Origin of the sequence: Halocynthiibacter namhaensis, from assembly GCF_000812685.1 — a bacterium.
Taxonomy (GTDB): domain Bacteria; phylum Pseudomonadota; class Alphaproteobacteria; order Rhodobacterales; family Rhodobacteraceae; genus Halocynthiibacter; species Halocynthiibacter namhaensis.
In genome coordinates, this window is sequence record NZ_JWIF01000058.1 from 57,672 (window position 1) to 112,055 (window position 54,384).

Annotated in this window: 53 protein-coding genes, 1 pseudogene and 1 other annotated feature (1 of these 55 cut by a window edge); of the genes and pseudogenes, 24 read left to right on the forward strand and 30 right to left on the reverse strand. The window is 54.4% G+C overall.

The genetic code is table 11. The annotated features are described in order from the left end of the window. Positions 1 to 886, forward strand: partial view of a 30S ribosomal protein S12 methylthiotransferase RimO gene (rimO, locus tag RJ38_RS11535; RefSeq protein ID WP_039019027.1) — the 3' portion only. Its footprint begins 509 nt before the window's first position; 886 of the gene's 1,395 nt are visible here — the last part of the coding sequence; the start codon falls outside the window, past its left edge; it ends in the stop codon at positions 884 to 886. On the opposite strand, the gene RJ38_RS18895 is transcribed toward rimO, so the two are convergent. Both RJ38_RS18895 and RJ38_RS11545 read right to left on the reverse strand, forming a co-directional pair. Continuing rightward, a complete protein-coding gene (locus RJ38_RS18895; protein WP_156121846.1) occupies positions 770 to 1,825 on the reverse strand; it encodes a hypothetical protein in 1,056 nt (351 codons plus the stop codon). The two genes, rimO and RJ38_RS18895, sit on opposite strands and share 117 nt — an antisense overlap. A gap of 129 nt (positions 1,826 to 1,954) precedes the next feature. After that, positions 1,955 to 2,773 carry a sulfotransferase family protein gene (locus RJ38_RS11545; RefSeq protein ID WP_039019029.1) on the reverse strand — a complete coding sequence of 273 codons (819 nt, stop codon included), beginning with the start codon at positions 2,771 to 2,773 and terminating at the stop codon, positions 1,955 to 1,957. Between the two features lie 147 nt (positions 2,774 to 2,920). Between RJ38_RS11545 and RJ38_RS11550 the strand changes: the two genes are divergently transcribed. The 4 genes from RJ38_RS11550 to RJ38_RS11565 all read left to right on the forward strand — a co-directional run bounded on the left by RJ38_RS11550 (position 2,921) and on the right by RJ38_RS11565 (position 5,831). Next, complete coding sequence (locus RJ38_RS11550) at positions 2,921 to 4,498, forward strand: DUF5928 domain-containing protein (protein ID WP_039019030.1); 1,578 nt, start codon at positions 2,921 to 2,923, stop codon at positions 4,496 to 4,498. Positions 4,499 to 4,509: 11 nt separating this feature from the next. Beyond that, positions 4,510 to 4,887, forward strand: a complete 378-nt coding sequence (locus RJ38_RS11555; RefSeq protein WP_039019031.1) for an HIT domain-containing protein — start codon at positions 4,510 to 4,512, stop codon at positions 4,885 to 4,887. A gap of 66 nt (positions 4,888 to 4,953) precedes the next feature. Continuing rightward, positions 4,954 to 5,139 (forward strand): zinc-finger domain-containing protein, encoded by a 186-nt coding sequence (locus RJ38_RS11560; protein ID WP_039019032.1) that lies wholly within the window; start codon positions 4,954 to 4,956, stop codon positions 5,137 to 5,139. 5 nt (positions 5,140 to 5,144) lie between these two features. Beyond that, entirely contained in the window at positions 5,145 to 5,831 is a 687-nt protein-coding gene (locus tag RJ38_RS11565) for a TIGR02117 family protein (RefSeq protein ID WP_052245349.1), read from the forward strand. On the opposite strand, the gene RJ38_RS11570 is transcribed toward RJ38_RS11565, so the two are convergent. Continuing rightward, positions 5,825 to 6,367, reverse strand: a complete 543-nt coding sequence (locus tag RJ38_RS11570) for a winged helix-turn-helix transcriptional regulator (protein ID WP_039019033.1) — start codon at positions 6,365 to 6,367, stop codon at positions 5,825 to 5,827. The two genes, RJ38_RS11565 and RJ38_RS11570, sit on opposite strands and share 7 nt — an antisense overlap. A gap of 52 nt (positions 6,368 to 6,419) precedes the next feature. On the opposite strand from RJ38_RS11570, the gene RJ38_RS11575 reads away from it, so the two are divergent. Both RJ38_RS11575 and polA read left to right on the forward strand, forming a co-directional pair. Then, positions 6,420 to 6,794, forward strand: coding sequence for a VOC family protein (locus tag RJ38_RS11575; protein WP_039019034.1), 375 nt, complete (start codon positions 6,420 to 6,422; stop codon positions 6,792 to 6,794). 102 nt (positions 6,795 to 6,896) lie between these two features. Next, positions 6,897 to 9,683, forward strand: a complete 2,787-nt coding sequence (polA, locus tag RJ38_RS11580) for a DNA polymerase I (protein ID WP_039019035.1) — start codon at positions 6,897 to 6,899, stop codon at positions 9,681 to 9,683. A 15-nt stretch (positions 9,684 to 9,698) separates the two neighbouring features. Here the strand turns inward: polA and RJ38_RS11585 are convergent, their stop codons facing one another. Beyond that, a complete protein-coding gene (locus RJ38_RS11585; RefSeq protein ID WP_337588975.1) occupies positions 9,699 to 10,766 on the reverse strand; it encodes an endonuclease/exonuclease/phosphatase family protein in 1,068 nt (355 codons plus the stop codon). A gap of 113 nt (positions 10,767 to 10,879) precedes the next feature. Here RJ38_RS11585 and RJ38_RS11590 point away from each other — a divergent pair, with 113 nt between their 5' ends. Together RJ38_RS11590 and RJ38_RS11595 are read left to right on the forward strand one after the other, a co-directional pair. Further along, the gene (locus RJ38_RS11590) at positions 10,880 to 11,419 is read left to right on the forward strand and encodes an RNA polymerase sigma factor (RefSeq protein ID WP_039019037.1); all 540 of its coding nucleotides are present in this window, start codon (positions 10,880 to 10,882) and stop codon (positions 11,417 to 11,419) included. After that, positions 11,416 to 13,398: a vWA domain-containing protein gene (locus RJ38_RS11595; protein WP_039019038.1), complete on the forward strand. Its 1,983-nt coding sequence runs from the start codon at positions 11,416 to 11,418 to the stop codon at positions 13,396 to 13,398. Before RJ38_RS11590 ends, RJ38_RS11595 begins: the two co-directional genes overlap by 4 nt. Positions 13,399 to 13,675: 277 nt before the next feature. On the opposite strand, the gene RJ38_RS11600 is transcribed toward RJ38_RS11595, so the two are convergent. From RJ38_RS11600 to RJ38_RS11625, 6 genes are all read right to left on the reverse strand, one after another. Beyond that, entirely contained in the window at positions 13,676 to 14,410 is a 735-nt protein-coding gene (locus RJ38_RS11600) for a glutamine amidotransferase (RefSeq protein WP_039019084.1), read from the reverse strand. A 144-nt stretch (positions 14,411 to 14,554) separates the two neighbouring features. Then, positions 14,555 to 15,007: an Hsp20 family protein gene (locus tag RJ38_RS11605; RefSeq protein WP_039019039.1), complete on the reverse strand. Its 453-nt coding sequence runs from the start codon at positions 15,005 to 15,007 to the stop codon at positions 14,555 to 14,557. A 148-nt stretch (positions 15,008 to 15,155) separates the two neighbouring features. Then, the gene (locus tag RJ38_RS11610; protein WP_039019040.1) at positions 15,156 to 15,989 is read right to left on the reverse strand and encodes a trypsin-like serine peptidase; all 834 of its coding nucleotides are present in this window, start codon (positions 15,987 to 15,989) and stop codon (positions 15,156 to 15,158) included. 13 nt (positions 15,990 to 16,002) lie between these two features. Continuing rightward, positions 16,003 to 17,346: a glycolate oxidase subunit GlcF gene (gene glcF / locus RJ38_RS11615; RefSeq protein WP_039019041.1), complete on the reverse strand. Its 1,344-nt coding sequence runs from the start codon at positions 17,344 to 17,346 to the stop codon at positions 16,003 to 16,005. Between the two features lie 3 nt (positions 17,347 to 17,349). Then, entirely contained in the window at positions 17,350 to 18,426 is a 1,077-nt protein-coding gene (locus RJ38_RS11620; protein ID WP_039019042.1) for an FAD-binding protein, read from the reverse strand. Positions 18,427 to 18,458: 32 nt separating this feature from the next. Beyond that, positions 18,459 to 19,919, reverse strand: a complete 1,461-nt coding sequence (locus tag RJ38_RS11625) for an FAD-linked oxidase C-terminal domain-containing protein (RefSeq protein ID WP_039019043.1) — start codon at positions 19,917 to 19,919, stop codon at positions 18,459 to 18,461. Positions 19,920 to 20,039: 120 nt separating this feature from the next. Here RJ38_RS11625 and RJ38_RS11630 point away from each other — a divergent pair, with 120 nt between their 5' ends. Next, on the forward strand, positions 20,040 to 20,393 hold the full coding sequence (locus RJ38_RS11630; protein ID WP_039019044.1) for a hypothetical protein: 354 nt from the start codon (positions 20,040 to 20,042) through the stop codon (positions 20,391 to 20,393). 204 nt (positions 20,394 to 20,597) lie between these two features. Here RJ38_RS11630 and RJ38_RS11635 read toward each other — a convergent pair whose 3' ends face one another. Genes RJ38_RS11635 through RJ38_RS11650 form a run of 4 tightly spaced genes read right to left on the reverse strand, consistent with a single transcriptional unit; the run spans position 20,598 to position 27,388 of the window. Continuing rightward, complete coding sequence (locus RJ38_RS11635) at positions 20,598 to 22,685, reverse strand: membrane protein (protein ID WP_039019045.1); 2,088 nt, start codon at positions 22,683 to 22,685, stop codon at positions 20,598 to 20,600. Between the two features lie 4 nt (positions 22,686 to 22,689). Further along, entirely contained in the window at positions 22,690 to 25,467 is a 2,778-nt protein-coding gene (locus RJ38_RS11640; RefSeq protein WP_039019046.1) for a DUF4159 domain-containing protein, read from the reverse strand. After that, complete coding sequence (locus tag RJ38_RS11645; RefSeq protein ID WP_238321689.1) at positions 25,464 to 26,372, reverse strand: DUF58 domain-containing protein; 909 nt, start codon at positions 26,370 to 26,372, stop codon at positions 25,464 to 25,466. Before RJ38_RS11645 ends, RJ38_RS11640 begins: the two co-directional genes overlap by 4 nt. Beyond that, positions 26,369 to 27,388: an AAA family ATPase gene (locus RJ38_RS11650; RefSeq protein WP_039019047.1), complete on the reverse strand. Its 1,020-nt coding sequence runs from the start codon at positions 27,386 to 27,388 to the stop codon at positions 26,369 to 26,371. Before RJ38_RS11650 ends, RJ38_RS11645 begins: the two co-directional genes overlap by 4 nt. A gap of 74 nt (positions 27,389 to 27,462) precedes the next feature. Here RJ38_RS11650 and RJ38_RS11655 point away from each other — a divergent pair, with 74 nt between their 5' ends. From RJ38_RS11655 to RJ38_RS11695, 9 genes are all read left to right on the forward strand, one after another. After that, positions 27,463 to 28,065, forward strand: a complete 603-nt coding sequence (locus RJ38_RS11655) for a DUF1285 domain-containing protein (protein WP_039019048.1) — start codon at positions 27,463 to 27,465, stop codon at positions 28,063 to 28,065. Further along, complete coding sequence (locus RJ38_RS11660; RefSeq protein WP_039019049.1) at positions 28,066 to 28,800, forward strand: hydroxypyruvate isomerase family protein; 735 nt, start codon at positions 28,066 to 28,068, stop codon at positions 28,798 to 28,800. A 66-nt stretch (positions 28,801 to 28,866) separates the two neighbouring features. After that, positions 28,867 to 29,253: a VOC family protein gene (locus RJ38_RS11665; RefSeq protein WP_039019050.1), complete on the forward strand. Its 387-nt coding sequence runs from the start codon at positions 28,867 to 28,869 to the stop codon at positions 29,251 to 29,253. 3 nt (positions 29,254 to 29,256) lie between these two features. After that, positions 29,257 to 29,943, forward strand: a complete 687-nt coding sequence (locus RJ38_RS11670) for a helix-turn-helix transcriptional regulator (protein ID WP_039019051.1) — start codon at positions 29,257 to 29,259, stop codon at positions 29,941 to 29,943. Positions 29,944 to 30,051: 108 nt separating this feature from the next. Beyond that, the gene (locus RJ38_RS11675; RefSeq protein WP_039019052.1) at positions 30,052 to 30,645 is read left to right on the forward strand and encodes an NYN domain-containing protein; all 594 of its coding nucleotides are present in this window, start codon (positions 30,052 to 30,054) and stop codon (positions 30,643 to 30,645) included. Positions 30,646 to 30,787: 142 nt separating this feature from the next. Beyond that, a complete protein-coding gene (locus RJ38_RS11680; protein ID WP_039019053.1) occupies positions 30,788 to 31,204 on the forward strand; it encodes a hypothetical protein in 417 nt (138 codons plus the stop codon). 51 nt (positions 31,205 to 31,255) lie between these two features. Continuing rightward, a complete protein-coding gene (gene nth, locus RJ38_RS11685) occupies positions 31,256 to 31,921 on the forward strand; it encodes an endonuclease III (protein WP_039019054.1) in 666 nt (221 codons plus the stop codon). A 21-nt stretch (positions 31,922 to 31,942) separates the two neighbouring features. Continuing rightward, positions 31,943 to 32,935 carry an adenosine kinase gene (locus RJ38_RS11690; protein ID WP_039019055.1) on the forward strand — a complete coding sequence of 331 codons (993 nt, stop codon included), beginning with the start codon at positions 31,943 to 31,945 and terminating at the stop codon, positions 32,933 to 32,935. Between the two features lie 162 nt (positions 32,936 to 33,097). Further along, the gene (locus tag RJ38_RS11695; protein ID WP_039019056.1) at positions 33,098 to 33,484 is read left to right on the forward strand and encodes a hypothetical protein; all 387 of its coding nucleotides are present in this window, start codon (positions 33,098 to 33,100) and stop codon (positions 33,482 to 33,484) included. Here the strand turns inward: RJ38_RS11695 and RJ38_RS11700 are convergent, their stop codons facing one another. The 3 genes from RJ38_RS11700 to clpS are packed head-to-tail and all read right to left on the reverse strand — an operon-like array spanning position 33,485 to position 35,697. Next, positions 33,485 to 34,291, reverse strand: a complete 807-nt coding sequence (locus RJ38_RS11700) for an SDR family NAD(P)-dependent oxidoreductase (RefSeq protein ID WP_039019057.1) — start codon at positions 34,289 to 34,291, stop codon at positions 33,485 to 33,487. Between the two features lie 56 nt (positions 34,292 to 34,347). Continuing rightward, positions 34,348 to 35,355: a class I SAM-dependent methyltransferase gene (locus tag RJ38_RS11705; RefSeq protein WP_039019058.1), complete on the reverse strand. Its 1,008-nt coding sequence runs from the start codon at positions 35,353 to 35,355 to the stop codon at positions 34,348 to 34,350. A 6-nt stretch (positions 35,356 to 35,361) separates the two neighbouring features. Further along, positions 35,362 to 35,697 carry an ATP-dependent Clp protease adapter ClpS gene (clpS, locus tag RJ38_RS11710; protein WP_420319419.1) on the reverse strand — a complete coding sequence of 112 codons (336 nt, stop codon included), beginning with the start codon at positions 35,695 to 35,697 and terminating at the stop codon, positions 35,362 to 35,364. A 492-nt stretch (positions 35,698 to 36,189) separates the two neighbouring features. On the opposite strand from clpS, the gene RJ38_RS11715 reads away from it, so the two are divergent. Both RJ38_RS11715 and RJ38_RS11720 read left to right on the forward strand, forming a co-directional pair. After that, the gene (locus tag RJ38_RS11715) at positions 36,190 to 37,779 is read left to right on the forward strand and encodes a D-alanyl-D-alanine carboxypeptidase family protein (protein WP_202903883.1); all 1,590 of its coding nucleotides are present in this window, start codon (positions 36,190 to 36,192) and stop codon (positions 37,777 to 37,779) included. A 58-nt stretch (positions 37,780 to 37,837) separates the two neighbouring features. After that, entirely contained in the window at positions 37,838 to 38,527 is a 690-nt protein-coding gene (locus RJ38_RS11720; protein ID WP_039019059.1) for a fumarylacetoacetate hydrolase family protein, read from the forward strand. Between the two features lie 19 nt (positions 38,528 to 38,546). Here RJ38_RS11720 and ccoS read toward each other — a convergent pair whose 3' ends face one another. The 8 genes from ccoS to ccoN form a co-directional block, all read right to left on the reverse strand. Beyond that, the gene (gene ccoS / locus RJ38_RS11725; RefSeq protein WP_039019060.1) at positions 38,547 to 38,705 is read right to left on the reverse strand and encodes a cbb3-type cytochrome oxidase assembly protein CcoS; all 159 of its coding nucleotides are present in this window, start codon (positions 38,703 to 38,705) and stop codon (positions 38,547 to 38,549) included. Further along, the gene (locus tag RJ38_RS11730; RefSeq protein ID WP_039019061.1) at positions 38,702 to 40,909 is read right to left on the reverse strand and encodes a heavy metal translocating P-type ATPase; all 2,208 of its coding nucleotides are present in this window, start codon (positions 40,907 to 40,909) and stop codon (positions 38,702 to 38,704) included. Before RJ38_RS11730 ends, ccoS begins: the two co-directional genes overlap by 4 nt. Further along, positions 40,902 to 41,399 (reverse strand): FixH family protein, encoded by a 498-nt coding sequence (locus RJ38_RS11735; protein WP_052245350.1) that lies wholly within the window; start codon positions 41,397 to 41,399, stop codon positions 40,902 to 40,904. Before RJ38_RS11735 ends, RJ38_RS11730 begins: the two co-directional genes overlap by 8 nt. An 18-nt stretch (positions 41,400 to 41,417) precedes the next feature. Then, positions 41,418 to 42,845, reverse strand: coding sequence for a cytochrome c oxidase accessory protein CcoG (ccoG, locus tag RJ38_RS11740; protein WP_039019062.1), 1,428 nt, complete (start codon positions 42,843 to 42,845; stop codon positions 41,418 to 41,420). Between the two features lie 189 nt (positions 42,846 to 43,034). Further along, positions 43,035 to 43,901: a cytochrome-c oxidase, cbb3-type subunit III gene (gene ccoP / locus RJ38_RS11745; RefSeq protein ID WP_039019063.1), complete on the reverse strand. Its 867-nt coding sequence runs from the start codon at positions 43,899 to 43,901 to the stop codon at positions 43,035 to 43,037. Further along, positions 43,901 to 44,092: a CcoQ/FixQ family Cbb3-type cytochrome c oxidase assembly chaperone gene (locus RJ38_RS11750; RefSeq protein ID WP_039019064.1), complete on the reverse strand. Its 192-nt coding sequence runs from the start codon at positions 44,090 to 44,092 to the stop codon at positions 43,901 to 43,903. The genes ccoP and RJ38_RS11750 overlap by 1 nt, the downstream gene beginning before the upstream one ends. 9 nt (positions 44,093 to 44,101) lie before the next feature. Next, complete coding sequence (gene ccoO, locus RJ38_RS11755) at positions 44,102 to 44,827, reverse strand: cytochrome-c oxidase, cbb3-type subunit II (protein WP_039019065.1); 726 nt, start codon at positions 44,825 to 44,827, stop codon at positions 44,102 to 44,104. 12 nt (positions 44,828 to 44,839) lie between these two features. Further along, entirely contained in the window at positions 44,840 to 46,441 is a 1,602-nt protein-coding gene (ccoN, locus tag RJ38_RS11760; protein ID WP_039019066.1) for a cytochrome-c oxidase, cbb3-type subunit I, read from the reverse strand. A gap of 162 nt (positions 46,442 to 46,603) precedes the next feature. On the opposite strand from ccoN, the gene RJ38_RS11765 reads away from it, so the two are divergent. Further along, positions 46,604 to 47,440 (forward strand): universal stress protein, encoded by an 837-nt coding sequence (locus RJ38_RS11765; RefSeq protein WP_039019067.1) that lies wholly within the window; start codon positions 46,604 to 46,606, stop codon positions 47,438 to 47,440. 42 nt (positions 47,441 to 47,482) lie between these two features. Here RJ38_RS11765 and fnrL read toward each other — a convergent pair whose 3' ends face one another. From fnrL to RJ38_RS11790, 5 genes and pseudogenes are all read right to left on the reverse strand, one after another. Further along, the gene (fnrL, locus tag RJ38_RS11770) at positions 47,483 to 48,217 is read right to left on the reverse strand and encodes a transcriptional regulator FnrL (RefSeq protein WP_039019068.1); all 735 of its coding nucleotides are present in this window, start codon (positions 48,215 to 48,217) and stop codon (positions 47,483 to 47,485) included. 97 nt (positions 48,218 to 48,314) lie between these two features. Beyond that, positions 48,315 to 49,925: an ABC transporter ATP-binding protein gene (locus tag RJ38_RS11775; protein ID WP_039019069.1), complete on the reverse strand. Its 1,611-nt coding sequence runs from the start codon at positions 49,923 to 49,925 to the stop codon at positions 48,315 to 48,317. After that, positions 49,922 to 51,049, reverse strand: a complete 1,128-nt coding sequence (locus RJ38_RS11780) for an ABC transporter permease (RefSeq protein WP_039019070.1) — start codon at positions 51,047 to 51,049, stop codon at positions 49,922 to 49,924. The genes RJ38_RS11775 and RJ38_RS11780 overlap by 4 nt, the downstream gene beginning before the upstream one ends. Beyond that, entirely contained in the window at positions 51,049 to 52,128 is a 1,080-nt protein-coding gene (locus tag RJ38_RS11785) for a microcin C ABC transporter permease YejB (RefSeq protein WP_039019071.1), read from the reverse strand. The genes RJ38_RS11780 and RJ38_RS11785 overlap by 1 nt, the downstream gene beginning before the upstream one ends. Before the next feature lie 28 nt (positions 52,129 to 52,156). Then, positions 52,157 to 53,671, reverse strand: a pseudogene (locus RJ38_RS11790) (extracellular solute-binding protein); the annotation flags it as partial. Positions 53,672 to 53,725: 54 nt separating this feature from the next. Here RJ38_RS11790 and RJ38_RS11795 point away from each other — a divergent pair. Then, positions 53,726 to 54,058 carry a transposase gene (locus RJ38_RS11795; RefSeq protein WP_039017034.1) on the forward strand — a complete coding sequence of 111 codons (333 nt, stop codon included), beginning with the start codon at positions 53,726 to 53,728 and terminating at the stop codon, positions 54,056 to 54,058. Continuing rightward, positions 54,013 to 54,129, forward strand: a sequence feature (AL1L pseudoknot). (Overlaps the previous gene by 46 nt.) 42 nt (positions 54,130 to 54,171) lie before the next feature. Next, on the forward strand, positions 54,172 to 54,384 hold a 213-nt coding region (locus tag RJ38_RS19060), incomplete at its 3' end, for an IS3 family transposase (protein WP_162183540.1).

Here is a 54,384-nt window from a genome sequence, read left to right on the forward strand (position 1 = left end):
CCATCGTTGTAAATTCTGCATCATCCCCGATATGCGTGGCCGCCTGCAAAGCCGCCCGGCCCATGCGGTGATGCGCGAAGCCGAAAAGCTTGTGGATGCGGGCGTGCGCGAACTGCTGGTGATCAGCCAGGACACCTCTGCCTATGGTATGGATATCAAATTCGCCGAGGAACGCGGCCATCGCGCCCATATCCTAGATCTCGCCCGTGATCTTGGCTCGCTCGGCGCTTGGGTGCGGCTGCATTACGTCTACCCCTACCCGTTTGTGCGCGATCTCATGCCGCTCATGGCCGACCCCGCCAATGGCGTCTTGCCTTACCTTGATATCCCGTTCCAACATTCCCATCCGGACGTTCTGAAACGCATGGCGCGTCCCGGCATGGCGGAAAGCCTGGGCGAGATTGCGGCCTGGCGCGACACCTGCCCCGACATCACCCTGCGTTCGACTTTCATCGTCGGTTATCCCGGCGAGACCGAGGCCGAGTTCCAACATCTGCTGGATTGGATGGACGAGGCGCAATTGGATCGCGTCGGGTGTTTCAAATATGAAAACGTCGATGGCGCACGATCTAACGCCCTGCCCGATCACGTCGCGGAAGAGATCAAGCAAGACCGCTGGGACCGCTTCATGGTCAAGGCGCAGGCGATTTCCGAGGCGAAACTGGCCGCGAAAGTTGGTCGTGTGATGGATGTAATCGTCGATGATATTGACGACGACGGCATCGCCACCACCCGCACCATGTCTGATGCCCCCGAGATCGACGGCAACCTATTTATCGACGAGGGCACCGAGGGTGTGAAAGTCGGAGACATCGTCACCGTTGAGGTCGATGAGGCCGGAGAGTATGACTTGTGGGGAAATCTTACAAGTTTCTCCCATAAATGACTTCCCTATGTCCCCCAATTCGGGGGCTAGGACCAAACATCTACCATTAAATTTCATCTGCCAATTTCTGCATTCCAAAATCGGGTCACTAGCCGCCATACATTCCGTATAAACAGCGAGTATAAGTTCATCTAGATCTCGACGAAGCTTCATTGATGCGCGAGAAGACACCAGCCCGCCACCGGGTGCCGTATAGTACTGGCCATCCAATTCGATCGGAACATTTACGCCCTTTTTCACGAGCTGCGTTCTTTCCGCTTCTGAAACATTGCGTGACAGCCCATCGATTCCTTTTAACTCCCACCTATCTAGAATCTCTGGCGCTGCAGACTTTAATGCTCTCAACAAACTGTTTCGCATCGTAAAATCATGTTTCCCTATTTCCAAGAAAACTGCATCTCGTTCATCAATGTAGGCATACAGCACCTGATCCCCTCCGGCACGGCGGTTCACGGTTTCAAAAGCTCGCCCCAAATGAATATGTGCAATCCCGAAGTTCCAGAAAAGAAAATCTTTCCTGAACTCATTAATTTTGTCCGACTTAGTTAACTTTCTGCTCAAACGATCTGCAATGGAGTGCCCACGTTCCAAACAGGAAGCCACCTCGAGTAACACTGGCGAAAAATTCACCTGTGCTGCAATTCCATTGAAAACCCGTACCTTCCGAGGCACCGCAGAAAGTTTCACGCCCCTGAAGTGCATCCAGTCCAAAAACACGCGCTCCACAAGTGCTGCCTCTTGATCGGCACTCAAACCGTCAATGTTTTTAGGAAGCCTTTGATCCCAAGGGACATCTTTCTCATTCTGTCGCTGCCTATAAAGCTCAGCCTTCAAAAGGCGCTCAACATCTTGAAAGTCATTTGCGATAATTTTCTTAACGTCAGCGACAAAATATGAAAATACATTTTTGTCAGAAAAGCATTCGTCCAATTCTGTCACCTTTATTCAACGAACCTACATACATTTATCATAGTAATCTCCGACATCGGACTGCGCTTCATCGGGCACTCATCTGCCCATGCAACCGCACAGAAAAAGGGCGTGACAGTCCCCCGTCACGCCCTCAAATCACTCGCCGAGTTTGGCGTGGATCTCGTCCAGGTCGACTTCGCCGATGGGCATTTTATTTGAGGGGTCATCAAAGCTGTATTTGAACAGTTTGAAATCCCGGTGGTAGATTTCCCAGATCAAATGCATCGACAGGTCATCGAAATAATCCGCAACCGGATGGGCGCGTTTGGGGCCGTGGCCTTCGCTTTCGTTGAACCGTGGGATCGCGTTCAAATCAACCGTGTGTTTTGTCTCAATCGCGTCCAACACAGATTGCATGCCGTCGTTAAATCTCTCGGTGAAAAAGACATTATCGTAACGGCCGCCATTGGCGATATAGGTCGAGACATGGCCGGACATGGCGGACCAGTGAATATCCGGGTCCATTGGCCGACGCCACCGAATGGTGTCACGCACAAACAAAAGGAATCGCCGGAAGCTTTGGATTTGGTCAAACTCAAACCCGGTTTCCGGGTCGCCAACTTCAATGCCATATTTCTGGATCAGCAGCGGCACCAAATTGCCACGATAGCGCTTGCCGTTGCGCTGAATGCCACAAATTTTGTCAAAGAACGAGCTTAGAACCCGGGTGTAGGGATTGCGCACACAGGTGAACGCATAGGACTTGTGGCCTGCAACATTTGCTTCGATTTTTGGCTGGCTCGCATCAAGCGCCCATTTGTGAATGCCTTGTTTTGCATCATGAATATCGCCATCAAAAAATTCGCCGTGATCAGAGTAATACATCACCTGACCGATGGTCGAGCACGCACATTTCGGCACAACACGGTACACCACGCTCTCGCTTTCGGTCATCCAAGTTCCTGGGAACCCCATATTTAACTCGCCTCCTGATATACACTAAATGTACTTACTGTTATTTTGCAGCAATAGGCTATAAAAAAGCAAACAACTGTCGTTTATACAATGGCATAAATGTTTATTCCTGTATTCATGCCGTAACATGAGGTTTCCGTCACTACTATGCCGAAAATTGCTTTTATTCTGCTGTGTCACAAAGATCCTGATTCGATCATCCAACAAGCAGAGCGCCTGACCGAAACCGGCGATTATATCTCCATTCACTTTGACGCCCGGGCGAAAGCCGAACATTTTCAACGCATTAAAGATGCTTTGTCCGACAACCCTAATGTGGCCTACGCAAAAAAACGAATCAAATGCGGCTGGGGCGAATGGTCCCTCGTGCAGGCCACGCTTCACGCAGTCGAAGCCGCCGTCGATGCCTTTCCACGCGCGTCCCATTTCTACATGTTATCAGGGGATTGCATGGCGATTAAAACCGCCGAATACGCCCATGACTTCCTCGATGCCCATGACCGGGATTACATCGAAAGCTTTGATTACTTCGCCAGTGATTGGATCAAAACCGGCATGAAGGAAGAACGGCTGATTTACCGGCATTTCTTCAATGAACGTACGTCAAAAACCATGTTCTATGGGTCGTTCAACTTGCAGAAGAAGCTCGGTCTTACCCGGAAAGTGCCACAAGATCTGCGCATGATGATCGGCAGCCAATGGTGGTGCCTGCGGCGCAACACCATCGAAGAAATCCTACGTTTTGTGCGTCAAAACCCCGATGTGATCCGCTTTTTCCGCACCACATGGATCCCCGACGAGACATTCTTCCAAACGCTTGTACGTCACTTGATCCCAACCGAAGAAATTGAAGGGCGCACATTGACGTTTCTGATGTTCTCGGATTACGGGATGCCTGTGACATTTTACAATGACCACTATGACCTACTTCTAAGCCAAGGCTTTCTTTTCGCTCGCAAAATCAGTTCTGACGCCCATGAACTAAAAGATCGACTGGGTGAACTTTGGGCCACGGGGGATCAGGAATTCAAGATCTCAAATGAAGGGCGCAACCTGTTTCGTTTCTTAGCCCAGCGCGGGCGCATTGGTCGTCGCTTTGCACCCCGTTCTTGGGAAACCGAAAGTTCTCTGGGGCGTGATCGCACGCTTTATATCGTGACCTGCAAAAAATGGCATGTGGCCAAACGATTCGCCGCCGCCGTGCGCGCGCACACGGATTTGCCTGCGATTGACTATCTGTTCGACGAAGAAAACACGCCGCTTCCAGATCTTGGCGGCATTGAAGGGTCACTGGACAAGCGCACCCGTCACAGGCGTGCATTGACCCGGATCATCTTGGATTATTACCAATCCGATCGGATGATGATCTGTCTTGATCCTAAGAACCTTGATCTCATCCGAGATTTTTACACCGACCGTTCCAACACCCGCCTGCTTGAGCTTGAGTGCTCGTTTTCAGAAGACTATCTGGCGGGTCACGCCAAACGGGTTGGTCTTGCGGGCGACATGACGTCGGATGAAACCATCACCCGCCTTCTGCCCACAATTCGGCGTGACGTATTGCAAGAAAGCGATGAAATTCGCGACGCGTTGCTTGCCGATTTCTTCCGAATGCGCGAAGCAGGCACCGAAGAAGAAAACACCGTTGCGGTCGCCGATTTCTTGCATATCCCAGTGGACGCCGCCCGCAATATCGTCCGCGCCCCCCACCTGTTTGCGGACTGAGGAGACAGAAAATGCCATATATCTACGACGATCAGAACATCTTTGCGAAAATCTTGCGCGGAGAAATCCCAAACGACACCGTTTTTGAAAATGATCACGCCTTGGCCTTTCGCGACCTCTATGCGCAGGCCCCCGACCACGTTTTGGTGATCCCCAAGGGCCCATATGTTTGCTATGATCACTTCGCATCTGAGGCATCCGACGCCGAGATCATCGGCTTCACACGTGCAACAGCCGAGGTCTGCAAGCTGCTGGGACTGGCCGCCAATGAGGGCGACGGGTATCGCGTCATTTCCAATGCCGGTGAAAATGGCGTTCAGGAAGTCTTACACCTTCACGTGCATATTTTGGCGGGACGCCCTCTGGGACGCATGTTACAGAAGGCTTAACGCTTGGCGGCGATGACTTACGCTGCTATCACTACACTTAAATTAGGCAGAGCCGGGAATATACCGATGACCACCAAAGCACCAGAAACCGAGATCGTAAACACGTGGAAAGTTGCCTGTGATGGCGGCGAAAGCGCAGCCCTTGGGCACCCACGCGTTTGGCTGCAAATCCCTGCGGACACCGGTGTCGTGGAATGCGGATATTGCGACAAAAAAATCGTGCATGCCTCTATGGCTGACAAGGCGTCCTGAACACATTGCTAAAGCTCTTTCGATTTTCATTTCTGGGCACGCGCCTGGCACTGAAAATCGTATTTCTGTGGCTGTTTTTTGGCATGCTCGGCGGTTTGATCCCCACTGGCGATAAGACCCGTTACGCAGGCCAACAGATCGATGTCATGCTGGTTGGCGGTAAAATTCATTACGATATTTTGCTGCCCGCAAACATTCAAACACGTTCGGCCCTGCGCTTCACCCGTGACGCGGGCATTCCCACCGATCATCCTGGTGTGAAATGGTTCCTTGTCGGTTGGGGGGCGGAACAGTTTTACACCTCGGCGGGCGACTACACAGATGTCAAAGCAGGTGATGTTCTGCGCGCCATTACAGGTGACGATTCCGTCTTGCGTGTGGATGCATTGGGCGAGCTTCGACCTGATATTGACGCCCATACAATTTCGCTGAGTTCCGTACAATATAACGCGCTTTTGGCCTCTATCACCGAAAGCTTTTCGCGCGACGGCTTTGGCCGCCCTCAGGTCTTGGATCACCCTGGCTTCACGCAAACCGACCGTTTCTTTCACGCCATTGGGCGGTTCAGCGCTTTGCGAACTTGTAATGTCTGGCTGGGCGAACAACTGCGCGCCGCAGGTCTGCGTTTCGGCGTTTGGACACCAACAACCTGGTCGTTTGAACTGTCCCTGAAAGAACACCAAACTCACTGAAACAGCACGGTCGCCCCGACAATTCTGCTTATCGTTTCACCCGTGTTTGCGGGCTGATACACCGGGCGCAACGGGCGGGCCTGCACATCAACGCAACGATGCACCCATGCACGATCTTCAAGGGTTTTTAACGATTGTGACAATGCCCGATCCGTAATCCGGGGCAAGCGCCGCTGGATCATTGAGAACTGACCGGACGATTGCAACGCCGCCAAGACAGGCAATGTCCAGGACCGCCGCAACAAGCCTTGATCCCCCTCCTCCGCGTGGCTGTACACGTTGTATGCCAGCTCGGCGGCTGCTTGCCCTGTTGTGGTCAAGCGGAACTCGGGTCGCAATGGATGGCCATGGCCGGGATTGCGTTCCAAAAGCTCTAGTTGAATGAGATGTTCCATGCTTTGCGCAAAGGCCGTGCGCCCAGCGCCAGTTGCCGCCAACAGCGGGGCTTGCCGCCCTGCGACACCATCGTGCAGCTTCGCCAGGATCGGCAAAGTCCAGGCACGCGTCGTGATGTTGACAAATTGATTTATGTACATAAAGTATAGTTACTATATATTATATCACATGAAAAGCATAAAGGATCCCTCCATGTCACTTGTTACACCCGACGACCAAATCACGCTTGCACTGACTGTCTCTGACCGCCACGCCAGCGCCACATGGTACGAAGAAAAGCTAGGCTTTAAGCTTCGATTTCATGGGGATGAGATGGGTTGGTCCGAGATGTCGACCAACACCCCGGGTGTCGTGCTTGGCTTCGGTGAACACACAAAGCCCGAACCTGGCAACTGCGTGCCTGTCTTTGGGGTAAGCGATCTTGATGCTGCGCGCGAAACACTGGCTGCAGCTGGGGTAAACTTCGACGGTGAAACCCAAGTTATTGACGGCATGGTGAAGCTCGCAACACTTTATGACCCAGATAACAACGCCCTGATGTTGGCTGAGCGGCTTTCAGGGCGCTAAACCCAACCCTGCGATAGAATTTCGCATTCCATCCGCGCACGGGCTAGCCCCCGGGCGCGGAACATGGCATGAACAGGCAAACGCGTAAACGGGAGTGTTAACATGTCATTTGGCGAAGGCTGTCACCTGCATCTGATCGATGGTTCGGCATTTATTTTCCGGGCCTATCACGCGCTTCCCCCGCTGACACGCAAGTCCGACGGTCTGCCCATTGGCGCGGTTTCTGGGTTCTGCAACATGTTGATGAAGGTTGTGGAAGACAGCACCGGCCATGATGCACCAACCCATGTCGCCGTGATTTTCGACCACAAAGGCAAGACATTCCGCGACGATATTTACGACAAATACAAAGCGAACCGGCCCCCGGCCCCCGAAGATCTGCGCCCGCAATTCCCCCTAACCCGCGACGCGACCCGCGCCTTTAACATCGCCTGCGTCGAGGTCGAAGGCTTTGAGGCAGACGACATCATCGCAACACTTGCGCGCCAGGGTCGCGAAGCCGGTGGTCGTGTGTCGATTATCAGTTCGGACAAAGACCTAATGCAGCTTGTTGGCGGCGGTGTTGAGATGGTCGACCCGATGAAAAACAAGCGCATCGATTCTGAGGGCGTTGAAGAAAAGTTCGGCGTGGGCCCCGACCGTGTGGTCGACGTGCAAGCGCTTGCGGGCGATAGCGTGGATAACGTGCCTGGTGCGCCTGGCATTGGCATCAAAACCGCCGCCCTTTTGATCAATGAATATGGCGATCTGGAAACTTTGCTGGAACGCGCGGGCGAAATCAAGCAACCCAAACGCCGTGCCAGCCTGATTGACAATGCAGACCTGATCCGCATCTCTAAACGCCTGGTTGAGCTGGATCAGCACATGGATTTGGACGTGGGTTTTGATGATTTTGAACTGCGCGCCCCTGTTGCGGATGACCTGCTGGGCTTTTTGGCCGAGATGGAATTGCGCACCCTGTCCGGGCGCATTGCAAAGAAACTTGGCGTCGAAGCCCCTGTTGTGGCAGAGACGACCAGCGCACCGGATGCACCGCAAGCCATTGAATTTAAGCCTGAAACCTATGAATGGGTGAAAGACGCGACAGCCTTGCAAGGCTGGATTAACCAAATATACACACGTGGCTGGGTCGCGGTGGACACAGAAACCACGGGCCTGAATGAGATGATCGTCGACCTTGTCGGCATCTCGCTCTGTGTTGAGGCGGGCAAAGCCTGTTACATCCCATTGGCCCACCGGGCGGATGCGGGCGAAGATCTATTTGCGACCGAAGACATGGCCCAAGGGCAGATGGATCTCCAGGCCGCAATTGATATGTTAAAGCCGATGCTGGAAGATCCTGCCATCGTGAAAATCGGCCAAAATATGAAATATGACGCCAAGATTTTCAAACGTTACGGCGTTTCTGTTGCGCCTATTGATGACACGATGTTGATGTCATATGCGCTGCATGGCGGGCTGCACAATCACGGCATGGATACCCTGTCTGAACGTTATCTGGATCACAAACCGATCCCTATCAAGTCATTGCTGGGCACGGGCAAATCTGCGATCACCTTTGACAAAGTCCCCGTTGATGACGCCGTGAAATACGCGGCCGAGGACGCCGATATCACCCTGCGCCTGTGGCAAATGTTCAAGCCAAAATTGCATGCGCAACAGGTCACGAAAGTATACGAGAAACTGGAACGGCCCCTTGTGCCCGTGCTTGCGGAAATGGAAATGCACGGCATCAAGGTCGATCGCGATGCGCTGTCACGCATGTCCAATGCTTTTGCCCAGAAAATGGCAGGGCTTGAGGCCGAGATCTATGAATTGGCTGGGCGGAATTTCAACGTCGGATCGCCAAAACAACTGGGCGAAATCCTGTTTGACGAAATGGGCATTGAGGGCGGCAAAAAAGGCAAAACCGGTGCTTATGCAACCGGGGCAGATGTGCTGGAAGACCTTGCAACGGAACATGAATTGCCTGGTCGTGTGCTTGATTGGCGTCAACTTTCAAAGCTTAAGTCGACCTACACAGATGCGCTGCAAGACCACATCAACCCCGACACGGGCCGCGTGCACACAAGCTATTCGATTGCGGGTGCGTCGACCGGGCGCCTGGCCTCGACCGACCCGAATTTGCAGAATATTCCGGTCCGAACTGAAGAAGGCCGCCGCATTCGTGAAGCCTTCATTGCTGAACCCGGAAAAACCCTAATCAGCCTTGATTACAGCCAAATTGAGCTGCGTATTTTGGCCGATATGGCAGGTATTGATGCGTTGAAAGACGCGTTTCACAAGGGCCATGACATCCACGCCATGACCGCCAGTGAAATGTTCAACGTGCCGCTGGAAGGCATGGATCCGATGATCCGCCGTCAGGCCAAGGCGATCAACTTTGGTGTGATTTACGGGATCTCTGGCTTTGGCCTGGCGCGCAACCTGCGCATCCCCCGCAAAGAAGCCCAGGGCTTTATTGACCGCTATTTTGAACGCTTCCCTGGCATCCGCACCTATATGGATGAGACCGTGGAATTCGCGAAAGAACACGGGTACGTGCAGACGTTGTTTGGGCGCAAAGTGCACACGCCTGGTATCGCCGAAAAAGGCCCCCGTGCTGGGTTTGGCAAACGTGCTGCGATCAACGCGCCGATCCAAGGCACCGCCGCCGACGTCATCCGACGCGCGATGATCCGTATGCCCGATGCGATCCAGGGGATGCCCGCGAAAATGCTGTTGCAGGTCCATGATGAATTGATCTTTGAGGTCGAAGACAGCGCAGTGGACGAGGTGACCGAAATCGTGCGCCACGTGATGGAAACCGCCGCAGACCCGGCGGTAAAACTGTCGGTACCGCTGGTTGTGGATGCGGGCAAAGGTGCGAATTGGGCCGAAGCGCATTAAGCGCCAGCCCAGACCTTACACCGCATCAACCAATTGAATAACCACGGGAAAATGGTCTGAATAGCCGTCCAAATTTACTTTGGTGGCGTCCCCTTTGGGCAGGCCAAACCGAATGGGGCCTTCGCTGGTTTTATGGCTGACCATCGAAGGGATAAAGAACGGCTTGGCCGTGCCATCAGCCACTTTGAAACCCGCTGCCCCGCCATCCAACATGGGACGTGACGCCAAGATCTGATCAAACACATTCCCATTTCCGGCATAATAAAGCGTGCCGTTCAACTGCCGGTCTTTGCCACGATGATCCTGCGCTTGCCAGATCAGGTACTCCCATGAAAAATTGTAGAACTTCGCTGATTGTGCCCGTTCCACATCGCCGTGCTCGCGGGTGGAATTGGCGTTAAATCGCAGGGACGGATCAAAAGGATCGTCGTTGAAATCACCCAGCGCCAGGACACAAGACCGGTCCTTGTCGCGCGCTTCTTCGCGGATGCGGCTGTGCCAATACCCAAGCGTCTCGCCTGCCGTCGCGCGAAATCCAGCACTTTTTTCTGCACCGCCGGATCGGGACGGCCAATGGTTCGCCAGCAGGATCAACTCTTGGCCATCACCCGTTGCAAATGTCGCTTGCAAAATATCGCGCGTGCCCGTGCGGCGGATAACAAAATGGTTAAACACAGTGGATGGGTCAACAGAATAACGGTCGCGATCATAGATAAACGCCGTATCGATCCCACGTAAATCATGAAGGTTATCCGCATGAACGATGTCATACACGCGCCCGGTGGATGCTGACAAAAGCACCAGAAGGTCTTCCAGAACAAAGCGATCTTCCACTTCACACATGCCCAGAATATCAGGGCCATTCCCCGCGTTCATCTGGCTGATCACCGCGTCCAATTGTTCCAGTTTGCGCCGATACATCGCTTGCGTCCAACCGGTTAAGTCACCAGCCATTTTACGCGCCACCCACGGAATCCTGGGTGGGTGATCTTCCGGACCAAATAGATTCTCTACGTTCCAAAATCCGACAAAGTGTTGTGCCATAACAAAAACCTCCAAAAATATGGTCAAACTATACCACATTTGACGGCATGCTCAAAATCGCAGCCTTTGCGATCGCATTTGGCGCATCAGAAAAAACTTTCCCCTGTACCAAGGATTGACCTTTGGGGCGCGTCATACTTTATGAAATGCGTATGAGTGTCGATGATCAAAACCTTGCACTGGCTGCGGCTGGTGGTGATGGGAAAGCCTTTGGGGTTTTGCTGCGGCGTCATTACGACCGCCTGTTTGGCCTGTGTTTTCGCCTGACCGGCAGCAAGGCCGACGCCGAAGACCTGACTCAGGATATTTGCGCCGCCCTGCCTGCCAAGCTTGCCTCGTTCAAGGGGGATGCAAAATTCACGACCTGGCTGTACCGGGTTGCCGTGAATGCCGCCCATGATCGCCGTCGCCGCCAGCAAACCCACGCCCGCCATGCCGATGGTTGGGGCGATTGGGAGGTGAACCGTCAGGAAACCATCCGTGAGGAAGCCGAGGCGCGCGATTGGCTGTCTGAGGCCATGACATCCCTGCCCCAGGATTTGCGTGATACATTGGCGTTAACCATGGATCAGGACATGACCCAAGCCCAGGCCGCCGATGTGCTTGGCGTGACGGAGGGCACCGTGAGTTGGCGCATCTCGGAAGTGAAAAAACGCCTAAAAGCCCTGCATGAAAAGGAGGCCACATTGTGAGCAATGACTTTGATCTCGATAAGCTGACGTCGGCGCTGCAGGCGGCCACCCCCAAAGCTGACGCTAGCAAACGTGACGCAAATATCGCGCTTGCGGAAAAGAATTTTGAAAAACTTCACGCCGCCCGCCAGGGAACTGCGGCTGAGACACGTCCTATTTCTGAACGCCCCGAAACACCGGGCCTTATTTCAGGAGTACGTGAGATGTTTAAGAAACTTTCCACCAAAGGCGCATTGGCCGCCACCACCAGTGTCGCAACCCTTGGCGTGGCATTGATTGTGGTGCTGCCGAATTTAAGTGTGGATGACGCAAGGATGGCAGCGAAAGTCGACCCGGCCCTACTGTCCGTTCCCGTCGCCTCTGAGCCCGTTGCAACCGTTGAGACCCTTGAGGCCCAGCCCGCCATGGAAATGGCGGATGAAATCGTGGCTGCACCTCAACGTCGAACTGGCGGCGTCACCCTGTCCGGCGAGGCTGAGATCGCTTTTTCAGAAAACGCCTCAGGCGATGCGCAGTTTCACCATGATCTTTCCATTCCACAGCAACGCTTGAGTTTCCCAGGTGACATCATGCCTCTGCCCGAAAGCAACACTGAAACCTTCGCAAACGAAGCCCCAAATCCGCTGAAAATCACATCAGAGGAGCCGGTTTCGACGTTTTCGATTGATGTGGATACCGCCTCCTATGCGATTGTGCGGTCGTCCCTGACGCAGGGATATTTGCCACCTGCCGAGGCCGTGCGCGCCGAGGAAATGATCAATTATTTCCCCTATGCCTACACGCCGCCTGCAGGTGATCAGCCCTTCGCCACCACAGTGACGGTGACCGATACGCCTTGGAACGAAGGCACGCAACTTGTGCATATCGGCATTCAGGGTGAGCTGCCCGTGATGGATGAACGCCCCCCGCTGAACTTGGTGTTTCTGATCGATACATCCGGGTCCATGAGCGACCCTGATAAGCTGCCTTTGCTTGTGCAAAGCTTCCGCCTGATGCTGTCGGAACTGCGCCCCGAGGATTCCGTGGCGATTGTCACCTATGCGGGCAGCGCCGGGCAGGTTTTGGCCCCCACCCCGGCCAGCGAGAAAACCGTCATTATGAACGCATTGACCAACCTAAGCGCGGGCGGATCAACGGCGGGACAAGCCGGGTTGCAGCAGGCTTACCAATTGGCCGAAACCATGGCGGAAGACGGCGAGATTTCCCGTGTGATCTTGGCCACTGACGGCGATTTCAACGTCGGCCTGTCGAACCCCGAAGCCCTAAAAGATTACATTGCGGACAAACGTGACAGCGGCACATATCTGTCGGTTCTGGGCTTTGGGCGTGGCAACCTTGATGATGCGACCATGCAGGCGCTTGCGCAAAACGGCAATGGCACCGCGTCTTATATCGACACGCTGCAAGAAGCACAAAAAGTGCTGGTGGATCAACTGTCTGGCGCGCTTTTCCCGATTGCCAATGACGTCAAGATCCAGATGGAATTCAACCCCGACGTAGTCGCCGAATATCGCCTTATCGGCTATGAAACCCGCGCGTTGAAACGTGAAGATTTCAACAATGACACTGTGGATGCAGGCGAAATCGGTGCGGGGCATCGGGTGACTGCGATTTATGAAATCACCCCGGTAGGATCGGATGCGGTTCTGAATGATCCGTTGCGCTATGGAACAGACACCACGCCTACAGGTCATGGCGAGGTCGGGTATCTACGCCTGCGCTATAAGAACCCCGGAGAAGACGTCAGCAATTTAATTGAAACCCCCGTGATGACAGGCGCGTCTGAGGCCGGATCGGAAGCCAGCTTTGCCATCGCCATCGCCGGATTTGCGCAGCTGTTGCAAGGGTCGGATTATCTTGGGAAATGGGATTACCCCCAGGCGATCAAGCTTGCGAATGCCCATAAGGGTGCGGATGAATTTGGCTATCGTGCCGAGGCCATACGCCTGATGCGCTTGGCCCAAAGCCTAGCGCAATAATCGCAATTTTAGTCACGCGAAAGAGCCGCATGGGTCATATGCCCGTGCGGTTTTATGTAATTGTCTGTTCATCTTGGGATCTGCTGGGCCAATTAAGAAGAGCGGCGCCGCCATCCGGAAAAACTACTTTGGGCGTCTTCGCCCCGTGCATTGAACGGTTCATTGCGGTCCCTGGAGTGTTTTACGTTCCAATCAGGACTGTTTCCGTAGGATGCGGACCGGTTGGCCCGCTGTGTCATGACCTGGATAAAGATGCAGGCAAATGGTTTCGATTTTGTCAGTCGAGCGTACGGTAGCGGTCAACAAAGCGGCGCAGGATCTTTTCGGGCACGGTGACATCCGCAGCGCGGCACATTTGGATCAGGCGTTCCGCATCTTCTGGCGGGAAATATCCTTTGTGTTTGTAGATACTTATCCGATTTTCAAAGCCCTGTGCGTCGGCTTCTGGGTGGAATTGCGTGGCGTAAACATTCTGACCAAAACGCACCATTTGATACCGGCAGGTCGGGGATGTGACCAATTGCACCGCACCTTCTGGCAATTCTTGCAGGGCTTCTTTATGGCCTACAAACGCCTGCCAACTGCCTGATATTCCGTCCAATAAGGGATCGTCCGCAACCACTTCGCAATTGGCGGTTCCAGCAACTTCGCCCCATTTTTCCTTGCTGACGCTTGCCCCAAGGCTGTGCCCCAAAATGCCGATCCCATAGCAACAGCCCATGAAGGGAAAGTCGCGTTTGGTGATCTCGGGCATCAGGGCCAAACAGGCCTGTTCGATCTTTGCATCCATATCGCTTTTCTGATCCGGGTCGTCCGAAACACAGCCCGGCCCACCGCCCACGATCACACCGGAATAATCCGATAAATCAATACCCTGTGGGATGTCTTCCTGATCCAAGCGAATGCGATGCACCTCGCCCATAGACAGGTTGCCAAATTCCAAAAACGCCGCAAATTCATCGTCCGCCGCTTCGGTTTCTGGGCGGAGTTGCAGGATCAGAAAGGGTTTCATCGGTGTGGTCATTTGGGCGTGCTCCATTTTGACCTTTTTGACGGTCTTGCACCCAAATTGCAATCAAACAGCAAAAAGGCGCACCCGAAGGCGCGCCTTGATGTGAACACACGGGAATGCGTTCGGGGAGGAACTTTTTGGTCCTTATTCAGCCGCCTGCAAAGCGGGCTGATGTAGGGACGCGATTTCAATACGCCGCGGCTTCAGGGCCTCGGGCACTTCACGGGCAAGTTCGATATGCAACATACCGTTTTCATGGCTTGCCCCTTGAACGCGCACGTGATCAGCGAGCTGAAAGCGACGTTCAAACGCGCGGTTGGCGATGCCACGGTGCAGCCAGGTTTTATCGCCATCTTCTGGCGCTTTGCGGGCGGAAACGATCAGGGCGTTTTCACGCACTTCAACGTTCAATTCATCTTCAGAGAACCCGGCGACCGCCAGCGAAATGCGGTAAGCGTCGTCATCGGTTTTCTCGATATTATAGGGTGGATATGTCGGCTGTGCGCCATCTTTGCTAAGCACGCGATCCATCATGTCAGCGACTTGGTCAAAACCAACAGAAGCACGGTACAGCGGGGAAAGATCAAAAGTTCTCATGGGGTTACCCTTTCATAGCGATAACATAAGCGGCCCTCCGAATGGACGGACCATGTGATACCGAACCCAATATGGCGTTCGGTTGATAATGACATATGATGGATTTTTTCGGTTTCAACCCCTGGGCAGATTCTTGGCGATATCCGACCTATGGCCTTAAGAATTTCGCCCCCGTTCCAGGCGCCTGCGCACCCGGCCCGATCCGCAAAAGACCAGGATTTTCCCGCGTGTCTGGTTCCGCCTGTGCATTGATGGCTGCCAGCAAGTCTTCAATGCGGTCGTCAAGAACTGCCGAAATTGAAACCCTCTGGTTCATGAATTCACCCACCGCAGAGACAACCGATACGATCCGTGTCGTGCCATCGTCCATGCGAAACACCGGCGCGCCTGATGACCCGGCATCGACAGAACAAGTCAAAACCAACACCATTTCATCACGCGCTTCGACTTTACAGGCGGCTTCCAACGCCGGGCTTTCAGCACGGTCATGGGCATAGGACACAACGCCCACCTCATCCCCTCGCCCTGGGCTTTGCCCCAAAAGAAAGGGTGTCACAGAGCGATTGTGAATGGGCCGATCAAGTTGCAATACGGCGATGTCATGTTGGATTTGTTCACGATTGGGATCCATGCGATCATAGTCGGGTAATATTTCAATGCGCCGCGCACGCCGCACCGCAGACGCCCGCCCCTGTCGAAAATCTGCCAGAAATTCAATATCTTGCGGTAAGAACTGTTCCCGACTGTTGGGATCAAACATGCAATGGGCCGCGGTCAGAACCAGGTCATCAGCGATCAATGCGCCCGAACACATGATGCCCCCCGCAATATTCAGACGCCCCACGCCGCTCCATCCGGTTATGTCCTGGCCCGTCAGCAATTGATGCGGATGAACTTCCGGTTCTTGGGCCATCGCCCCGCCAATGCCTAACATGCCGAACACGCCGATAAGCCCAATAAGGTTTTGGGGGAACAAACGCATTATATCCTTACGATTACCGGAAAAGTGGCACCTGTGGTTCCGCCGCCCCTTTGGTTTGTGCTTGGCTGATGGACGGTGGAATTGGCCCTCCGGTCGCCCAATCAAGCAGTTCCACCGTATGCGCAACGGGCACCTGTGCACCAGAGCCGATTTGCATCATGCAGCCAATGTTGCCCGCAGAAATGACTTCAGGGTTAATTTCTGCCAAAGTTTCCAGTTTACGCGCCTTAAGTTGCCCTGAAATTTCCGGCTGCATCAGGTTATAAGTGCCCGCAGATCCACAGCATAAATGCGCATCACGCGGTTCAGCCACGGTAAAACCCGCGTGTTTCAAAAGCACCTTGGGATAGGTCTTAATCTGCTGCCCATGTTGCAGTGAACAGGCCGCGTGATATCCGACTTTCATGCCATGGGCGGGATGGTCATCCGCCATAGGGGTGAGGTCCAATTTCATAAGAATTTCAGATACATCCACCGCCAACGTTGAGACCCGCATAGCCTTATCAGCAAGGCCGGTATTGCGAAACATATGGCCGTAATCTTTTACCGTTGTGCCGCAGCCAGAGGTATTGATCACAATCGCATCTAAAGGTGATTTTTGATCCTCACACAGGAAGGCATCGATGTTATTTGCGGCGGCTTTGTGACTGTCGGCTTCGCGTCCCATATGATGGGTCAGCGCACCACAACACCCTTGTTTATCGGCAATCACGACCTCACAACCCAGGCGGCGCAGCAGCCGAATGGTCGCGTCATTGATGTCCGTGTTCAACGCCTTTTGCGCACAGCCCGTCATCAGGGCGACGCGCATTTTACGCGCTGCTTGAGGGGCAAACACTTGCGGGTCGTCATTACGACTGACGGGCGGGATGTGTCTTGGCGCCATATCCAACATGGCCTTTAAGCGTGGGTCCGGCAGAAAACGTGCAAGCGGTCGCATGATTTTCGCCCCCAACAACGCCAGGCGGAAACGCTTGGGATAGGGCAAGATCATCGCGAGCACCCGGCGCAAGATGCGTTCCATTAGGGGGCGTTTGTAATTTTCCTCAATATAGGCGCGGGCGTGGTCGATCAGATGCATGTAATGCACGCCCGATGGGCAAGTCGTCATGCAGGCCAGACAGGACAGACAGCGGTCTATATGTTTGACGGTTTTCGCATCTGGCTTGCGCTCGTTTTCCAGCATATCCTTGATCAGATAAATCCGCCCACGCGGGCTGTCCAGTTCATCCCCAAGCACTTGATATGTCGGACAAGTTGCCGTGCAAAACCCACAATGCACACAGGCGCGCAGGATCTCATTGGCGCGTTCTGTAGTCGGGTTCTCAAGCTGTTTTTCTGTGAAAAATGTCTGCATGATTTATCCCATCAATCCCGAGTTCAAAACCCCGCGCGGGTCAAATCGTGCGCGTAACCCTAACTGTAACTTGGCCAAGGCCGCAGGTTGCGGTTGGAAACGTTCAGCACCCGTGCCACGCACCAGTTGCGCATCACATGTCAGCCCCTTCAGCTGGTCGCGCATATCCCCTTCTGGATATTCAAACCAGATCTCTCCGCCTGCCATATCCATCAGGGCCTTACCCCCCTGCAAACGCGCCAAGGCGTCCGGTGCATCGGTTGGTTTCAGTCGCAAACGCCAGAGATTTTCAGCCCCGTTCGCAAACATGCCTAGATCACGCAGATCGGCCCAGGTGGTGCGGCTGTCCGCGTCCCGGCTTGCGATTTCCACGCCTGTCAATTCCGCCAGTTTTCCGGCGCGATATGTCACGGAGGCCTCAAATCCCTCAATCCGCAGCAACGTGTCACCACCGGGGATATGAACCGCGCCGGTCACCTCAAAAGGCGACCCTAAGGCGCGCGCCATCATCGCTTGCGCCTGCATCGGTGTCTGGCCCGAAATCGCCAATGTCGCCTCAGTCTCGGGACGTGGCAGCACCTTCAAAGCAACCTCGGACATGACCCCAAGCGTGCCGTGACTGCCCGCCATGAGTTTCACCAGATCATAGCCGGTGACATTCTTCATCACGCGCCCGCCGTTTTTCACGATCTCCCCCGCACCGGTCACAAAGCGCACGCCCAGCAGGTGATCGGCGCATGACCCAAGTGCAATTCGGGCAGGTCCTGCACTGTTTGTCGCGACAATCCCGCCCAAAGTCGTCTCACCCGCTGTGCCCAAAAGCCCATTCAGGCGGCGGGGCTCAAAGGCCAAGCGTTGCCCTTCTTTCGCCAAAAGCGCTTCAACTTCAGCCAATGGCGTGCCCGCCCCTGCCACAAGTGTCAGCGCGCCTGGATCATATAGGGAGACACCAGAAAGCCCTGTGGTTTCAATCACATCACCCGCGCAAGACAGGCCGCGCGTTCCGCCGCCTTGAATGCACAGCGGCCCATCAGCGGCCCGGATCATCTCTGAAAGTTCTACTTCACCTGTTGGTTTCATCTTTTCATCTTGCTCCAAATACTCCGGGGGAGTCAGCTTGCTGACGGGGGCAGCGCCCCCTTGAGACGACGGGCCTCAGTATGAGCCAAAGGAAAAACCTTAGCCGCATTCAACAGCCAAGCGGGGTCAAACACGTCTTTCACGCGCAACTGGGCTTCGATATCTGCGGGGGAATATTGATAATCCATCAGGTCACGTTTCTCGACCCCAACGCCATGTTCACCGGTCAGACAACCACCGACTTCGACGCATAGTTTCAGAATATCCGCGCCGAAACTCTCGCAGAGTTCAAGGTCGCCGGGCTTATTGGCATCAAACAGGATCAGCGGGTGCATATTACCATCCCCTGCATGGAAAACATTTGCAACATCAAGGCCGTAATCCTGGCTCATCTCACCAATGCGGCGCAGGACATAGGGCAATTCGGACACGGGGATCGTGCCGTCCAAACACATGTAATCATTGATCTGTCCCATGGCCCCAAAGGCGGATTTTCGGCCCAGCCAGATCGCGGCACTTTCCGCGGCAGATGTGCTTTCGCGGAACTCAGCCGGGTTGTGTTGCATGGCGATGTCTTTGATCAGGGACAGCTGATGATTGATCTCATCATTTGACCCTTCGACCTCGACAATCAACAGGGCTTCCACATCGGGATAACCGGCTTTGGCGAAAGCTTCGCAGGCACGAATGCAGGGGCGATCCATGAATTCAATCGCCACCGGCAAAACGCCTGCACGAATGATGTCAGAGACACATGCGCCCGCGACCTCATTGCTGTTAAAACCGATCATCACCGGCCGCGCACCTTCTGGGGAATGCAGGATGCGCAGGGTTGCTTCGGTCACAATTCCAAGCTGGCCTTCTGATCCGCAGATCAAACCCAGCAGGTTCAATCCACCGCCAGCATCCGGGTATTCCCCTCCGATTTCAACCACTTCGCCATCCATCATCACGACAGTAACGCCCAGCAGGTTATTGGTGGTCACACCATATTTCAAACAATGTGCGCCGCCGGAATTCATCGCGATATTGCCCGCAATGGCGCAGGCCAGCTGGCTAGAGGGATCGGGTGCGTAGAAGAACCCATCCTCCTGTACCGCGCCGGTCACGGACAAATTCGTCACCCCGGTTTGCACCTTGATAAAACGGTTGTCATAGTCGGTTTCGATCACCCGGTTCATGCGGGCGACCCCGATGATCACGCAGTCTGCCGTCGGCAAGGCCCCACCGGCCAACGACGTGCCCGCGCCGCGTGGCACAACGGGTGTTTGTTCCTCATGGCAGATCCGCAATGCGGTCGACACCTCATCCGTGGTGCCGGGCAAAACCACGCACATAGGCGGGCAGCGATAGGCAGTCAGCGCGTCACATTCATAGGCGTGTAATTCGCGCGGGTCAGAGATTACCGGGCAATTGGGCAAGGCCGCACGCAAGCGCGCGGTGATGCGATCTTTGCGGTCCAGCACCCTGGCATTTGGCTTGGGCATTTGCATGAGGTTTCTCCCACGGAGGCATGATTGGTAAAGTAATATAACCAATTCTCATCACACGCAAGTGAGTGGAGTCCGCCTCCGTCCTATGACAATATGAATTGACCCTAAGAAAGGCTTACCATGTTTCGATTTATCATTGCGCTCTGCGCCGTCGCGACCCCTGGTTTTGCCGATGATGCCGTGGTTGAATCCGTAAATACCCGCGCCGATGGTACAGGTTGGAGTTTCAGCGTAACCCTGCGCCATGACGACACGGGCTGGGATGATTACGCCGATGGTTGGCGTATTGAAGATGCTGACGGAAACATTTTGGGCACGCGCGTGTTGCACCACCCACATGTGAATGAACAGCCTTTCACGCGCAGCCTCTCTGGGGTGGATGTGCCAGAAGAGCTAAAGCAGGTTTATATCCGCGCCAGAACTTCTACCACGGATTGGAGTACAAGCCGTGTAGTTTTCGATCTGGTGCCATAGGGGACCGGTCCGATCCAACAACGACGGATTTCCCGAGTACTTTAGGAAAGGTGAAAAACACACCTTGAGCTCCCTAGCGGCACAGTATCAAAAGAAAGCTCCGAAGGCCCACTGGACCAAGCCCCCCCCAGATCAGAACAATTACAAGGCCAATCAGGTCTTTTCCCCGGCATGTTTTTGCCTTCATATCGGCATTTCCAGGCTTCATACACGCCGACCTTCATAAAGCCAGGCACCCGTTGTCATACATATGATCATCAGCAGCCATGCCCATAGGGGCAATAGCGGTTGGCGGGTGATGTTGAGCGTGCGGGTCGCGTTGCGTTGTAACAGCCCCATCCAATTGCGCCCGGCGGCCGGGCGGCCTGCGCGGGTTGTGCGCAGAGATGGCAGGGCGTTTTCAACCAGGAAGCTGCCGCCATTTGCGCTGTCGATCAACGGGGCAAGGATATCAGGCGTTGCAATCGTGTCGATGAATTCACGCGGGGCGGCGGGGCCTAGGGCGACGACGGCCTCGGCATCAGCCGATTTCAGACGATACAGGCCAGGTTCAGGTGCATCCCAGCTGGTGGCAAAATGGCCCGGCGTCGTTTCAATCAGCGGCAATGTGACGGTATCGCCCGAGGGGGTCGTGATCTCGACGTCTTCGATCGTGTCGGACAGGGTTTGATGGATGACCTGCATGGATTGACCGCGCGGTTCAGCGAAAAGGCGTTCTTCTTCCAGCTCGGGTTCTTTCATCATCCAATGGGCAAGACGGCGCAAAAGTTCGGCCTGTGGCCCACCCCCTTCATACCCCCGCGCCCAAAGCCAGCTTTGATCTGATCCAAGTAGCGCTATGCGTCCTTCCCCAGCACGATCCAAGACCAAAAGTGGGGTGTCATTGCCGGACATAATCGTCTGGGAGTCGGGTTCAGCGACCAGTTCAGTTTGACGCAGCCAACGTCCCCAAGGTGGCGTTTCCACATCCGGCGCAACATTCAAACCACGGGTCACAGGATGCCGTTGCCCGAGGTCCGTGATGGACGGAAGATAGCCGCGTTCCAGCACTTGGCCAGTGGGGCCAGCGGGCAAGACATCGGATAGGGATGAATACCACAGACTGTCCACCGAGGCGTAATCCGGGCCAGCCGCGACCAAGACCGCGCCCCCGTTGGTCACGTAATCGCGCACAGAGTCAAAATACGATCCAGGCAGAATGCCCCGACGCTTGTAGCGATCAAAAATGATCAGGTCGAATTCGTCAATTTTGTCGATGAACAGCTCATGGGTTGGGAAGGCAATCAGGGCCAATTCATCCACGGGAACGCCATCTTGCTTTTCCGGCGGGCGCAGAATGGTGAAATGCACAAGATCAACAGAACTGTCAGATTTCAATAGGTTACGCCATACGCGCTCGCCTGCGTGGGGTTCACCTGAGATCAAAAGAACCCGCAGGCGGTCACGCACCCCATTGATGCGCAGAATGGCTTGGTTGTTGCGATCCGTCAGTTCCCAATCCTGCATCGGGGTGGCGAATTGCAGGGTGTTCATGCCGCCATGTGGCAGGGTGAATGGCAAGGTGAAATCACGCCCAATTGGGGCATTCAGGGTGATCGGGTCGGCCCCATCCACCGAGATAACAAGTGGGGCCGAGATATCTGATGCTTGGGTTTGTGACGCCGGATTTTGTACAGCAGCAAGGTCGTCGATGCGCAGGGTCAATGTGATCTCTTCGCCCATGATCGCGAAACCAGGGGCATTTTTGACCGTGAGACGGCGGTCTCGGTCAGTGGCACGGCCAGTTTGCAAAAGGTGAAACGGCGCATCTGTCAAAGCGGGGAGGACCGCAGGCATATCATGCACCACCCCATCCGAAATCGCGATGACCCCCGCGATTTGATTTGCCGGAATATCCGCAAGCGCCTGGGTTAAGCTGGCGATCAATTTGCTGCCCTGATCATCTGCCGCATCGGCCATATTCACGACCCGCAATTCACTGTTGCCGCGGTGTGAAACCTTGTCGCGCAGATCGGCTAAAGCCGTCGCGGTTTGCGTGCTGCGCCCCCCGATCGTCTGGCTTGCGGTTTCATCAACCAGGGCCAGGATAACGTCATTTAAAGGTTCACGTTCTTCTTGCTGCAATGATGGGTTTGCGATGGCGAGTAATAGCAGGCCTGCCGCCCCCATGCGCAACACCCAGCCCGCCAATCCGCGCCACGCAGCAAAGGCCGTGAGAGCAAAAGACAGCACAATGGCACCGATCAAAACAGAGGCTGGGATCAACGGATCAAAGAGAATATTTTGCACCATGACGTTAATTTCCCAACCGTTGCAGCAGCTCAGGGACATGCACCTGATCGGACTTATAGTTGCCCGTCAGCACATGCATGATCAGATTGACGCCAAAGCGCAAAGCGATCTCGCGTTGTTGACGCCCAGCACGCCCGCGACCCACGGGCAACATATATTGGCCACGTTCCGTGACCGCCCAAGCCGAGGCCCAATCATTGCCCCCAATCACCACAGGGGTGACCCCATCGTTAAGGTTTCGAAAGGGCATGCCTTCGATTTTTTCTTGGCGGGCGGGGGCCGCTTCGACCCAAACATTGGGGCTTCGATGACGGCCAGGAAATTCCTGCAACAGATAGAACGCCCGCGTGAGAACATGGTCTTGCGGGACGGTTTCCAAAGCAGGAATATCCAACACCCCCGCAAGGTCGCGCAATTTGCGTTGGTTTGGCCCATTGCTGCTCGCAAGCCCAACGTCACGCGTGTCAAACAGGATCATCCCGCCCGTGCGCAAATATGCGTTCAACCGGGCAATGGCAGCATCGGATAGATCCGGTTGAACCGGGCTGATGGGCCAATATAAAAAGGGGTAAAAGGCCAATTCATCCTGTTCAACATCCACGCCAACGGGCAAGGCAGGTTCAATGGATGTACGCAAAATCAACACACGCGCAAGGCCACGCAGGCCCGCTTTGGCGATGTTATCGACCGCATCATCACCGGTTAAAACATGGGCAAATGTGACCTCAGATGTGACAGAGATCGCCTGTTGATCCGCGCTGATATTGGCTTGGGCGACTGTCTCTGATGGCGTCAAAAAACCGACAGCAGCGACCATCGTCATGACCGCCGCCGTGCGTTTCAATCCAGACAGCCCCAAGCGCCCCGTCAGCGCCAAAGTCGCAAGCGCGTCGACCAACAGAAACGCCAAAGCGGTTAACAGAAACCAGCCGGACAAAAGGGTTTCTTTCGCCCCCTCAAACCCTTCGACAGTGACATGCGCAGGCCAGCGGGCTGTTGCCAGTTCTTGGCCGGTTTGCATGACGTTTAAGGCGATGGTTTGACCCTCCATGCGCCAAAGGCCGGGGGGGGTTTGGCGGCTTGGACGCGCTTGAACAAGCAATTCGCCATCCACACCGGCCAGATCTTTGGCCTCATGGACACGTCCGAACCCATCCAAGACGCGATCCGGGGCCCAGGTGGTCCCAGCGAGGGCGTCCGGGGCGGCCGCCGTGCGACGTGTGGAAACGGACAAACGTTCCAACATCGACACGAAGAGACCGGACAGAGGAAGGCTGGTCCAATCGGCATTGGCGGTGGTGTGAAACAGCACGACACGGCCCTGCCCCAAGCGTTTGCGCGTGACCAACGGGATGCCGTCCTCAACCGCAGCAATCACGCGATCAGAAAGGTTTGGATCGGGCTGCGCGACGACTTGTGAGGTGACCAAGACATCATCTGGGATGGTTAAGCCATAGAAAGGCGACGTGTCGTCAAAGGGCAAAAGCCCCTTGGGATCACCCCAGGACATGGCCCCCCCAAGCGAACGCCCGCCCCGACGCAAACGCACGGGCATAAGCCCATCTTCGCGGTCGCGCGACAGATCACTTGCGGCCATACGCGGGCCTGCAAAGCGCAGCAAAAGACCGCCCTGTTCGACCCATTCGGTCAGGGCTTTTTTATCATTCGCAGGCAGGTCGGCAACATCGGCGAGGATGATCACATCGGGTGACGCGGGCAGGATATCACCAAATTCCCCGGTCAGAATATCAGCGCCGGGCTCCAATGCTTTGCGCAGGTAATACAGCGGATCAAGCAGATCCAGACCTTCCTGATTTGCATTTGAAATCAAGGCGATCTCGCGGCGATGCAGGCCATCATCCGCCAAGCTGACAGCGCCTGCAGTGGCCTGATCTTTGATCACAAAACGCTGTACACGATTGCGCAATTCGGGCTGCATCGCAAGCGACATTGTCGCCGTGTCCGCGCCTGAAACGAAGTTTGCGCTGCCTGCGCCTAGGATGACTTCACGCCCGGAAGGATCCGGCCCAATGGCGTTGATCTGAACCTCGGAGGCGGTGGCGTTTGCCACGCGGCGTACCGTAAATTCCAGACGTTCATCTTCAAACACGACGGGTTCCAAACCATAGACCGGACGCGCCCCTTCAAAGACCGTCACCCGACCGAAGTCTGACAGGGTATCCAGGATATCCCCCCGCCCGTCATAGGCCAGGCCATCGGAAAACCAGAAGCTGTCAAACGCTTGGTCGGACAGTGCCGTCGCCCATTGTGCAAACTGATCGCTGTCGGGTTGCCAAGGTGCCGGCGCAAAGCCAGCGACTTGACTGCGGGCGGTATCGGCACTGGTGAACGTCAGATCGCCCACGGGCAAATCTGTAAGCGAAACAACCGCAACTGGCCGTGCATTTCGACCTGCTTCGTTAATGATCTCAATCACATGGCTTTGGCGTTGCTGCCAATCCCGCGCCGAGGCCCAGCTGCCATCAAGGACGACCAACAGCGGCCCATCGCCTTCGCGGGCGATTTGGGGGTTTAACACTGGCCCGGACAGGCCGAATATCACGCAGGCAAGCGCCATCATGCGCAGTAAAAGCAACCACCACGGTGTGCGGTCTGACTGGCTGTCGCGGTCTTTCAGACCCAGCAAAAGCCCCACGGCCGGAAAGATGCGACGCACGGGTGCAGGTGGTACGGCACGCAGTAAAAACCAGATGACGGGTAAGATAAGCAGTGCCCAAAGCATCAAGGGGGTCGTGAAACCAAGGGGGCCGAAAGTGATCATAGATGTCGCCTTTCAAGCGCTTGGTACATCCACAAAAGTGCCGTGGCGGCAGAAGCGTCGCTGTGGTGGCAACTGTGCTGCCAGCCGGCGCCTGTGGAGTGATCGCGGATCTGGGCTTTGCGGGCATTCAGGCGGTCAAGATAACGGTCGCGCAGATCAATTGCACGCAGGGTTTCATGACGCAGCGCACCGGATTTGCTTTCAAATATTGTGCGCCCTTGCCAGGGGAATGCTTCTTCAGCCGGGTCAAGGATTTGCAAGGTCAGCCCTGTGACACCAGCGGCTGACGCCTGATCTATGGCCTGTGAGAACACCTTGGGATCATTCAGGAAATCGGAAAGGATCACCAGTTGTGTATTGGGGCGTAAGGTACGCAGATCGGGGCTGGCGAAGTCATCTGCCTCGCCGGTGTTCAATGCTTCAAGGGCTTGGGTCATGCGCAGGATTTGCGTGTCGCCGCTGCCCGCAGAAATGTCATCAGAGGGGGTCGCGCCGATCAAACCGAACCGTTCCCCGCCGCGCTGCAAAAGCATGGCACAGGCCAGGGTCAAAATGGACGCGCGCGTTGATTTTTCGGGGGTGTTTTTGTCGCTGCTGTAACGCATTGAGGCCCCAGGATCGACCCAGAACATCACGGTTCGCGCCAGTTGCCATTCCCTTTGGCGGATGAAATTTACGTCTGATTTCGCGGAACGACGCCAATCAACATGACGCAATTCATCACTGTCTGTGGCGGGGCGATATTGCCAAAACTCATCCCCTTGGCCCGCGCGCCGGCGACCATGAAGGCCGGGCAGAACGGTTTGGGCCAGACGTTCAGCGGCGGCCAAAAGCGGTGGCAGGCTTGCCGATATTTCCGCGCCACCCCGGCGCAATGCGCGGGCTGTCACCGGGGGATGATTCACGCGGCGGCCCCTTTGCGAGTGGATTGCGCAAGGATGTCGTTGGTGACCTGATCAATTACTGCGCCAAGGTCCTGACCCTGTGCGCGCGCACCAAATCCCAACGCCATGCGGTGCATCAAAACCGGGCGGGCAAGCTGGGCAACATCATCAGCGGAAGGCGCGAGGCGACCGTCAAGCAAAGCCCGGGCGCGCACGGCAAGCATCAAGGCTTGGGCCGCACGTGGACCCGGCCCCCAAGATACGGAATTTCGTGTTATTTCAGGCGCTTGACTATCATCAGGACGGAAAGCGCGCACGAGATCAAGGATTAAATCAACGACACTTTCGCCCACGGGCATACGGCGCAGAAGGGTCTGGGCCGCAAGCAGATCATCGGCGTTAAAAACCTGTTTGGCGATACCTTCATCCACACCCGTGGTGGCCAAAAGAATGTCGCGTTCCACCTGACGGTTGGGGTAATTCACCTCGATCTGTAGCAGGAAACGGTCAAGCTGGGCTTCGGGCAGCGGATAGGTGCCCTCTTGTTCAATCGGGTTTTGCGTGGCGAGCACATGGAAGGGCTTGCCAAGGGGGCGGTGTTGGCCCGCGATGGTGACCTCTTTTTCCTGCATGGCCTGAAGCAATGCGGATTGGGTGCGTGGAGAGGCGCGGTTGATCTCATCCGCCATCAAAAGTTGGCAAAAAATCGGACCCTCAATAAAGCGAAATTCGCGGCTGCCGTCGGCTTTGGTTTCCAACACTTCTGAACCCAGAATATCGGCAGGCATCAGGTCAGGCGTGAATTGAACGCGACTGCCATCAAGCCCCATGACGGTGGAAAGGGTTTCAACCAACAGCGTTTTGCCAAGGCCCGGCAGACCAATCAACAGGCCATGACCGCCAGACAGCAAAGCGGTCAACACAAGATCAACGACCTGTTCCTGACCAATGAAGCGCCCGGCGATCTCGGATTTTGCTTGGGCCAGTTTTTCGCCCAATGCTTCGATCTCTGCGACAAGATTTTCCGCTTCTGCCATGGTGATATGCCCCCGCTGTGGTTAAGGTCGTAATAGAATATGCGTATTAAAGGCCGGATTGGTGCAAAGAACAAATGACAAAACCAACAAGTGACCCGAAAACTGCCGCCCCATCGGCGGAAAACCTCGCATCTGCGGTGAAAAAGGCCAGTAAAAAGGGCCCGCCCCCGGTGCATCTGTGGAATCCTGACTTTTGCGGCGATCTGGATATGCGGATCGCGCGTGATGGGACGTGGTGGTATCTTGGGACGCCCATGGGCCGCAAGGAATTGGTGAAGCTGTTTTCATCGATCATTCGCAAGGATGGGGACGATTATTTTCTGGTGACGCCCGTTGAAAAAGTCGGAATCACCGTCGATGACGCGCCCTTTGTGGCGATTGATTTTGACGTGACTGGTGCTGGTGAGGATCAGGTTTTGACCTTCACGACCCATGTGGATGATGTGGCGGTGGCGGGCCCCGAAAACCCCATTCGTGTGGCGCGTGATCCCGAAACTGGCGAACCATCACCCTATGTTTTGATCCGGGCGAATTTGGAAGCGCTTATTGATCGCAAAAGCTTTTATCGGCTGGTGGACATTGGCGCGCATAAAGATCTGGACGGTGAAAGCTGGTTTGGGCTGTGGTCGTCTGGGCAGTTTTTCCCGGTTATTCCTTCAACAGAACTGGACGTTTAGATGCCTCGTTTTTGTGCGAATTTAACGATGTTGTTTCAAGAAATCCCCTTGGCAAAACGGTTTCAAGCGGCGGCGGATGCCGGGTTTGATGCGGTGGAATTGCTTTGGCCTGATGAGGCCGAGGAAAGCCCCGAAGAACTGGCCCGTCTTGCCCAGAATGCGGATCTTGAATTTGCCTTGATGGACACGCCACGCGGCGAAACCTGGGGCATTGCGGCCCAGGCAGATCAGCAGATTGCGTTTCTCAGTCAGATGGTGAAAACCATTGATATGGCTGACATATTGGACGCAACACATGTGCATGTCATGGCGGGTTTGGCCGGTGATGACGCCAGTGATGTTCTGACTGAAAACCTGATCCAGGCCTGCGACATGGAGCCCTATCAAAGCTTTGTCATTGAACCGATCAGCCCCCAAGCCGTGCCCGGATACGGGCTGAACAGTTTTGATCAAGCGGCAAAGATTTTGGCAAAAGTAGATCGCCCAAATGCCGGAATGTTGCTGGATACATTTCATGCGATGAACATGGGGCATGATCCGTTGCAGCTTTGGAGAAAGCACGGCGATCTGATCCAACATATTCAAGTGAGCGGGTACCCCAAACGTCATGAACCTGTGGATGGCTATGATTTCCCAGCATTTTTCAAAGCCTTGGATAAAGCGGACTATGAGGGCGTTGTCAGCGGTGAATACAACCCCAAGGGTGAAACCAAAGACGGATTGCGGTGGTTCTAACCCTCCTGACATAATGCTGTCAGGAGGGGGCTGTCATAAGGCGCGTAGAAACTGAAAGGACGGCTTATGACCACTGCAAACTTCAAACCTCAAAACGCCCTCGTTTGGGCCGAGATCCCTGTGACCAACCTGGAAAACGCCATCGCGTTTTATGGGGCTGTGTTCCAATATGATCTAGAAAAGATGGATATGGGGCCAAATATGATTGCCCTCATCCCAACGGCGGACGGCCAGGGCGTGGCCGCGAATATCTATGAAGGCAAACCCGCAAAGGACGGGTCCGGTGCGACGTTGCATCTGGCGGTTCCTGACAATGTTGAAGATGCCGCCACACGTTTCAAAGCCGCAGGTGGTGAAGTTCTGGCGGGGGATCCGGTGGTTATTCCTGCTGGGCGTTTCGTCTATGGTATTGATCCTGATGGAAATTCCATCGGGTTGTTTGAAGGGAATTAACCCATGCGGCGTGCGGACCGACTGTTTCAGATTGTGCAATATTTGCGCGGTGGTCGCCTGACCACGGCGCGGATGCTGGCGGATCGTTTGGAAGTTTCGGACCGCACTATTTACCGTGATATTGCGGATTTGATCGGTTCCGGCGTGCCAATTGATGGCGAAGCCGGGGTCGGTTATTTGATGCGCGACGGCTATGATCTGCCGCCGCTTATGTTCACCCATAAGGAAATCACGGCGCTGGTGGCGGGCGCGCGTTTGATCAAGGCTTGGGGTGGTGCCGAAATGGCCGCCGCCGCCGAAGAAGCACTTGTGAAAATCAACGCCGTGTTGCCGGATCGGGATCGTGTTCATGCCGAGGCCGTGCCTATTCATGCGCTATCGTCACCCGGTTTGGATGATGACGTGCGCGCGCGGATTGATCAGATCGAGACCGCCTGTGACAGAAAGCTGCGCTTATCGCTTGCTTACGCCGACGTTGAAGGGGCGCAAACCACGCGCATTATCCGCCCGCTGGGCCTGTGGTTTTGGGGCAAGGTCTGGACGATTGTTGGCTGGTGCGAGCTGCGCGAAGATTTCCGCATGTTCCGCCTTGATCGCATACGCGGGCTGAGTGAAGGTGAACGGTTCCGGGATGAACGCGGCAAGCGATTGGTGGATTTCTATGCACTGATGGATAAAGAGTGCCCCTAGGAAAATTTCTAAGAATTCATGCATCTTTAGATTGAAAGCCATCAACAAGCGTGCAACGTATAAACACATATAATTCGCCATTTGCATCCCACTTCAAAGCTACGATAAATGATCATCCCTGCCCTATTGTTCCTGCTGTCTCTCGCCGGTGTTTGTGTTGCTTTTTTGCTGCCTGGTTGGTCCGATTTGGGCCTGGTGGCCTTGCCGTCCGCAATTGCGAGCGCAATACTTTTGTTGCGCGCCGCCTTTGCCAGACCACCTCAGAACCCTCAAAAATGGATCGTGATGGATGGGTCCAACGTGATGTATTGGAACGGTGAAACGCCACAAATTCAAACCGTGAAGGATGTGGTGCAGAAGCTCAGGGAACTTGGCTTTACCGTTGGGGTGATGTTTGACGCAAATGCTGGTTATCTACTTGAACACCAATATATTCACGATCAACGCATGGGGCGTATGTTGGGATTGCCGACGGATCAAATCATGGTTGTCCCCAAAGGCACCCCCGCCGATCCCTATATTTTGCAAGCCGCACGCGACCTGGGCACACGGATCGTAACCAATGACCGCTTTCGCGACTGGGCACAGGATTATCCCGAAGTTGCTGATCCCGGCCACCTTATCAAGGGCGGGTACAGATCAGGAAAGCTTTGGTTGGATTTGGACAAGGCCAAAGATGTTGCGTCAATGTCTGACGCATAAGTTCGAACCTGATCCCAAGCGCACGTTGGACCACATGATTGCTTGTACATCACTGTGATTTTGCCTGCGGTCTTCCACCACAGTTCATGCTTCCCTAGGCGTAAGGTATACCGCCGGCACTTGGTATCATAGTGAGTTCCCCATGCCCCATACGCATCCCTTTTTCGAGAGCCGTCAAAAGCCGCTTGCCTTGGTAGCCGCGCTTTATGTGTTGTTTTTGGTCTTATCCCACTGGCAATTGCCCCCCGTGCATGTCTGGATCATCGCGGCGTTCTTTTCCATCATCATGAATTTCACCTATGTGACCGAGGCCTTAAAACAGCCCAAACACATCAAGATCGAAGCCCTGATTGCGACAGTGTTGATCACCGCGTCCATCCTAGGGGTTTTCGTTGCTCCGATCTTTGTGATCGCGGCCATTTTCAGCCACGGCGTTTGGGATATTGCCAAGCACCGGGGGGCGGGAGTGCCGTTTTTCAGTTGGTATACGCTCAGTTGTTTTACGGTCGACACGCTATATAGCGTCAGTTTGTTGGCCTATTGGGTGCAGGTCAGCTAAACGTCCGCTAAACACTGGACCCCTGCCCCACATCCGGGCATAAAACCGGGCATGACTTCTAGCCCAGCCAAACCCGCCAAGCAAATGTCCTATCCCGTGTTGAAGGAGATCTTCACGCGGTTTCGAGACCTTGAACCTGAACCCAAGGGCGAACTCGATCACACCAACGCCTATACATTGGTGGTCGCTGTCGCCTTATCCGCGCAGGCGACGGATGTGGGGGTGAATAAGGCGACGAAGGAATTGTTTAAGGTCGCGGATACGCCGCAGAAAATGTTGGATCTGGGGATTGATGCCCTGACGGATCACATCAAAACCATTGGCTTGTTTCGCCAAAAAGCCAAGAACGTCATGAAAACCGCACAAATCCTTGTGGATGAATATGGCGGTGAAGTTCCATCAAGCCGGGCCGCTTTGGTCAGCCTGCCAGGGGTTGGGCGCAAGACCGCGAATGTCGTGTTGAACATGTGGTTCAAACAACCGGCGCAAGCGGTGGACACGCATATTTTCCGCATTGGTCATCGCAGCGGTATTTGCCCTGGTAAAGATGTGGACGTTGTGGAACGTGCGATAGAAGACAACATCCCCGCCGAATTTCAACATCACGCCCATCATTGGTTGATCCTGCATGGACGTTATGTTTGTAAGGCGCGTAAACCAATGTGCAGCAATTGCGTGATACGTGATCTCTGCCTGTTTGAAGATAAAAACCTGTAACCCGTAAAACCGGAGACCCCGATGAGCAAGAAATACAAAGTCGTAGGCATTGGTAATGCTATTGTTGATGTGCTGACCCAATGTGATGACACGTTCCTTGACCATATGGGGATCGAAAAAGGCATTATGCAGCTGGTTGAAAAAGACCGCGCAGAGACGCTTTACGGTGCGATGGAAACACGTGTTCAGGCGCCTGGTGGTTCCGTTTGCAACACTTTGGCGGCGCTTGGTGCCTTGGGTCTGGATACCGCTTTGATTGGCCGCGTGCGCGATGATGCATTGGGCCGGTTCTATGTGGAAGGCACCGAAGCGGGCGGCACGGCGTTTGTGAACCCACCGGTGACAGACAGCGATCTGCCGACCTCGCGTTCCATGATTTTTGTGTCACCAGATGGTGAGCGTTCCATGAACACTTACCTCGGTATTTCTGCGGATATCAGCCCGGCGGATGTGTCTGAGGCCGTCGCATCTGATGCGGAATATATCTTCTTGGAAGGCTATTTGTTTGACAAGCCAGAAGGCAAAGCAGCCTTTACAGCGGCGGCGAAAGCCTGTCGTTCCACTGGCGGTAAAACCGGGATTTCCCTATCTGACCCCTTCTGTGTGGATCGTCACCGCGATGATTTCCGCCGTTTGGTCAAGGACGAATTGGACTTCGTTCTGGGCAATGAAGAAGAATGGTGTTCGCTGTACGAGCAAGAGAACGTCGTTGACGCTTTGGAAATGGCCCGCAAGGAATGTGAACTGGTTGTTTGCACCCGTTCCGGCGACCCCGTGATTGCCATCCGTGGTGACGAGAAAGTCGAGATCCCAGTTGAGCGCGTCACGCCCGTGGATGCAACGGGTGCAGGTGACATGTTCGCCGCTGGCTTCCTTTATGGTCTGGCAACAGGTCAAACACTTGAAACATGTGGTAAAATGGGCACCACGGCCGCTGCGGAATGTATCCGTCACATCGGCCCACGCCCCAAAAACGACATGAAGACAATTTTTCAATCAGCTGGCCTGATTTGATGATAAAATTCAGATCGGCGGGGTATCTCTGTGTCCCGCCGGTCTGTTGTTAATGCGATGTAAGCAATTATGCTGGACCGCATATGCCGTTCCAACACGCTGCTTATTCGCGCAGGTATAGATGTAAAAGTTTTGATGTTACCCATAAGGACGCGCAGGATCATGAAATTCCACACGGCTTGGATGTTGCCCTTGGCAATCTTAATTTCCGCCTGCAGCACCCCACGCGAACGCTGTGAGGCAAGTGCCTCTGAAGAATTGCTGCGGGTTGAAAGCCTTATTTCGCAGCTCGAACTGGATATTGGTCGGGGATATCGGGTCGAGCAGGAATTGCGACCAGGGTTTGAGCTGCGCTTTTGTCATGATGTGAACAACAGCCTGCGCTGGTGCAATCATCACGTCACACGCGTTTCTGACAAGGAAGTCGCGATTGATCCGCTGGCGGAACAGCGCAAACTTGACGGTTTAAACGCCCGTCGGGATGTTCTGGTTCAGGAATACGGCGCGGCTTTGGCACGCTGCACCGCAGAGTTCCCCGCAGAAGATTAATCAATGCGCAGGGACAGCGACCGGGTCAATCAATGTGCGCCCACCATCAACGTTCAAGACCTGCCCCGTCACAAATGCCGAACTTTCAGAGGCAAAAAACTGCGCGACTTCTGCAACTTCGCTGGGGGGCGCTATGCGGCCCATCGGCGTATGTGACACGATCTCGGCGCGGTAATTGTCGTTGGCTTTCAGTTCATTCAGCAGACTGGTGCTCAGCACAGAACCAATCGCAACCGCGTTCACACGGATACGTTCTGGCGCAAGTGCGACCGCCAAAGTCCGGGTCATTTGTTCCAATGCTGCGGCGCTCATGGAATAGGCAAGCAAGGCTGGATGGGTGTGGCGTGCCGCAATCGAGCTAAGGTTAATGATCGACCCCAAGCAGTTCTGATCCTGCGCATCACCATCCGATTGCGCGATCATACGTTTTGCGACCGCTTGGCTGAGGCGAAGGGAACACATAAGGTTCTGATCCATCAGCTCGGCAACCATATCTTCTTTTGGTTCCAGCGGGTTGGATGGTTCAACTTGGCGGGCCGCATTCACAAGGATGTCCACCCGATCAAAGGCATCAATCGTGGCAGACAGCAGGTTCGCGATGGTCAGTTTCTTGCGCAAATCGCCAGCGAACCAGCGCACATTGCTGTCCTCAGAGATCTCGCCCAACTCGTCACGCAACTTGCTTTCGTCACGATCGGCAAAGACAACATTTGCGCCGGCCGCAGTAAAATGGCGGGCAATGGCGAGGCCGACGCCGTTGGCGGCCCCGGTGACAATCGCGGTTTTACCGGAAATCGAAAATGACATGGTTCATCCGTGTTGTGATTCTAAGGAGCGTTTCAACAAGCTGAGCTTATGCGAATTTATCGTTTGGCACGAGAGCGCGTATTGGGGATCATCGCTTTGAGCACTTTAAAGCCACTTTCCAGCACCACCTGATCCACGGTGCGGAAGTGTTCTTTCAGCGTTGCCTCATAGGGAAGGCCCTGATTTGCAACGACCCAAAGCGTGCCTTTTGGTGTCAGCAGCTCAGCGGCATTGGTCAAAAATGCTTGGCCCAACGTGGGTTCAGCGGCGCGTCCCACATGGAAAGGCGGGTTGGTTACGACCACATCCACGGGCTCGGACAATCTGATTGACCGCGCATCCCCCCAGTGAAATTTCGCACGCGGATCTGTGATGTTTTTCTGGGCGCAGTCCAAAGCAGTCTTGCTGGCTTCGATGATATGTACGGTTTCGATATCAGGGTTTTGCAACATACCCGCCGACAAATACCCCCAGCCCGCACCAAGATCCGCGATACGGCGGCCCGGGCGTGACGGCAAAACAGAGGCCAGCACAGACGAGCCCTTGTCAATTTTGCTTTCTGAAAACACGCCGGGTGCAGTTGTGAACCCATCAGGGCCAGGCGCCATGCCTGCGTGCCATGACGTGAAGGCTTCGCCGCGTTGCGCCACGGGCAACAGGATAAATAGTTTGCCATGTGCGCGTGAAAACGCGTCAGATGTCGGCGTCAACTTTCTGGTGGCTTTCAGGATGCTCTCGATCCCGGAAGTCTTATTGCCGTCAATCGCGATCGGCCCGGTGACGCGGGCACAGGCCTCGGCCACCCATTTGCGGGCCAGGCTTTTGGACCGAGGCATGCAAATCACCGCCGCCGCGGCCTGATCGGGCAGTTGCTGTTGCACACGAAAACCTTGGGCTTTGCGCATTTCGACGTTGGGATAAAAGTCGTCGATAATGATCACACGATCTTTGGGCAGGGTCGACAGATCGGCCTCAGTCTCTGGTGCAAAAATCAAAATGTCGCCATCTTCAGGCAACAGGAAAAGACCGCTTTCTAGCGCGGAGGGAAGTCTGGCAGACAGCATAAAATTTTACTCTTTTTCCATGGTGCATTGAAGCGGGTGTTGATTCTGGCGCGCCGCTTCCATGACTTGTGCAACTTTGGTTTCTGCGATTTCGCGGGTGTAGGTCCCAACGACCGCCAAACCTTTCTTATGTACAATCAGCATGATCTCAAAGGAGGCGGCGTGATCCAAGCTGAAGTAGCGTTCGAGAATATGTACGACAAATTCCATCGGCGTGTAATCATCGTTTAACAACATGACCTTATACATCGGTGGACGTTGCGTTTTCGGTTTGGTTCGGGTCAGCGTGCCGACGTCACCATCCGCGTCATCCCCGCCGTCATCCGATGACATCACTGTCATCAGTCGTTCTGCGTTCATTTTCGTCAAGTCGTGCAAAATAACATTCCATCGCAAGGGTCGCCCAGAGTATATAGCCCCCTGAACACCCGTGAAAAGGGGCATTCCGTTAATGTCGGAGAAATCCCCCCAGATTAACCACAATTGCCGTTGATACAGCCGCAAGATACGCCCCCTAAATAGAATCTGATGCAGGGAAATATGTGCGGGGCTTGGGCGCTGGTGCATACCGAAACGCGACATGGCACGCGGCTGCATTTTGAGATCGGAAACCAGAAAACCCTGCCCGCGCGCCTACTGAGATCACAAGGTATATAGATCCCGACCGCCCGTCACCACAATATCTTGTAGTCATCGGCGGATTAACCACAGCTCTGAGTGCTATGAAAAATAAAGGTTTTCCAGATCCGGACCCTGTGTTAGCATCAAGGTAATAATAATAAGCTGACCGAAAAATTCGGCGGCATGAGGCAGATAAAAAAGGCAGGCGACGTGATGACACGTCTTGGGTATTTGCTCCGTTCAGGGGCATTCTATTTCTTTTTGGCAATTGTGCTGTTCACAGGTTTCGCAACGGCGGCGCCCTATGCAGCTATGGTGATCGACGCGCGATCAGGCGAGGTCTTGCATTCGCGCAATGCAGACACACGCTTACATCCCGCATCTTTGACCAAGATGATGACACTTTATGTGGTGTTTGAAGCCATCGAAAACGGTGAAATTTCATTGGACACACAGGTGCGCATTTCGCGCAATGCCGCGGCTGAGCCACCGTCAAAGCTGGGGCTTCGTGCGGGTCAAACCATCCGTTTGCGATATCTAATCCGCGCGGCTGCGGTGAAAAGTGCCAATGACGCAGCCACCGCATTGGGTGAAGCGATCGAAGGATCAGAGGCGGCTTTCGCCCGCCGCATGACCCGAACCGCACGCGCGCTTGGCATGTCTCGCACGACATTTCGCAATGCGCATGGCTTGACGGAAGCTGGGCATTTGTCCACCGCGCGCGACATGACGGCCCTTGGTCGGCATCTGTTTTATGACTATCCAGAATATTACAACCTGTTCTCGCGGCGCACCACCGATGCCGGCATTCGCCAGGTCAACAACACCAACCGGCGTCTTCTGGCCAGCTATCGCGGCGCAGATGGCATCAAAACCGGATACACGCGGGCTGCGGGTTCCAATTTGGTGGCCTCGGCTGAACGCGGCAGCGAACGCATTATTGCGACTATGTTTGGTGGCAGCTCATCCGCCGCCCGCAACGCACGCGTCGCGCAATTGCTTGACATGGGCTTTGAACGCGCCCCCACACGCGTGGCTGTACGCCGCCCGGCCCGGCCACGATATACCGGCAGCACACCCGCAGTTGCGGCGGCCGCACCCACACGTTTGGTGACGGCAGTGACGACCTCGCTTGTGCCAGTCTTGCGCCCCATCCGTGTCGCAGAAGCACCCGAAGCGCCTGCCCCTGATGAGGATCTATTGACCGCATTGGAAAACGAGATCGCAAGCGCGGTTGAAGAGATCCAAGCGGCTGAAAACGCACAAGAAGTAGAGGCTGCAGTCATTGAACCCGTAGAAGAAGTTGTTGTTGCGGAAGTCGAGTCAATTGAAGTGCCAAGACCGGTGCTAAACCAACCCGAACAGGTCGAACCCCAACCGGAAGTGATTGAGATAACAGCGACAGTTTTGGCCGCAGTTGAGGCTGCCAGCACCCCGCCGGTGGAAACATTGCCTGCCCGCTTTGTGCCAACTGCCGACACCCCGCGTCCGGTGATCAACACCATCGTGCCCGAATCCCGACCCGTACAACAGGAGCCCGTGATCATCACACGCCTGTCTGGTTCAGGTGGGCGCGATTGGGGTGTGAGCTTGGGCAAATACGGGTCACAATTCGAAGCAGAACGCGTTTTACTGCGCACGGCATTGGCCGAGACCTCGGCACTGGATGGCACATTGCGTCGGGTCAGCCGTGGTGGCGGTGGCTTTGAAGCCAAGTTCACAGGCCTGTCCCAGGACCGCGCGCAACTGGCCTGCCGCCGCTTGCAAGCCAGATCACAAGATTGCGAAGTTGTAAGACCGTAATTTTGCGGCCTTGCACCTTGCTTCCTTCCGGGCAAAACTGCCCCGGAAGGAGCCACCCATGACCCAATATATATTCCCTGCCCCTGTGCAGCCCTCTGTTGCGATTCACGAGAGTGATCAGCGCTTTCCCGTGCGTCGCATCTTTTGTGTCGGCAAGAACTATGCCGACCACGTGCGTGAAATGGGCGGAGATCCAAAATCCGATCCGCCCTTTTTCTTTAGCAAAGCCGCTGACGCTTTGGTCGCAGATGGGGCAACCATCCCCTACCCCCAGATGACCACGAATTTTCACCATGAAGCCGAGCTTGTCGTCGCGATTGGCAAGGGTGGCGTTGAGATTGCCGCAGCTGATGCCATGGATCACGTCTGGGGCTATGCCACAGGCAATGATCTGACTCGGCGAGATCTGCAATCGGATGCGAAGAACGCTGGTCGTCCATGGGACATGTCGAAAGGGTTTGATAACGCGGCAGTTTGCGGCGCAATCCTTCCACTGGCACAGTGTTCTGGCGTGGATGCAGCCCAGATCCGCGCAGTGGTGAACGGGGCTGCTACCCAAGACAGCACCACAGGCGAGATGATTTGGTCTGTCCCAGAAATCATCGCATACCTGTCCCGCTTCGTGACTTTGGCCGCCGGGGATCTGATCTTCACAGGCACGCCAGATGGGGTTGGGCCCCTTGTCTCTGGCGACAGTTGCACGGTGGAAATCAACGGGTTGCCCAGCGTGACTGTAACAATCGCCTGACATCGAAGAACCCCGCCTGTTATGGGCGGGGTTGATCATCCCAATCGTCGGACAAGATCCGCTGGCTGTCGCCATCCGGGTCTTCATATTGGCTTGAACGCAGGGTCCAGACGAATCCCACCAAGCCCAACCCGCCAAGGAAGAGTGACACTGGTATCAACCACGCCAATACATTCATTTTTTGTCCCCCTGCCCTGCACTGCGTAACCGTAGCGCATTCAAAGACACGCTGATAGATGATGTCGACATTGCCAGGGCTGCGGCCAAAGGCGACGCGAAACCAAGCAAAGCAACCGGGATCGCAATCGCATTGTAACCAGCAGCAATCGCGAAGTTTTCCAGAATGCGTTTGCGCGCTGAACGTGCGATCGCGCGCGCATCAGAGATCGCGCCAAGACGGTTGCCCAACAGTACGATGTCAGACGCGACACGCGCCGCATCCAATGCAGAGGCCGGCGAGACCGACACATGGGCCACCGCCAATGCGACTGTGTCGTTCAAACCATCGCCGACCATCAACACCTTATGGCCAGCCTCGGAAAGTTCAGACAGTTTCTGTGCCTTATCTTCGGGCCGCATCTGGGCGTGCCAGTCGCTGATCCCAAGTTCTAAAGCAGCTGATTTCACGGCGGTTGTGTTATCACCCGACAGCAGAACAACAGGAAGGCCGCTTGATTGGAGCGCAGAAATCGTATCGATGGCATCGGGGCGCAGGTGATCTGAAAACGGGATCTGAATGACAGTGCCATCGTCCACTTGAAGCCATGTCGCCGTGCTGTCGCCTGCCGTCGCGCCCAGCCATTCCGCACGACCAAGCGCGACCCGATGACCAAGATGTTTCGCCTCAACGCCTTTGCCGGGCGCTTCAGAAATATCCGTAAGCATGACAGGCGCGACACCAAGCGTGTTCAATGCTTTCGTCAAGGCCTGCGCCAAAGGGTGATCAGACTGAGACGCCAAAGCCAAGGCAAGGGATTGGTGTTCAGGGGTAAGCCCATCCAAAGTGCCCGGAACCACGTCGCCATCGGTTAATGTGCCGGTTTTGTCGAAAACCACGCAATCGATCTCGGCCAGGCGTTCCAGGGCGGTGGCGTTCTTCACAAGCAATCCTTTGCGAAACAGATTGCCTGACGCGGCGGTGACCACGGCTGGAACCGCAAGGCCCAAGGCGCAAGGGCATGTGATGATAAGAACCGCGACTGCGATATTCAGGGCCAGACGCACGTCACCACCGGAGGCATATAACCAGCCGATAAAGGCAAAAAATGCGAGCAAGTGCACGCCGGGCGCATAGATTTGAGCCGCGCGATCCGCGAGGGATGAGTAACGGTTTTTCGCCCCTTCCGCGATCGTGACCAAATCCGCCATCCGCGCAAGCGAACTGTCACGCCCCGCAGCATGCACCGTCAGTTCGAACGGACCCGTTAGGTTGACCTCTCCGGCACTGACAATGGTGCCCGTGGCGATGGCGACAGGCAGGGTTTCCCCGGTGAGCAAAGCGCGATCCACTTCGCTTTCGCCTTTTGAAACAACGCCATCCACCGGGATACGCGCGCCTGGACGCACCAAGACGGTATCACCCACCGCAATGCCGGAAAGGGGCACAACAACTTCGCCATCCGGTGTCAACTGCACGACACGCGGCACCTCCAGAGCTGTCAATTCCTCGGCGGCAGATCGCGCGGCACGGCGCGTGCGTTGATCAAGATAACGTCCAGCCAGCAGGAAGAATGTCAGTGACAGAGCCGCATCAAAATAGGCGTGTTCGCCACCATTTAGGACCTCAAATAAGCTCATCCCGCCAGCCAGCAGGATCGCCAAGGAAATCGGCACATCCATATTCAGGTGACCCGTGCGCAAAGCCGTCCAGGCATTCTGGAAAAACGGCTGTGCGGCCCAGGTGATTACGGGAAGAGCGATGGCAGCCGAAATCCAATGAAACATGTCACGCGTTGCAGCTTCGGCACCGGACCAAATCGCAACTGACAGCAACATGACATTCATCATTGCGAACCCAGAAATCCCAAGTCTAAACAGGATGCTACGGGCCGCTTTATCGGCAGCACCAACCGATAAAGCGGTGCTGTCAAGTTCATGCGCTGGATAGCCGACCGCAGCCAGCGCTGCGATCAGGTCTTCGATACTCAGTGCTGTTTTGGTCGCCACGGCGACCCGTTTCAATGACAGGTTCACTCGCGCCGAAGTCACGCCGGGCATGGACGTCAGTTTGCGTTCCACAGCCGAGATACACCCCGCACAATGTACGGTGGGCAAGGACAATAGGATATCGCCCTGCAATGCCACCTGGCTTTGTGCAATGTCCTGCGCCGAAGGTGCAACCGCGCAGGCAGGGCATGCGGAATAGGACATCGTTTCAGTCATTGGCCTTACATTCTGGATCGTCCACGCACAGATTGTGGCGTTGTTGAAATTCGGTGCCATCTGGCGCGCGCAACAACAAGCGCAGCTGCCACGATCCAGATGCCATGTCGACGTTCGCGACATAATCCGTTCCGTCAAATACGAAGTTCGGCGTAAAATCATCACGCACATGTGTGCGGCGCGCAACGATTGCGTCAAGTTGCGCGACCTCAAGCGGGGCGCCATTCACGTCGCGGATTTCGACGCGCAGAATGCCATCCTCGATCGAACCTTCCACTTGCCACCCCAGCGCCTGTTGACGGGCCCGGTTTACGTCAAAATCCTGGCTGGCGATGTAGGAGTTCTTCACCTCCAGCCCAGGAAAGGTCCTCACCGCACTGTAGGCCAGAAACAGATTAACCGTAATGATCACCGCGAAACCGGCGGCGAAAAGACCAAAAACATGGTAGCCATTCAGTTTCCAACCGGTGTCTTCATGTGGGGTATTCATGATCAGTTCTTTCTTTCGTTAATCGCGGCCATTGAACACGGTGTCCGCATGCGCGCGGTCCCCGTTTGCTTCATCTGTGATCCAGATCCGCACGTCAGTGACCTTGCTGTTGGCCGCAGAAGAGGCATCCGGCACCGTCAGATACACCCGAATAGTGCGCAATTCATCGGCGGGTACAGTGACTGTACCATAATCCTCGCCTTCGACTTCCAACTGCATTGGAACATCTGAACGTGCGACCATCGCAAAGGAATGCGCTTCGCCATGTTTGTTACGCAGGCGGATGTCATAGGCGTTCCGAATAGATCCATCAGACATGGTAATGTAAACCGGGCTGCGCACAGGCGAGACAGAAATATCGATGTCAGACCGGATAAACAACATGAACATCAAGCCGACACCAATCAGCGACCAAAGCCCCGTGTAAATCATAGTGCGTAGGCGGAAGATGTGTTTCCAAGGGCTGACAGGGGCAATGCCTGAGGTTTCCGAGGTTTCATCTTTCAGGGCCATGTAACCGATCAAACCACGTGGCTTGCCGATCTTATCCATGATTTCATCACAAGCATCGATACATAAAGCGCAGGTGATACATTCCATCTGCTGACCTTCACGAATATCAATGCCCGCCGGGCAAACATTCACACAGGCCATGCAATCGATACAATCGCCCTGCCCTTCGGCAACGACACCTTTTTTAGCCTTACCGCGGGGTTCTCCGCGCCAATGACGGTAGGCGACGGTCAATGTGTCCGTATCCATCATCGCAGCTTGGATGCGCGGCCATGGGCACATGTAATTGCACACTTGTTCACGCATGAAGCCACCAAAAATAAACGTCATCGCTGTCATCACAAGGATGGTTGTGTAGGCCACGACATTGGCGTTGAACGTGAACAGATCAACGGCAAGTTTAGGCGCATCGGTAAAGTAAAACACCCAAGCCCCGCCGGTCGCGACGGAAATCAGCAACCAAACCAACCATTTTGTCAGACGCAGGCGTAGTTTACGGAAATCTATTTTCTTCTGACGATGCAAGCGCAGGCGTGCGTTGCGGTCGCCTTCAATCCAGCGTTCCACCAGAATGAACAGATCAACCCAGACCGTCTGTGGGCAAGTATATCCGCACCAAACGCGTCCCAAAGCCGAGGTAAACAGGAACAGACCAAGCCCGGCCATGATCAAAAGCCCACCAACGAAATAGAATTCATAGGGCCAGATTTCGATCCAGAAGAAATAGAAACGGCGGCTGGCCAGGTCAATCAAGACGGCTTGATCAGGAAGCTCGGCCCCACGATCCCAACGGATCCACGGCGTCAGGTAATAGATCCCAAGGGTCACGGCCATGATCAACCATTTCAGGTTACGAAATCGACCATAGACACGTTTTGGGAATACAGGCTCGCGGGCAGCATAGAGGCTGGGGGCTTGCTGGGAATCACTCACGGATGAGCTCCGTTCTTTTACAGTTGTGCGTCATGGCTATTAAAGCCGTATTAAGTAATCTTTGACATCGGTCAAAGTGACGCTGAATAATGGCAGCACCGACCCCCAGGAAACGCGCGAACAGGACGGGGATCGGTGCCTGACCAGAAGTGGTGACCTCTGGTATTGGTTGGCCGGTTGGCCGGTGGCTTATTCGCCACCGCCCAACTGGTGAACATAAAGTGACACAGCGCGAATATCGGCTTCGGACATGCCACGTGCGCTCCAGGATGGCATAACGCCAAAGCGGGCATTCGTGATGGTTTCTGTCAACGCAGCAGTATCGCCACCAAACAACCAGATGCGGTCGGTCAGATCAGGTGCGCCTTGGAAACGGTCGCCCTTGCCTTCATCACCATGACAGGATGCGCAATTGTCGTAGAACAACGCCGCCCCTGCTTCGGCCAATTCAGCATTGCCGTCTTGGCCCGCGATGATCTGAACATGGGACACAAGTGATGCGATTTCCTCTTCGGACATAAACTCACCAAAGGCTGGCATCTGTGAATACCGTGCATCCGCGTCATCTTCGGTGCGAATACCGTGGTTCACAGTGGTGTAGATCTCGTCAATGGAACCACCCCAAAGCCAGTCGTTGTCGACCAAGACAGGATATCCCTGCGCGCCAGCACCGCCAGATTGGTGACATTGAACGCACCAGGTATTATACACTGCCTGGCCTGCATTTTTCGCAAAGCCATTCAGCTCTGGCAGCTGTTCAACTTCATTCAGTGGCGTCGCAACCAACAGTTCTTCCATCGGCGCATTGGCTTCGTCAAAACGTGCGATCTCGGCGGCGACTTCACCACGTGTGGAATACCCCAAAAGACCCGGTGTTGCGCCATTGATCATGGGCCAAGCCGGATATGCAATCACATAGCCAATCCCCCAGATGATACACAGGTACAAAGTCCACAGCCACCAACGCGGCATAGGTGTGTTCAGCTCTTCGATGCCATCCCAAGAATGCCCTGTGGTGCCATAGTCTGGTTTTTCATTTGGTTTCTTAGCAGCCATTAGCGTGTCTCCTCAGGCTGGACATCCACGATTGGGGCATCCTCATGCCGAAATGGGATATTGGCAGTATCACTGTAAGTGCGGGTGGCTCCTGGGCGCATGACCCAGAACACCACACCGATGAAGAATGAGAACAGCCCCAGCATCATCCAGCTGTCGGCAAATTCCCTTAGGATCGAATAGGTTTCCATTTCGACCCCCTATCGACTTGCGTCAGGTGTGAAGGTTGAGAAATCAACCAACGTGCCCAACATCTGCAAATAGGCCACCAATGCGTCCATCTCAGAGATGCCAGGTTTGCGATCAAAATTACGCACTTGCGCGCCTGGATAACGTTCGACCATAGCATCCCAATCACCATCAGGATCAATCTGAACGGTGAAATCCATACGCGCATTTTCGATCATTTCATCTGTGTAAGGAACCCCCACCATACGGTGCGTTTCCAACAGATCGCCGATGTATTCGCCATCAAGGATATTATCCTCAAGGAAGGCATATTTCGGCATGATGGATTCAGGCACCACAGATTGCGGGTCGCGCAGGTGATCAACATGCCATTCATCAGAATAACGACCACCAACCCGAGCAATATCAGGCCCTGTACGTTTTGACCCCCACTGATGCGGGTGGTCATATTTGCTTTCTGCCGCCAATGAATAATGGCCGTAACGTTCAACTTCGTCACGCATTGGACGGATCATCTGCGAGTGACACGTATAGCAACCCTCGCGAATGTAGATATCACGCCCGGTCAATTCCAATGGGGAATAGGGGCGCATGCCCTCGACATCCTCAATGGTGTTTTCCAACCAGAACAAAGGTGCGATTTCCACGATCCCCCCGATGGAAACAACCGCGAGGCTGCCCACCAGAAGAAGTGTTGCGTTACGTTCAATGACGCCGTGTTTATCAAGAATTCCCATATCAGGCGCTCCTTATTCTGCGGGTGCCATTGCGGGGGTGGCGTCTTCTTTTGGCGCCCCTTTCGCAACAGTCATCCAGAGGTTCCATGCCATGATCAGCGCACCGGTGAGATACATAACCCCGCCAAGACCCCGAACCACATACATCAGGAATTTAGCTTCAACAGTGTCCGCAAACGTATTCACAAGGAACCCATTCGCATCAACTTCACGCCACATCAGGCCTTCCATAATGCCGGTCACCCACATGGATGCCGCATAAAGAACGATGCCCACAGTAGCCAACCAGAAGTGCCAGTTGATGGCTTTGTTGGAATAGATGCCGGCTTTGTTCCAAAGTTTAGGGAACAAGAAGTAAAGCGCACCAAATGTCACCATACCGTTCCAACCAAGCGCACCGGAATGCACGTGACCAATGGTCCAGTCGGTGTAATGTGACAGAGAGTTCACAGCGCGAATTGACATCATCGGACCTTCAAAGGTGGACATGCCGTAGAACGCCAAAGACACAACCATCATACGCAGGATTGGATCGGTGCGCAGCTTGTCCCAAGCCCCTTGCAGGGTCATCAGACCGTTGATCATACCACCCCAGGACGGCATCCACAGAACGATGGACATAACCATCCCCAATGTACCAGCCCAGTCAGGCAAAGCGGTGTAATGCAGGTGGTGAGGACCAGCCCAGATATACAGGAAGATCAGCGCCCAAAAGTGAATGATCGACAGTTTATAAGAATAAACTGGACGTTCAGCTTGCTTTGGAACGAAGTAATACATCATCCCCAAGAAACCCGCAGTCAGGAAGAAGCCCACAGCATTGTGGCCATACCACCATTGAACCATGGCATCTTGCACACCAGAGAACAATTGAACGGATTTGGAACCAAACAGGGAAACTGGCAAGGATAGATTGTTCACAATATGCAGCAAGGCCACAGTCACGATGAAGGCCAGGTAGAACCAGTTGGCAACATAGATATGTGGCTCTTTGCGTTTCATCAGAGTGCCCATAAAGACAAGCAGATAAGCGACCCATACAATGGTCAGCCAGATATCCACATACCATTCAGGTTCTGCATATTCTTTAGATTGCGTTGCACCCAAAAGGTAACCCGTCGCCGCCAAAACGATGAACAGATTATATCCCCAGAACACAAACCAAGCGAGGTTTCCACCCCAGAGGCGCGCCGCAGTGGTACGTTGCAAAACGTAGAAGGAGGTCGCGATCAAAGCGTTCCCACCAAAAGCGAAAATCACAGCAGATGTGTGCAGCGGGCGCAGGCGACCAAAGTTACCAAATCCTTGCAAGAACTCAAAGTTCAGTACAGGGAAAGCCAGCTGAAACGCGATAAAGGTTCCGGCAAGGAACCCCACAACGCCCCAAAATGTTGTCGCGACAACACCGTAGCGTATCACATCATCCATATATTCCCCGGTCACCGGCGCGGGTATTTCGTCCGCGCGCCGTACTGTCCAAAGAAATAGTCCGCCCGCGACAAGCATAACGATCACCGCGTGTACCTGGTAGGCGATGTCGCGTGCATAAGATGCCGCAATCGCTGCCAGTAGGGTGATCGCCGCAAGCGCGGCAATTTTCACATAGTCCCACATGAAGTTGCTCCTTCCGTCGCGCCCCTAGATTCGAGGCGCATTTTCCCGTGTAATAGTGCTATGGAATGATGCGCTCTGCCATTCCTTGATCCATGTCAAACATTTCACCCTGCCATCAGGTTAATGTCACCACAGATAATTTCAAAGAAGTGGAGACCCAGCATGGGTTACAATTCGATCATGACGGTGATCCCGGATGCGGATCTGGAAAGCTCGGCGCTCTCGGCGGCAATTGAGATCAGTCGCCAGGCAGACGCCCATCTTGATGTGCTTGCCATGGGTATCGACCGCACCCCGACTGCGCATTTATACGCAGGCGCTAACGCATTGATTCAACAAGATGCTCGCAACGATGCTGTGGCGGCCTCAGCTGATATTTCTGGCGCTGCAAAAACCCGTTTACAGGCCGAAGATATCCGCTGGGCAGTGGACGAAGGGGTGGTGCATTTACCCCTGCTAAATCGCTATGTTTCAGGGCGCGCGCGCTTCTCTGATTTGGTAATTATGCCGCAGCCATACGGCCCTGGAAAAGGGGCGGAATACGAAGCGATTTGCGAATCAGCATTGTTTGATGCGCGGGTGCCTTTGTTGGTCTGCCCACAGAAATTCGACCGAATTGACGCAAGACGCGTGGTCATCGGCTGGAACGAAAGCCCCGAAGCTTTGGGGGCCATTCGCGCCGCCCTGCCCGTTCTGAAAGCCGCTGATTTGGTCTCTATTGCGGTCATCGATCCGCCCGTACACAGCCCCGATCGATCCGATCCAGGCGGATTATTGTCCAAAATGTTGGCCCGCCATGGCGTGACGGCTGAGATCTCTGTTCTGTCTAAATCCATGCCGCGCGTGTCAGATGTTTTGATGCGCCACATGTCAGATATCGATGCTGGACTGATGGTCATGGGCGCCTATGGGCATTCCCGTTTCCGCGAGGCCATTTTAGGCGGCGCGACACGTGATATGCTGCAAAACATCGAACGGCCTGTGCTGTTTGCACATTAAGTCTATAACAAAAACATCTGCATGGTCACAACTGTGCAGATGTTATGCGGCGTGATCATCACCGGTTTCGCGAAACAGTTTTTCGACATCAGGCACGGTCACGCTGCGATTTTTCTTAAGTGTGATAATGCCTTCGCGTTTAAGCGCCGAGATCTGGCGGCTGACCGTTTCTAAGGTTAACCCCAGATAATCCGCCATCGCTTCACGCGTTAGAGGCAAGTCAAAACAGATATCCAGTTCCAACACATTCACGGTTTGGCCAAATTCACGCTTGGCGATGAATTTCAGCAAGCTGGCGATTTTTTCGCGTGCTGTTTTACGACCCAGAAGCAACAACCATTCGCGCGCTGCATCAAGTTCGTCCAATGTCATTTCCAACAGGCGTTGGCTGAGGTGCGGCGTTTTGGCCAGCAACGCCTCAAAGGGCTTAATGCGAAAGCAGCACATGACGACCTCGGTTGTGGCGGTCACATCATACAGCGCAATTTCACGTCCTGGGCGTCCGACGAAATCAGACGGCAACAAAAGCCCGGTCATCTGTCTGCGCCCGTCTTCCATGGTTTGGGTCAGAGTCGCCACGCCTTTTACGATCGACCCAACAAATTCCAGCTTATCACCGGCAAAAATGATCGGCTGTCCCGCCTCGTAGGTGCGATAATATTTGAACTGGTCAAGTTCTTCCAACTCGCTGCCGCTGCAATGCGAACAGACGGCACGTTCCCGAATTGGGCAAGTTTCACAGGCTTTCGGACGAATATCCGGGGTTTGCGATGTCATATTTTCAACGTTTCCTGGGGCGATAATGTTCAAATCTCTGACTGACAAAAGCCCGCAAGATACACGCAGGCGCACATCTGCAATGCCACAATTCCTGTCAAATCTCAACAGTATCCACAGCGGAAAGATCAAACGCCGCAGACATAAGTGCGCGGGTGTAATCCGTTTGCGGCGCGTTGAAGATCTCCTGGCGGCTTCCGGCTTCCACGATATCACCATTGCGCATCACGATCACCTTATGTGACAACGCACGAACCACCTTCAAATCATGGCTGATGAACAGATAGGCCAAGCCGTATTTCCGTTGTAAATCACGTAACAAATCAACGATTTGCACTTGAACAGTCATATCCAGGGCCGAGGTTGGTTCATCTAAGACAACCAATTGCGGGCGCAAAATCATCGCACGCGCGATGGCAATACGTTGGCGCTGCCCACCGGAAAACTCATGCGGATATCGATCCATCATGATGGGATCAAGGCCAACCTCAAGCATGATTTCAGCAACCATTTCGCGCGCGTCACGCCCCTCGGGCAGGCCATGAACCTGCAGCCCTTCCGCGATAATTTGCATGGCCGACATCCGTGGAGACAGCGACCCAAATGGATCTTGAAACACGATCTGCATATCCTTGCGCAAATCACGTAACCCTTTGCCGCGCCGGCTTCGGATATCTTCGCCAAGAAACACAATCGGCCCCTCAGATTTGATCAAGCGCATAATCGCCAAGGCCAATGTGGTCTTTCCAGAACCAGATTCCCCCACGATTCCAAGGGTTTCGCCCTGCCGCACAGAGATCGTTGCCGCATTCACAGCCTTAACATGCCCCACAGTTTTACGCAGAAGCCCTTGGTAAATCGGGAACCAAATGCGCAAGTCATCCGTCGAGATAATTTCTTGTGCCTCAGCGGCGACCTCAACCGGATCACCGGATGGGGCCGCTGACAGAAGCGTTTGTGTATATGGATGCGCAGGTGCGGTGAAAATTTGGTTCACGGGCCCCTCTTCCACGACTTCGCCCTGCTGCATAACATAGACGCGATCCGCAAATTTCCGAACGATCTCAAGGTCATGCGTGATGAAAACCAAGCTCATCCCTTCGGTTTCTTTTAGATCAGCCAACAGTTCCAAAATCTGCGCTTGAATGGTGACATCCAGCGCGGTTGTGGGTTCATCGGCGATCAAAAGGTCAGGCTTGTTTGAAAGCGCCATCGCGATCATCACACGCTGGCGTTGCCCACCCGACAATTGGTGCGGATAGCTGTTTAAACGGCTTTCAGCGTCCCGAATGCCCACTTTGTGAAGCAGGTCAAGGATACGATCTTCAGCAATTTGACCGCGCACGCCCTGATGCAGCAGCAGGCTTTCGGCCAACTGCTTGCGGATTGTGTGCAGCGGATTAAGCGATGTCATTGGCTCTTGGAAAATGAAGCTGATGTCGTTGCCGCGTACACGACGCAGATCGGCCTCAGCGGCACCCAACATTTCCTCATCGCGGTAGCGAACAGAACCTGTCACAGCTGCGCTGTCAGGTAAAAGCCCAACTATCGACAGGGCTGAAACAGATTTCCCCGAACCGGATTCACCAACGATTGCAACGGTTTCTCCCTGATCCACATACCAAGATGCATTCCGCACGGCATGTGTTTTCTTCCCGTCCTGGGAAAAACTGACCTCAAGGTTTTGAACATCAATAATGCGGGTCATTTGAACGTCTTTCGCGGGTCAAAGGCATCGCGGACACCTTCAAATATGAACACAAGCAGTGACAGCATCACAGCGTAAACGAAGAAGGCGGTAAATCCAAGCCAGGGCGCTTGCAAGTTTTGTTTGGCTTGCAAAGTCAGCTCCCCCAAGGATGGCGCGGATGACGGCAGGCCAAATCCAAGGAAATCCAAAGTGGCCAGCGTTGCGATTTGCCCGGTCACGATGAAGGGCAAAAACGTCAATGTGGCCACCATCGCATTGGGCAACATATGGCGGAACATGATCACCGTGTCAGACACGCCCAAGGCTTTCGCCGCGCGCACATATTCAAGGTTTCGTGCGCGCAAAAACTCGGCCCGCACGACGCCAACCAGGGCTGTCCAGCCAAAGAGGATCGAAACGAAGATCAGCAACGACAGACTTCGCCCCAGGATCGCAAATAGAATAATAATTACGTAAAGCGTTGGCGTTGCGGCCCAAATTTCCAAAACACGTTGAAACACGAGGTCAAGCCAACCGCCAAAATACCCTTGCACAGCCCCCGCGACCACCCCGATCACAGAGGCAATGACGGTTACGATCAATGTATATAGAATGGACAGACGGAAGCCGTAGATCACACGCGCCAAGACATCCCGTTTGGTGTCATCCGTGCCCAACCAATTGTTCGCGTCAGGTGCGGATGGCGCAGCGCCAGGGATGTCGACGATCGTGGTGTAGCTATAGGGAATGAGGGGCCAAACGACCCAGCCTTTGTCGATTTCGACACCATCCACCATGCCATCTTCGGCATCAAGCAGCACCCCTTCTGGATCATCCCAACAGCTTTCCAAACCGCCGGTGACGATCAAACATTGCACGTCTTCATATTTATATTGCGCCTCTGTCGGGAGATCCCCCCCAAAGGCGGTTTCGGGGTAGAAGTTGAAGATCGGCATGAAATAGGCACCGTTATGGCGGACCAGAACGGGTTTATCGTTTGCATAGAATTCTGCGAATAGAGACCCGATGAACAGAACGCTAAAGATGATCAGAGACCAAAATGCGCGTTTGTTGGCGCGGAAATTGCGCAAACGGCGTTGATTCAATGGGGAAAGGCGGGGTTTGCGTGCCGTCTCGGACATCAGTTTTTCCTCGCTTCAAAATCGATCCGCGGATCAATGAAGACATACATCAGGTCAGAAATGATCCCGACCAACAGGCTGAGCAAGCTGAAGGCAAAGAGCGTGCCAAACACAACGGGATAGTCACGTTGAATGACCGCCTCAAAGCCCAATCGCCCAAGCCCATCAAGCGAAAACAGGTTTTCGATAATCAGAGAACTGCCAAAGAATACCCCAACAAACAACGATGGGAAGCTGGCGATCACCAGCAACATCGCGTTGCGGAATACATGCCCATATAACACCTGCCCTTCAGACAGGCCTTTCGCACGCGCGGTCACCACGTAATGTTTGCGAATTTCATCCAAGAACGAGTTTTTCGTCAGCAATGTCAGCGTCGCAAAACTGGAAATCGTGGTCGCCAGCACGGGCAATGCAATGTGCCAGAAGTAATCCTTGATCTGGCCAAAGAAGCTAAGGTCATCAAAGCCGGTTGATGTTAAGCCCCGCAGCGGGAAGACCTTCCAATATGATCCGCCTGCGAAGAGAACCAGCAGTAAAATCGCGAATAAAAACCCCGGAATGGCGTAAGCCACGATGATTGCGCCTGAGGTCCAAGTGTCAAAACTGCTGCCATCGCGAATGGCTTTTCGAATGCCCAAAGGGATCGAAATCATATAGGCGATCAATGTCGACCACAGGCCAAGGGTGATGGACACAGGCATTTTCTCAAGCACCAAATCGGTCACAGAGATCGACCTGAAATAGCTTTCGCCGAAGTCGAAGCGCATGTAATCCCACATCATATTCATGAACCGAACATGGGCTGGCTTGTCGAAACCAAATTGCACTTCCAACTCGCGAATGAATTCCTCGGGCAAACCACGTGATCCCGCATAGGCTTCCCCCTCAGAGGTATCTATGCCGGCATCACCGCCCCCGGCGATGCTTTCAAACGCGTCCCCGCCCCCTTCCATCTGGGCAAGGATCTGTTCAATCGGGCCGCCTGGCACGAATTGGATCAGCGCAAAATTGATAATCATAATCCCAACCAAAGTTGGAATGATCAGCAGCAGCCGCCTGAAAATATACGCGCCCATAGGGTTCTTCTTTCTTGTTCAACTGTTCTTACTGAAACGCGCCAGCTGCTTCCAGCTCGGCTGCGCGTTCCGGGTTGTACCACCAGAAATCCAAATATCCCAGGTCATAAGGCGGGAGATTTTCTGGATGTTCGAACATGTCGTAATAGGCGACGGTATGCGCGGCTTTGTACCATTGCGGAACGCGGAAATATTCTGCGCGCAACACACGATCCAAAGCCTGCACAGCGACACGCAGTTCATCTTCTGATGTTGCGGCCTTCACATGTTCAATCAAAGCGTCAATCGCCGGGGAATGCACACCTGGCTTGTTAAACAAGGAAACTTCCCAGCTGTCAGAGCCAAAATACTGTTCCAACCCGCCGCCGGGAACATTGCTCATGGGGAAATGACCGGTGACGAAATCGAAATCAAAACTGCGTTCCCGATTGACGGATTGCGCGTTGTCCACACGGTTATGTACGGCATCCACCCCAAGCGCGCGCAGGTTTTCCACATAGGGGTTCAGCACGCGATCAAACGTCTGACTGTCATTGAGAAACTCAATTGCCAGAACTTCACCGTCGGCGTTGCGGCGCATGCCATCATCGCCCACGATCCAACCGGCCTCATCCAACAGTTTGGATGCTGCACGCAGATTGCGGCGGTCAAGTTGGCGTGTTCCCGAGGTCGTCACAGCCGAGGCTTCATCCGTCAGGACACCTGGTGGAAGGTCTGCGGCCAATGGTTCAAGCAAAGCGAGTTCTTGCGCTGATGGAAGGCCCGTTGCCGCACGATCAGAGTTTTCCCAAAATGAATCGCCCCGGGTGTAGATCCCATAAAACAACGTTTCATTTGACCATTCGAAGTTGAACATCATGCCTATAGCACGGCGCACACGCCGGTCCTGAAACTGTGGACGGCGCAGGTTAAAGATAAAACTTTGACCGGGAGGCATGCTGCCGTCGATCAATTCATCCTTCACGACCCATCCTTTATCTATCGCAGGAAAGTCATAAGCTGTTGCCCAAATTTTGGATGAAGCTTCGCTGCGAAATGTGTAGCTGCCGCCTTTGAAGCCCTCAAACGCAGATTGGTAATCCGCGTAATATTCGACCCGGATGCGATCAAAGTTATGACGCCCAATATTGATCGGCAGGTCGGCACCCCAATAATCAGGATTGCGGCGATAGGTGATGGACTGCCCAGCGTCAATTTCATCGACCACATAAGGCCCAGACCCCATGATCGGCACCATTGAACTTTCTTCAAGATCCAAACCAGCCGTTTCATAATGCGTTTGCGAGAAGATCGGCAACGACCCGGCAAGTGATGGCAAATCACGGGTTGGGATGCCCGATTTAAACGTGAACTTCACTTGATTAGGCCCGACAACCTCGGCGCTTTCAACTTTCTGCGCCAAGGCGGCCCGGAAACTGGGCAGACCCTTTTCCAACAACAGTTCATAAGAAAACACGACGTCAGACGCCAACAAAGGGGACCCATCGGAAAAACGCGCTTCGGGACGCATATTGAAAATCACCCAAGACCGATCTTTTGGATAGGTCTGAACCGCCCCGGTTTTACCGGAGAGTAAAACACTCCAAAGGTGAGCCCTATGACAAAGAAGAAACATACCCCCGCCTATCCGACTGAGCTGCGTGAACGTGGCGTTCGGCTTTTTCGAGAAAACCGTGTCAATTATTCCAGCGATTCAGCCGCACACAAAGCGATCGCGCCCAAGCTTGGCTGTTCCCCTGACAGCCTGCGTATCTGGTGCCAACAAGCGGAACGTGATGAGGGTCAGCGCGCAGGCCTGACAACCGAAGAAAGGGACCGCATCAAAGAATTGGAACGAGAGAACAAGGAACTTCGCCAGGCCAATGAGATCCTGAAGAAGGCGTCGGCATATTTTGCCCAGGCGGAGCTCGACCGCCCGTTCCGCAAATGATTTCCTTCATTGAGGATCATAGAGAGGTCCACGGGGTCGAGCCGATCTGCAGGGCTCTGCCGATCGCCCCGTCTACTTTCTATGCTCATGCAGCCATTGCCCGTGATCCTAATTTGGCTTCAGACCGGTCCAAACAGGACGCCTTAGATCGCAAGAAGATCAAGGACGCCTTTGATGGCAGTGGTAAGCGATATGGTGCACGTAAAATCTGGCACGAGTTGCGCCGAAACAATCACGACATCGCGCGCTGCACAGTAGAACGGTTGATGAAAGTTATGGGAATACAGGGCGTTGTGCGCGGTCAGAAGCCGATCACGACCAATCCA

Coding starts and splice junctions, on each gene's coding strand:
- RJ38_RS11765 (WP_039019067.1), top strand. CDS start 46,604: ATGGGTTACAATTCGATCATGACGGTGATCCCGGATGCGGATCTGGAA.
- RJ38_RS11635 (WP_039019045.1), bottom strand. CDS start 22,685: ATGGTGCAAAATATTCTCTTTGATCCGTTGATCCCAGCCTCTGTTTTG.
- RJ38_RS11640 (WP_039019046.1), bottom strand. CDS start 25,467: ATGATCACTTTCGGCCCCCTTGGTTTCACGACCCCCTTGATGCTTTGG.
- RJ38_RS11555 (WP_039019031.1), top strand. CDS start 4,510: ATGCCATATATCTACGACGATCAGAACATCTTTGCGAAAATCTTGCGC.
- RJ38_RS11690 (WP_039019055.1), top strand. CDS start 31,943: ATGAGCAAGAAATACAAAGTCGTAGGCATTGGTAATGCTATTGTTGAT.
- RJ38_RS11585 (WP_337588975.1), bottom strand. CDS start 10,766: ATGTGGTATAGTTTGACCATATTTTTGGAGGTTTTTGTTATGGCACAA.
- RJ38_RS11605 (WP_039019039.1), bottom strand. CDS start 15,007: ATGAGAACTTTTGATCTTTCCCCGCTGTACCGTGCTTCTGTTGGTTTT.
- ccoN (WP_039019066.1), bottom strand. CDS start 46,441: ATGTGGGACTATGTGAAAATTGCCGCGCTTGCGGCGATCACCCTACTG.
- glcF (WP_039019041.1), bottom strand. CDS start 17,346: ATGCAGACATTTTTCACAGAAAAACAGCTTGAGAACCCGACTACAGAA.
- RJ38_RS11730 (WP_039019061.1), bottom strand. CDS start 40,909: ATGACTGAAACGATGTCCTATTCCGCATGCCCTGCCTGCGCGGTTGCA.
- fnrL (WP_039019068.1), bottom strand. CDS start 48,217: ATGACATCGCAAACCCCGGATATTCGTCCGAAAGCCTGTGAAACTTGC.
- RJ38_RS11795 (WP_039017034.1), top strand. CDS start 53,726: ATGACAAAGAAGAAACATACCCCCGCCTATCCGACTGAGCTGCGTGAA.
- RJ38_RS11620 (WP_039019042.1), bottom strand. CDS start 18,426: ATGAAACCAACAGGTGAAGTAGAACTTTCAGAGATGATCCGGGCCGCT.
- RJ38_RS11700 (WP_039019057.1), bottom strand. CDS start 34,291: ATGTCATTTTCGATTTCCGGTAAAACCGCGATTGTCACCGGGGCCGCC.
- RJ38_RS11570 (WP_039019033.1), bottom strand. CDS start 6,367: ATGTACATAAATCAATTTGTCAACATCACGACGCGTGCCTGGACTTTG.
- polA (WP_039019035.1), top strand. CDS start 6,897: ATGTCATTTGGCGAAGGCTGTCACCTGCATCTGATCGATGGTTCGGCA.
- RJ38_RS11785 (WP_039019071.1), bottom strand. CDS start 52,128: ATGGGCGCGTATATTTTCAGGCGGCTGCTGCTGATCATTCCAACTTTG.
- RJ38_RS11545 (WP_039019029.1), bottom strand. CDS start 2,773: ATGGGGTTCCCAGGAACTTGGATGACCGAAAGCGAGAGCGTGGTGTAC.
- ccoS (WP_039019060.1), bottom strand. CDS start 38,705: ATGAATGTATTGGCGTGGTTGATACCAGTGTCACTCTTCCTTGGCGGG.
- RJ38_RS11590 (WP_039019037.1), top strand. CDS start 10,880: ATGAGTGTCGATGATCAAAACCTTGCACTGGCTGCGGCTGGTGGTGAT.
- RJ38_RS11680 (WP_039019053.1), top strand. CDS start 30,788: ATGCCCCATACGCATCCCTTTTTCGAGAGCCGTCAAAAGCCGCTTGCC.
- RJ38_RS11695 (WP_039019056.1), top strand. CDS start 33,098: ATGAAATTCCACACGGCTTGGATGTTGCCCTTGGCAATCTTAATTTCC.
- RJ38_RS11610 (WP_039019040.1), bottom strand. CDS start 15,989: ATGCGTTTGTTCCCCCAAAACCTTATTGGGCTTATCGGCGTGTTCGGC.
- RJ38_RS11600 (WP_039019084.1), bottom strand. CDS start 14,410: ATGAAACCCTTTCTGATCCTGCAACTCCGCCCAGAAACCGAAGCGGCG.
- RJ38_RS11630 (WP_039019044.1), top strand. CDS start 20,040: ATGTTTCGATTTATCATTGCGCTCTGCGCCGTCGCGACCCCTGGTTTT.
- RJ38_RS11550 (WP_039019030.1), top strand. CDS start 2,921: ATGCCGAAAATTGCTTTTATTCTGCTGTGTCACAAAGATCCTGATTCG.
- RJ38_RS11575 (WP_039019034.1), top strand. CDS start 6,420: ATGTCACTTGTTACACCCGACGACCAAATCACGCTTGCACTGACTGTC.
- RJ38_RS11780 (WP_039019070.1), bottom strand. CDS start 51,049: ATGTCCGAGACGGCACGCAAACCCCGCCTTTCCCCATTGAATCAACGC.
- RJ38_RS11735 (WP_052245350.1), bottom strand. CDS start 41,399: ATGAATACCCCACATGAAGACACCGGTTGGAAACTGAATGGCTACCAT.
- RJ38_RS11670 (WP_039019051.1), top strand. CDS start 29,257: ATGCGGCGTGCGGACCGACTGTTTCAGATTGTGCAATATTTGCGCGGT.
- RJ38_RS11715 (WP_202903883.1), top strand. CDS start 36,190: ATGACACGTCTTGGGTATTTGCTCCGTTCAGGGGCATTCTATTTCTTT.
- RJ38_RS11675 (WP_039019052.1), top strand. CDS start 30,052: ATGATCATCCCTGCCCTATTGTTCCTGCTGTCTCTCGCCGGTGTTTGT.
- RJ38_RS11560 (WP_039019032.1), top strand. CDS start 4,954: ATGACCACCAAAGCACCAGAAACCGAGATCGTAAACACGTGGAAAGTT.
- RJ38_RS11665 (WP_039019050.1), top strand. CDS start 28,867: ATGACCACTGCAAACTTCAAACCTCAAAACGCCCTCGTTTGGGCCGAG.
- RJ38_RS11720 (WP_039019059.1), top strand. CDS start 37,838: ATGACCCAATATATATTCCCTGCCCCTGTGCAGCCCTCTGTTGCGATT.
- nth (WP_039019054.1), top strand. CDS start 31,256: ATGACTTCTAGCCCAGCCAAACCCGCCAAGCAAATGTCCTATCCCGTG.
- RJ38_RS11705 (WP_039019058.1), bottom strand. CDS start 35,355: ATGCTGTCTGCCAGACTTCCCTCCGCGCTAGAAAGCGGTCTTTTCCTG.
- ccoP (WP_039019063.1), bottom strand. CDS start 43,901: ATGGCTGCTAAGAAACCAAATGAAAAACCAGACTATGGCACCACAGGG.
- ccoO (WP_039019065.1), bottom strand. CDS start 44,827: ATGGGAATTCTTGATAAACACGGCGTCATTGAACGTAACGCAACACTT.
- RJ38_RS11775 (WP_039019069.1), bottom strand. CDS start 49,925: ATGACCCGCATTATTGATGTTCAAAACCTTGAGGTCAGTTTTTCCCAG.
- RJ38_RS11625 (WP_039019043.1), bottom strand. CDS start 19,919: ATGCAAATGCCCAAGCCAAATGCCAGGGTGCTGGACCGCAAAGATCGC.
- RJ38_RS11650 (WP_039019047.1), bottom strand. CDS start 27,388: ATGGCAGAAGCGGAAAATCTTGTCGCAGAGATCGAAGCATTGGGCGAA.
- RJ38_RS11750 (WP_039019064.1), bottom strand. CDS start 44,092: ATGGAAACCTATTCGATCCTAAGGGAATTTGCCGACAGCTGGATGATG.
- RJ38_RS11660 (WP_039019049.1), top strand. CDS start 28,066: ATGCCTCGTTTTTGTGCGAATTTAACGATGTTGTTTCAAGAAATCCCC.
- RJ38_RS11655 (WP_039019048.1), top strand. CDS start 27,463: ATGACAAAACCAACAAGTGACCCGAAAACTGCCGCCCCATCGGCGGAA.
- clpS (WP_420319419.1), bottom strand. CDS start 35,697: ATGACAGTGATGTCATCGGATGACGGCGGGGATGACGCGGATGGTGAC.